This is a genomic window from Cryptocyanus atlanticus LEGE 06306 (assembly GCF_056633155.1).
In genome coordinates, this window is the sequence record NZ_JBSJOZ010000001.1 from 274,486 (window position 1) to 328,833 (window position 54,348).

Consider the following 54,348-nt stretch of genomic DNA (forward strand, 5'->3'; position numbering starts at 1 on the left):
GGCGGGGCGGATCGGGCCGGGGGAACACCGGGCTGAAGGGGTTGCCGGGGGCGTCTGGGAACGCGAGCCGGCTGGTGCGCCGCTGGGGAGGTCGCGGTCGAGGGCACCTTGAGGGGGCAGATCCTCGTGCCCCCTCGCCAGGGCCGGCTGACGGCCCCCGTTCCCGCTGAAACTCAGCCCAGATCAAAGCGATCGAGGTTCATCACCTTGCTCCAGGCGGCCACAAAGGCCCCCACGAAGAGCTCCTGCCCATCCTGGGAGCCGTAGACCTCGGCCAGGGCCCGGAGCTGGGACTGGGAGCCGAAGACCAGATCCACCCGGGTGGCGGTCCAGCGCACGTCGCCCGTGACCCGGTCGCGGCCCTCGAACAGGTCCGCGGCCTCGGCCACGGGGGCCCAGATGGTGCCCATGTCGAGCAGGTTCACGAAGAAGTCGTTGGTGAGCGTCTCGGGTCGGTGGGTGAACACCCCATGGCGCGACTGACCGTGATTCGCGTTCAGCACCCGCAGGCCTCCCACCAGCACCGTCATCTCGGGGGCGCTCAGCGTCAGCAACTGGGCCCGGTCCACCAGCAGCTGCTCGGCTGGCGCCGCGCCGGTGGAGGCCCGGTAGTTGCGGAAGCCATCCGCGATCGGTTCGAGCACGGCCATCGAGAGCTCGTCGGTCTGCTCCTGGGAGGCGTCCATGCGGCCGGGGCGGAACGGCACCTCCAGGGCACACCCGGCAGCGGCAGCGGCCTGCTCGATCGCGGCGCCACCGGCCAGCACGATCAGGTCGGCCAGCGAGACCCGCTTGCCGCCGCTCTGGGCCTGGTTGAAGGTCCGCTGAATCGTCTCGAGGATCTCCAGGGTGCGCGCCAGCTTGGCCGGCTGGTTCACCGCCCAGTTCTTCTGGGGTGCCAGGCGGAGGCGGGCTCCGTTCGCCCCCCCGCGCTTGTCGGAGCCGCGGAAGGTGGAGGCTGAAGCCCAGGCCGTGGAGACCAGCTGCCCGATCGAGAGTTCCGAGGTGAGCACCCGGGCCTTGAGCGCGGCCATGTCCGCCGCATCGATCAAGGGATGGTCGAGGGGGGGGATCGGGTCCTGCCAGAGCAGCTCCTCCGCCGGCACCAGCGGACCGAGGTACCGGCTGCGCGGTCCCATGTCGCGGTGCGTCAGCTTGAACCAGGCCCGGGCGAACGCGTCGGCGAACTGGTCCGGGTTCGCGTGGAACCGCTCGGCGATCGGCCGGTAGATCGGATCCATCCGCAGGGACAGGTCCGTGGTGGCCATCATCGGCGCGTGCCGCCGGCTGGGGTCGTGCGCGTCGGGCACCAGGGCCGCCGCGGCGGGGTCCGGGGTCGTCCACTGCCACGCCCCGGCCGGGCTCCGGGTGAGAGCCCACTCGTACCCAAACAGGGTGTCGAAATAGCCGTGGTCCCACTGCACGGGGTTGGGGGTCCAGGCCCCCTCCAGTCCGCTGGTGATGGTGTCAGCCCCCTTACCGCTCCCGAACGGATTCAGCCAGCCCAGACCCTGCTCCTCGAGGCTGGCACCCTCCGGTTCCGGTCCCAGCAGATGGGAGTCGGCCGCGCCGTGGCATTTACCGAAGGTGTGGCCACCGGCGATCAACGCAACCGTTTCCTCATCGTTCATGGCCATGCGCGCGAACGTCTCCCGGATGTCGCGGGCGGCCGCCAGGGGATCCGGCTGGCCGTTGGGCCCCTCCGGATTCACATAGATGAGGCCCATCTGCACGGCCCCCAGCGGGTTCTCCAGCTCCCGGTCTCCGGAGTACCGCTGGTCCCCGAGCCACTCGGCTTCGGGGCCCCAGTCGATGTCGATTTCGGGCCCCCAGACATCCTCCCGTCCGCCGGCGAAACCGAAGCTCCGGAACCCCATGGATTCGAGGGCGCAGTCTCCGGCCAGGATGATCAGATCGGCCCAGGAGATCCGCTGGCCATACTTCTGCTTGAGCGGCCAGAGCAGGCGACGGGCCTTGTCGAGGTTGCCGTTGTCGGGCCAGCTGTTGAGGGGCGCGAAGCGCTGGGTGCCTGAGGCGGCGCCGCCGCGGCCATCGGCGATGCGGTAGGTGCCGGCGCTGTGCCAGGCCATCCGGATGAAGAACGGCCCGTAGTGCCCGTAGTCGGCAGGCCACCAGTCCTGCGAAGTGGTCATCAGGGCGAAGAGATCCTGGCGGAGAGCCTCCAGGTCGAGCGACTGGAAGGCCTCGGCGTAGCGGAACGCCCCGCCCAGGGGATCGGCCTGGGGGGAGTGCTGGTGGAGCATCGCCAGATTCAGCTGGTTGGGCCACCAATCCCGGTTGGAGCGCTCACCAGCCCGGGCGGCGGTGCGAATGCCATGCAGGAACGGGCACTGGCCCCCAGTCTCTCCGGCAGGTCCGCTCATGGTGTTCTCCGGTGGCCACAACCCGTGGCAACGCTCAAGGCGATCGAAATCCATCGAACCACGCTCTGGATTCCAGTTCGGGGCCCGGATTGAAAACGTTGCTGGAGAGCACCGGTCAGCAGCCACTCCCCCGACGGCCGGTAGCGTTGGGGTCATCCAGCTTGCCGGGCTTGCCATGGTCACCGTTCCGCTGGTCCAACTGGCGACGGCAAGCGTTCTGTTCGCGGGGGTGTTCCGCCGGATCGGGCGCCATCCCGTGCCGGTGGCCCTGATCGCCCTGGCCGTGCTCGGGCTGGGCATCTGGATCGGCTACAGCCTCGGATGGCGCAGGGCGATGGCTCGCCACCGCGACGGGCTCTGAACCGAAGCGCTCAGTTGGCCGGGAGAACGGGCCCCACCGGCGGGGAGGACACCCGTTTCACCCCATCCGCTTCGCTGACGGTGAGCACCACCATCAGCGACTGACCCACATCCTCGGAGCCGGGCGCGTAGGTCGGACCGCTGGCCGTCTCGATCAGGACCCAGCGCTGACTCGCCGGGCCGCGGCGATACCAGTGGAAGGCGCCGGGCGGGGGACCCTCCATCCCTTCCCCCTGCAGGCTGGCGGTGAGCAGGGCTCCCTCGGCCGCCTCGCCGTCCAGCACCATCGCCTGGAGGCCCTCGATGCGCTGGCGGACGGCGCCTTCGATCTCGAGATCGTCGGTGATGCCCTGCTGGAGCACCCGAATCTGCTGCTGGGGGTCGGCCGTGAGGCCAGGAACGCACTGCAGGGTGCCCCCCACCAACCGACAGCCCTCCATCATCTGGGCCCGGCCCACCGACGGGATCAGCCCCATCAGCAGCAGGGACAGGCCAGCGGGCAGCAGGGGGAAGCGATCACGAGCATGCATGCCTTGGAGTGGCGCCACTGGGGCCAAGCTATCGAGAGGGACCGGGGATGACCATCGTGGCCGGCTGAAGGACGGTTGCGATCCGGGCGCGCGATGGCGAGGCCGGTGCTCCCGTGCTTACGGTGAAACCGGAGGGCTCCGCAGCCCCCGTTCCTCCTTCCCGAGCGGTGCCATGCAGACCCAGGACCTCGAGAACCACACCAACCTCTACGCCGAGGAGGGCACCATGGTGATCGGCGAAACCAACGCCGATGCCCAGCGCCACGCGGTGCTGGCCGTCGGCGCGATCGCGCTGATGGTGGCCGTCCTCGGGATGGCCCTGATCATCACCTGAGCCGTGCCGTCCCCACCCAGGCGTCACCCTGTCGCTGAAGCCCCATCGCAGGCTGCCGCTGGAGCGGTGCTGGGCAGGGTGGCCATTGCTGCTGCTGGCTCTGAGCCCACGGCCCTCGCCCTCGAGACCCGGTCCTGCGAGCAGCTGAGCCAACGGCATGCCCAGCTGGAGGCGGCAGCCGTTCGAGCCGTCGCCGGAAGACACCGGCCCGATGCCGTCCGACTCGGCCGACTGGACCTTCGATGTCGGCGCCCTGCTGCGCTGCCGGAAGGAGGCCGAGCAGGCCGTGCAGCAGAGCCGTACCCCCCTCCACCGATCCAGGGGTGGCTTTGCCTTCTCCACCGAACAGGGAGCCCTGAAGAGCCGTGCGGCGGGCCGGGTGCTCCTTGAGATCGACATCAGATCCCGCCCACGTCCCTCCTGAACCCCCGGGAGGTCAGCGCTGGGCAAAGCCCTCGCCATGCCGCGACAGCGGCGCCGGTACGGCCATGGAGGGGTTCAGCCCAGCAGGGCTGGCAGATCGGCGATCGAGGGGATCACGGCGGCTCCGGCCGGCAGCCGCTCCAGATCGGCGGGTTGAAACTTGCCGGTGCGCACGAGGCAACCGGCCAGGCCGACCGCCATCGCCCCGGCCACGTCGGCATCGACGTCGTCGCCGACCATCAGGCAGCCGGAGGGGTCCCCATCCAGCTGATCCAGCAGGGTCCGGAAGAAGGCGGCCGAGGGTTTCCCCATCACAATCGGCTCGATCCGGGCGGCCCAGGCCACGGCCTGAATGAAGGGGCCGGCATCCAGCTTCCACGCGCCGCCTTCGCGAAAGCAGCGGTTCATGCCGATGCCGATCAGGGGAGCGCCCTGCCGCACCAGGTCGAAGACCCGGTTGAGCGCCGCATAACTCAGTCCATCGCGGGCATCGCCCAGCACGACACAGTTGGGATCAGGCCCCTCGAGGTCGGAGAACAGGCCGGCGATCGCCGGATGGACCAGGCAATGGGGCCGCAGGCCCCGCTGCAGTAGATAGGCCCGGGCTGCCAGGGGGGCCGTGAACAACTCCCCAGGCCGCACCTCGAATCCCATCCGCTCGAGATCGGCCAGGATCATCGGCGCACTTCTGGTGGCCGTGTTGGTGAGGAACCGCAGGGTGGTTCCCCTCGTCCTGGCCCACTCCACCAATTCCCGCGCGCCGGGGTAGGGCGATTGGTCCTCGTACAGGACGCCGTTGAGATCAAGGAGCAGGGCGTCCATGCCGCACGGACCGGCCACCCCCGCGGTGCCGGTGGACGGTGGACGGCATGCTAAGGGGCCGAAACGATGGGTACCGGGCTGCGCTGGAAGGGGGCATCCCCCCCGGGGCTGGGATCCTCAGAGGACCTGACCCACCATCACCGCCGCCAGGGCCGAGAAGAGGGTTATACCGAGGGCCGTGAGGGGATTCTGGCCCTGGGCGACGGCGAAGGTGGTGATCACACCGGCACCGAGGCAGGCCACGGCGATCTGGGTGGTGACGGCGGGACGATCCATGGCAAGCCGGATGACTGCACGGAACAGTAAAGATCGGAAAAGGCCCAACCCCTGTCGCGCGCTGGTTTCTTTACCCGGCGTCGGGCTTCGTTACACCGCGCAACCGGGAGGCCGGCCGGGCCCTGCCGGTGCTGGCCCATCGCTTGAGGGCCTCCAGCTGCTCGCGGGCAGTGCGGGAGAGGGGAACCAGATCGCTGGCGGCGGCGATCAGATCGGCTTCCCCGAAGTCCCGATGGGACCCGAAGGCCAGGTGCATGGCCTCCACCACGGTCTGCTCCAGCTCGGCGCCGGAGAAGCCGGCGGTGCGGTCCACCAGCACATCCAGTGGGATCCGGTGGTCGGGGCGGCGGCGCCGCAACTGCAGATCCAGAATCGTGCGGCGCTCCGCCCCGTCGGGCAGATCCAGCAGGAAGATCTCATCGAAGCGACCCTTGCGCATCAGCTCCGGCGGCAGGGTCTCGACCCCGTTGGCCGTGGCCACCACGAACACCGCGGAGCGTTTCTCCGCCATCCAGGTCAGCAGGCTGGCCAGCACCCGCTGGCTGGTGCCGCCGTCGCTGCGGCTGTCGCCGCCGAACCCCTTGTCGATCTCATCGATCCAGAGGACACAGGGCGCCATGGCTTCGGCGCGACGGATCATGTCGCGGGTCCGGGCCTCGCTGGCCCCCACCAGGCCCGCGAACAACCGCCCCACATCGAGGCGCAGCAGGGGCATGGCCCAGCTGTGGGCGATCGCCTTGGCCGTCAGCGACTTCCCCGTGCCCTGGGGGCCCACCAGCAGCACGCCGCGGGGCAGCGGCAGACCGTAACGCTCCGCTTCGTCACTGAAGGCCAGCCGCCGCTGCTCCAACCACAGCTTGAGCGCCTCCAGACCACCGATGTCGGCGGGGCTCGCTTCGGTGGGGCAGTACTCCAGCAGCTCGCTGCGGGCGATCGACTGGCGCTTCTCCTCGAGCACTTCGGCCAGATCCGGCTCCCCCAGCTGGCCGCGTCGGGCCAGGGCCCGGGCCGCCACCTGGCGGATGCGCTGCTCGGTGAGGCCGCTGCAGCAATGGGTGAGTTGCTCGAGCACCCCGGACGCGAGGGGATGACCGCAGGCGCCGCCGATGCTCTCCAGCAGCGAGCGGATCTCCGTGGCCGTGGGCAGGGGCAGATCGAGGATGGTGAGGCACTCCTCCAGTTCCCGGGGCACCTGCCATTCCGGAGCGGTGATCACCACGGTGCGCGGCTTCTGGCGCAGGCTTGCGGCGAGATTGCGCAGCCGCCTGCAGATGCCGGCGTCATCGCAGTAGCGGTGAAAGTCGAGCAGCAGCAGGATCGCTGACTGGGATGGGGGGAGGGTCTCGATCGCCTCCAGGGCCGCCATCGGGTTGCGCACCGCCTCCCCCACCCGGTTGGGGAGCCCCTGCAGACCCTCGACGAAATCCCAGCGCAGCAGCAGGCGCTGGCCGAGCCGCTGGGACGCCTCCCGCAGCAGGGTCTCGATCCGCTCCTCCTCGGGACTGCGGATCCAGAGGATCGGCGCGCGGGCCCGGATCAGCAGATCGAGCTGGTCGGTCCAGGCCTCGCTCATCGCAACGGTCTCAGGGATGCCCAGCGGGGGTCGATCAAGTCCCCCGCTGCTCCGGCGGCCGCCGGGGAACCGGGCGGACGACATGGACCGGGACAGGCCGGGCCGCAGTGGTTCCGCAGGGGCAGCTGCAGGCTCAGGTGCTCGAAGAGCCAGCGGGCCGGATCAAAGCTGCCACGGGGATCGAGCTGGTCACAGAGGCCGTCGTCGAGCCCTTCGAGATCGAACGGGTCGGCCTCCCCCAGCCCGATCAGCTCCCGGGTGCGGAACGCCAGGACCTGGTGGAAGGGCCGCAGGCAACGGTCGCAGCAGAGAGTGATGCTCGTGCTGGCATCGCCCTCCACCTCCAGCACCTGGCCGGTGTGGCGCACGGCCAGGGTGCCCCGCACCGGGGTGAGGCTGGCCAGTTCGTCCAGGCGCTGATCAACGCGCCAGCGGCGGCCCTCGGCCAGAAGCCGGAGCTCCTGGAGGGGCACCGGCTTGAGGGGGCGGCGCGGGTCGGGCTGGGGGGACCGACTCCGCTCCATCACTTCTTGCCCTTGGGCTCGAAGGGCAGCCGCCCCCCCCCCCCGCCGGCGGTGGCCACCGTGACGGTCTGCTGGCTGAGCTGCTGGTCGAGGATCTCCTGCAGATTCTCGGGGAGGGCCTCCCGGCTGAGCAGGAACGTCTGCAGGGCCTGGAAGATGTTGGCCACCACCATGTAGAGCAGAACGCCGGCCGGCAGCGGGAAGAACAGGAACATCCCGGTGATCATCACCGGTGTGATCTTGTTGGCAGTGGACTGCTGCGGATTGGGCGGCATGCCCCGTCCTGAGAGGATCTGGGAGATGAACAGGCTGGCGCCGAAGGCCCCGACCAGTATGGCGATGTCCCAGTTGACGGCCCCTTCGGTGTAGAAGCCCACCTGGCCGAGGGCCTTGATGAACAGGAAGCCGCTGCGGGCGGCAAGCCCTGGGATGGTGGCCTCCACGGTGGCATCCCCCGCCGAAAGGGCTTCGATGCGGCCGCTGTCACTGACGCGCACCACACCATCCCCCTTGCTCACGGTCCAGCGGGGCAGGAAGGACTCCCCGTTGTTGATGCCGGAGAGCACGTCCTGGAACGGCTGCCCCTCCTTGGTGTGGAATTCCACCTGGGCGGTGTCGCCGATCCCCAGCCGGGTGCCGGTCTCCAGGGAGGCGATCACGGGCACATGGCTGGTGGTGGTGATGAAGATGGAATGGCTGGCGCTGTTGAACGGTTTGATGTCCACTGCCGCGATCTGCTCGGAGGGGAGCACCTTGAGGTTGAGGGTGTAGGGCACATCGGCGAAGGGTGAGCCCCGCAGGGTGGCGAACAGCGCGAACAGAATCGGCATCTGCACGAGCAGGGGCAGGCACCCCGCCAGGGGACTGCCGAACTCCTTCATCAGCTTGCCCAGCTCCTCCTGCTGCTTCTGGGGATTGCTGGCATAGCGGCTCTTGATCTCCGCCTGCCGTTTCTGCATCACCGGCTGGGCGATGCGCATACGGCGGGCGCTGCGGATCGAGCCGGCGCTGAGGGGGAAGAGGGCCAGCCGGATCACCACCGTGAGGGCGATGATCGCCAGCCCGTAGCTCGGCACCAGCCCGTAGAAGAAATCGAGGATGGGGAGCAGCAGGTTGTCGGAGATGTAGCCGATCACAGCAGGGAGGCGGCGAAAGTGGGGGGAGTGGGCTCAGTGTGCCCGAGCAGGAGCGAAGCCGGGACCGGGGAGCCCGGGGCCCGGCCCCCCGGGTCAGGCACTGGCCACCTCCGGATCGGCGAAGCCACGGCTGCCCGTGGCGGCGGGGCGGCCGGATCCGCCGCCACGGGCAGCCATCCGCTCGAGGATGAAGGCTTCGGTTTCGCGGAAGCGGGGAACCGAGCGCATCTCCAGCCGGGCGCCGTCGCTCAGGATCAGGACCATGTCTCCCCAGGCTCCGAAGCCCCGGGGCACCGAGCGCACTTCGCGGATCTGGCCGTAGGCCGCCTGGGTGCGGTCGCGGCCCAGCCAGCCGCCGCTCACGGAGATGCGGCGGCTGGTGATGCGGAAGCGCAGCCAGAGGGCACGCACGATCGCTCCCACCGCGAAGGGCAGGCCGATCAGGGTGAGGCCGAACAGCAGGTTGAGGACCAGATCGCCCCGGGCCGGACCGCCCTCATAGAAGACGGACTCGATCGGTGGGGTGGCCCCGGAGGCCGCGACGGGTGCATCGGGAGTCATGGGTTCAGGCCCGCCTGGCGAAACAGCTCCTCACATTCTCCCAGCAAGGTCTCGGGGCTGGCGTCGAGGCTTCCCGGCCGCAGGGCAAGCATCACCCAGAGGCCCTGACGGGCCTCCGGCCAGCCTCGGCAGCGGTCACTCAGCCAGCCGTGCAGCAGGCGTCGCAGCCGGTTGCGCCGCACGGCCCGCTTGCTCACCTTGGTGCTGACCACGACCGCGCAGCGACAGGGACTGGCCGGACGCAGGCCAAGCGGATGGCTCAGGAGCGCCGGGTCCCCCACCACCATGTGCAGCACCAGATAGGTGCCCTGGTAGCGGCGGCCCCTCCGATACAGGTGATGGAAGGCCCGCTCTCCACGCAGCCGCTGGTCCCTGGGCAGGGCCATGGGGACAGGCGCCTCAGGCGGGAAGGGAGCTAAACGGCGAGGCGGGCCCGGCCCCGGCGGCGGCGGGTGCGGATCACGCGGCGGCCGGTGTGGGAGCGCATCCGCACGCGAAATCCCGACACCCGCTTGCGCTTGCGACTCGTTCCTTCCAATGTGCGCTTGGTCATGGTGCCGTTCGGCGTCTCGCCCGGTGTCGTGGATTCAACGTATCAGCCCGCCGGTCACTCGATCCCGGGATCGATCTGGATCAGCCAGCTGCCCAGATAACCGGCGAAGGGCACATCGCCCGGGGCCTCGGCCAGGGCGTTGAACTGATACATGCCGATGTTGAACGGATTGAAGATCGACATGTAGACGCCGATGGTGGACTCGGTGGGAATCGGCCTCTCCGGGAAAATCTCGATCGCCCCGCCCCCGGCGGTGACCTCGATCACGGCGGGAATCTCCTCCTCGCAACGGGTGCGGGAGAGCATGCCCCCCTCCTTCATGACGCAGAGCTTGACCCTCTCCGGATCGATCCGGGCGTCGAAGTTGTCCGGCACTGCCACGGTGAGCTTGAGGATGGCGGTGTTGCGGTCTTTCGGCCGCAGGATCAGGTAATACTCCGACCGCTTGTTCCGGGAGGTTTCGGTGATGAAGTAGTAGAGACGGCGGTAATCGCGGTTGTTGTCCCAGCGGAATTCCAGCAGCGACGGAGTGCCCTGGGCCTGGGCCGGCGGTGCCATGCCAAGGCTCAGGCCACTGAGCAGGGAAGCCAGACCCACGCCGGCGGCCGCACCGAGATGGGCGAAGCGGCTCCGCAGGGAGCGCCGCACCCGGCAGCGCTGCGGGCGTTGGTACTGGAGGGACATTCGGGGGGGTCTGCGGGGGCTGGTGGGGACAGAGCGGGGGCTCTGGGTCGACCGGAGTTGTCGCCGGCGCCGGCTGGCCGCACACTCCCATTCTCAGGCCGTGCGACCGGTGCGGGCGCCCGATGGGTGCAGCCGGGCAGCTGTCAGTGATGACAGGATCTGTCTGGCCGCAGTCGGGCCGCGTCCTGCAGATAGGGATGAACCGGATCCCGATCCGCCTCCATCCAGGCATGGGCCAGCAGCCGGATGCAGCGGGGCAGATCGCCCGCCACGGCCATCTGCTGGCAATCGAGCAGGGCCACGGCGTCCCAGCCGGTGTGGCGACGGGCGACGGCGGCGGGGAAGCAGGCGTCGAGATCGGCGGTCACCGAGAAGGTGACCGAGAGCACACGGCTGCCATCCAGTCCGTTGCGCTCGATCAGCGTCGCCAGCAGTTCGCTCACCGCCAGCTCGATGGCGTTGGCGGTGTTGGCAGCCGCCGTGGTGGCTCCCCGCAGGGCCCGCAGGGTCTGCCCGTCGCTCATGGCCGCCAGAGCCAGAGGGGAAGGCCACACCAGGCCAACTCCAGGCTGAGGGCCTGCTGGACGGCCCCGAACAGGTTCCGGCCCGGCAGCAGACCGGCCAGGCGCCTGCTGGGTCGGCCCAGGTTCACCGGCCGGGTCTTCTCCTCATCCAGGCCGGCGAGCTGGGCCGCCAGCCGCCGGGCCGCCTCCTCATCGCCAAGGGCGTCCACCAGACCCAGCTCCAACGCCTGGGCGCCGCTGAAGACCCGCCCGTCAGCGAAGCGGCGCACCACCTCCTCGCTCAGATTCCGTCCCGCCGCCACCGCCGCCACGAACTGGCCGTAGCTGGAATCGATCAGGTCCTGCAGCAGCTCCCGCTCGGCGGGCGTGAGAGCACGGTCGGGGGAGAGAATGTCCTTGTAGAGACCGCTCTTGACAGTTTCGAAGCTGATGCCGATGCGCTCGAGCAGTTTCGAGACGTTATTGCCCCGCAGGATCACTCCGATCGAGCCTGTGATCGTGCCCGGGTTGGCCACGATCCGCTCGGCGGCCACCCCCACGTAGACCCCGCCCGAGGCGGAGATGTTGCCGAAGCTGGCCACCACATGGCATCCCCTGCCGCGCAGGCGGCCGATCGCGGCATGGATCTCCTGGCTGTCCCCAACGGTGCCGCCGGGACTGTCGATGCGCAGCAGCAGGGCGGCGAACTCCCGCTCCTCCACCTGGCGGAGGGCCTTGACCACCCGCTCCCGGGTCGCCCCGACGATGGCCCCCTCGATCGCGACGCGGGCCATGCGTTTTCGGGACTTGCGGCGCCAGGGCCAGGGCATGGAATCCAGGTCGGAATCGCTGGATCTTAAAAAGGTCACCGTCGGCCCCTTCCATGACCCCTTTTCTGCGCTGGCTGGCGATGCTTCTGCCGTTCGCCCTCTGGGGCACGGCGATGGCAGCGATGACTCCGCTGCTGGCCGGCGCCTCTCCGCTCACCCTGGCCTGGATGCGGCTGCTGCCGGCCGGCCTGGTGGTGCTGCTGGCGGCGGTCGCGCTGGGACGCTCCCTGGCCGTGGCCCCGGCCGACCGGGCCTGGCTCCTGGCCTTCGCCCTGGTGAACGGCGCCCTGTTTCAGGGCCTGCTGGCCCGGGGACTGGCGCAGACCGGAGCCGGGCTCGGCTCGGTGCTGATCGACTCCCAGCCCCTGCTGGTGGCCCTGCTGGCCCGCACCCTGTTCGGCGAAGCGATCAATCCGGTGGGCTGGTTCGGGCTGGCCCTCGGCCTGGTCGGCATTCTCTGCCTGGGCCTCCCGGCCCCCCTGCTGCGCCACTGGTGGCTGGATGGTCCGGCGGCCGCCGGCCTGCGGCCCTGGAGCCATGGCGAACTCTGGATGCTGGGGGCGGCGGTGGCGATGGCCGTGGGCACCGTGCTCTGCCGCTACGCCACCCGCCACAGTGATCCCGTCGCGGTGACCGGTTGGCACCTGGTGATCGGCGGAGTCCCGTTGCTGGCCGCCTCGGCCATCGGCCCCTGGCTGGATCCGGCCGCCGTCCCTTTCTGGCCGGCCTGGACCGCCCTGGACTGGACGTTGATGGCCTACGCCAGCCTGCTGGGCAGCGCCCTGGCCTATGGCCTGTTCTTCTGGTTCGCCAGCCGGGGGGACCTCACCGGCTTCACCTCCCTGACCTTCCTCACGCCGGTGTTCGCCCTGCTCTGCGGTCTGCTGCTGCTCGATGAGCGCCTGCGGCCGCTGCAATGGCTGGGGGTGGGCCTGGCCCTGGTCTCGGTGCTGCTGATCAACCAGCGCCAGCGGCTGTGGCTCTCCCCCGCCCCGGTGGAGCCATGAGCCCCCCGCCCCTGCGGCTGCTGGTGGTGAGCACCCCGGTGGGAGCCCTCGGCAGCGGCCGGGGCGGGGGGGTGGAGCTCACGCTCGCCTCCCTGGTGGCCGGGCTGATCGGGCGGGGGCACCGGTTGACCGTGCTCGCCGCCGCGGGCTCGTGCCTGCCGCCGGGCTGTGGGGGCGCCGAACTCTGGTGCGCCACGGGGGCGGACCAGCCCAGCTGGCAGCACCAGCGCCGTGACGCCCCCGTGCAGATTCCCGCCGCCGGTCTGCTGCCGGCGCTGTGGGAGCGGGCGCTGGAGCGGGCCGGCGATTTCGACGCCATCGTCAATCTCGGCTACGACTGGCTGCCGTTCTGGCTGACCCCCCGCTGCTCCACACCCCTGTTCCATCTGGTGAGTATGGGATCGGTGGCGGAGGCGATGGATGGGGTGATCGCCTCGGTCGCCCGCTGGGACCCGCGCCGGCTCGCCTTCCACACCGCCGCCCAGGCCGCCGATTTCGCTCTGCCGGAGCCGCCGCGGCTGCTGGGCAACGGCTTCGATCTGGGCACCTACCGATTCCGCCCCGAGCCCGACCCGGAGCCCCGCCTGGGCTGGGCCGGCCGGGTCGCCCCGGAAAAGGGGCTCGAGGATGCCGCCGCCGCCGCCGCGCGCCTCGGCCTCCGCCTGATCGTCTGGGGGGTGCGGGAGGACCCGGCCTATGCCGCCGCGGTCGAGGCCACGGTTCCGCCGGGAACGATCGAGTGGCGTGGCTTCCTGCCCACCGCGCGGCTGCAGGAGGAACTGGGGGGCTGTCGGGTGCTCCTCAACACGCCGAAGTGGACTGAGGCCTTCGGCAACGTGGTGGTCGAGGCGATGGCCTGCGGAGTGCCGGTGGTGGCCTACCGCCGCGGCGGGCCCGCCGAACTGATCGAGCCGGGCCTCAATGGCCTGCTGGTGCCTCCCGACGATGTGGGAGCTCTGACCGCTGCCTGCAGCGCCGCCGAGGCCCTCGACCGGAGGGCCTGCCGCCGCTGGGTGGAGCGGCACGCCTCCCGTGAGGCCTTCGCCGCCCGGATCGAGACCTGGCTGCGGGATGGCCTCGACACGGCGTAGGTTCGCTGCGCATCACCTGCCAGCCGTGCCCCCTGCCCGCTCCCCGGATGGGGCCCGATCGACCAGGCGCCGCCTGGGTCTGCTGGCCCTCACCCTGGCCCTGGGGGTGGCGATGTTCCTCTGGCAGCTGGGCAACACCGGCCTGGTCGACGAGACCCCACCGCTGTTCGCCGCCTCGGCGCGGAGCATGGTCGAGCGTGGTGACTGGCTGATCCCCCAGGTCAACGGCCTGGCTCGCTACGACAAACCACCGCTGGTGTACTGGCTCATGGGCCTGGGCTATGCCCTGCCCGGCCAGGCGCAGTGGAATCCCCTCGGCACCTGGGCGGCCCGGATGCCCTCCGCCCTGGCCACCGTGGCGGTGATGCTGAGCCTTGCCTGGACCCTCGATCGCTGGCCCCAGCCGTCCCACCGAGGCGGCCGCCTCAGCCAGCCCCAACGGCCGGGCCGCACCGCGCTGATGGCGGCCCTGGCCTTCGCCCTCTCCCCCCTGGTGCTCCTCTGGGGCCGCATCGCCGTCAGCGATGCCCTGTTCAGCGCTTGCCTGGCGGTGAGTCTCCTGCTGTTCTGGCAGTGCTGGGCCCAGCCGGAGCGACCCTGGTGGCCAGCCTGGCTGATCCTGGGCCTGGCGGTACTGGCCAAGGGGCCGGTGGCGCTGGCCCTGGCCGGCCTGACGCTGCTGGGCTTTGGCTGGCGCTGCCGCACCCTGGGGCCGCTGTGGCGGCGCCTGCGGCCCCTGAAGGGCCTGCTGCTCACCGCTGCCCTGGCGGGGCCCTGGTTCCTGCTGGCGCTGCTGCAGGAGGGAAGCCCCTTCCTGAGCAGCTTCTTCGGGTACCACAACCTGGAGCGTTTCACCTCCGTGGTGAACGACCATCTCCAGCCCTGGTGGTACTTCGCCCCGGTGCTGGTGGTGGCCAGCCTGCCGTTCACGCCCCTGCTGCTGCTGGGCCTGGTCCGGGGGCTGGCTCCGCTCCCCCGGACGGCCACCTCCATGCCCGCGGCCTCGCCCACCGTCACCCCCAGAGCCCACTCCCTGCGCTGCTTCGCCGCCTGCTGGCTGCTGGCCGTGCTGCTGTTCTTCACCCTGGCGGCCACCAAGCTGCCCAGCTACTGGCTGCCGGCCACCCCGGCCGCCGGCATCCTGATCGCCCTGGCCGCCCAGGACGGTGAGGACCCGAACGCGGGCTCCCGCCTCAACGGGGACCGGATCGCCGCCGCCGGCACCGTGCTGCTCACAGTCGTGCTGGCGGCGGGGCTCTGGGCCGCGTCGCTCTGGGTGCCCCTCATCCAGGATCCGGAGATGCCGACCCTGCCGGCCCGCCTGCTGGCCAGCGGCCTGGTGCTTCGGGCGGCGGGGTTCTGGACCCTGGCGGCCCTGCTGGGGCTGGGGCTGACCCTGCAACGGCGACCGCCGGCCGGCTGGCTGCTGGGGCTGCAGCTTCCAGCGGTGGCCTTCCATCTGCTGGCGCTGCTGCCGATGTGGTCGCTGGGGGATGGGATCCGGGGCCTGCCGGTGCGTCAGATGGCCGCGGCGGCAGCACAGCAAGCGGCGCCGAACGAGCCCCTGGCCATGGTGGGCATCCTCAAACCCTCCCTGCACTACTACAGCGGACAGGTGGTCCTCTACGAAGGCCTCTCCACCCAGGCGCTGGTGAACCTGGCCGAGCGCCTCAGCCGGGAGCGCCGCGCCGGCCTCACCCCCAGCAGCCGCAGCGAGCAGCCCACCGTGCTGGTGGTGATCGACCAGACCACGGCCGGAAGGCCCCACTGGCAGGGCCTGGAACCGACGGAACTGGCCCGTCAGGGGATCTACCGCCTCTGGCGCCTGGACCGCTCCCGGCTGGAGGGGCGGGCCGCCGAACTCAGGGCCGCCGGAGCCCAGCCCACCTGGGAGAAGCCCGTACCGGAGCGCTACTGAGGCTCGCCCGCCGCCGGTGGATTGCGGTGGCAGAGCCCGCAACGGCTCCAGCGTTCGAGTTCACCGGCCGGCGCCGGGCAGCCGCAGGCCGGACAGGTGGCCAGGCCATGCACGTCGATGCGGCTGGGGTGGGCCGCCCAGACCCGGGCGGTATCCTCACTGCCGGGCCCGGGCACGGCCCCGGGATGGTGCTGCTGAAAGCGCAGATCCCGGACACTGAAGCCAGCCCCCCTTAGGGCCCCGAGCAACTGATGGCGGTTGTATCGCAGGGCCTGAAGCCACTGGGGCTCGGTGGCCCCGACCGTGAGCACTCCACCGCGGAGTGTCAGGGGACGACAGTGGGGAGCCAACTGGGGACCGGCCAACCGTGGCCAGGCCTGCCACAGGGCGGCCAGCCGTCCCTCCCGCGTCCACGCGCTCCTGAGCCGCTCCAGGCAGGTGGCGAGCCCTTCGGCCGGCGCGGGAGCGGCGCCCATGAGCACCTGCACCGAACCGATCCGGCGGGTCTGGTCGCGGGGGGCGATGGCCATCGCCAGAGGGTACGGAGGTGTGGCGCGTCCAACCGGTACGGATGGGTCCGGCCGTAGCGGCTACCCTCCAGTCTGCCCCCGCCTTGACCCATGGGCTTCTTCGACCGGCTCAGCCGCCTGCTGCGCGCCAATCTCAACGACCTGGTCAGCAAGGCCGAGGATCCCGCCAAGATCCTGGACCAGTCGGTGACGGACATGCAGTCCGATCTGGTGAAGCTGCGCCAGGCCGTGGCCACCGCCATCGCTGGCCAGAAGCGGATCCAGAACCAGGCCGAGCAGGCCGAGGCCCAGAGCAAGACCTGGTACGAACGGGCCGAACTGGCCCTCAAGAAGGGCGATGAAGATCTGGCCCGCGAGGCCCTCAGCCGCCGCAAGACCTACGAGGAAACCGCCACCGCCCTCAACAAGCAGCTGAATGGCCAGGCCGGCCAGGTGGACACCCTGAAGCGCAGCCTGGTGGCGCTCGAGAGCAAGATCGCCGAGGCCAAGACCAAGAAGGACATGCTCAAGGCCCGGGCCCAGGCCGCCCAGGCCCAGGAGCAGCTGCAGAGCGCCGTCGGGAATCTGGGCACCAACTCCTCGATGGCCGCCTTCGAGCAGATGGAGGAGAAGGTGCAGGCCCTGGAGGCCCGCAGCCAGGCGGCCGCCGAGCTGGCCGGTGCGGACCTGGAGAGCCAGTTCGCCGCCCTCGAAGGCGGCAGCGATGTGGACGACGAGCTCGCCGCCCTCAAGAACCGCCTCGAAGGCGGAGCCGCGGCGGCGCCGATGCTGCCGCCCGACAGCCCCGCACCCCAGCTCGAACCGGTCCAGGTGGCGGAGGTGAACGCCGAACTCGAGGAGCTGAAGCGCTCGATCGACAAGCTCTGAGTCGGGACGCGGCCGGTGAATCCATACAATCGCCTCAGCCGATCCGGATCCGTGGCCGTCGCCATCTTCACCGATGCCAATTTCGAGGCTGAGGTGCTTGCTGCCCCGGGCACGGTTCTGGTGGATGTCTGGGCGTCCTGGTGCGGTCCCTGCCGGCTGATGGCCCCCCTGATGGACTGGGCCGCCAGCACCTACGGCGACCGGCTGACCGTCGGCAAGCTTGAGGCAGACCCCAACCCCATCAGCCGCGACTCCCAGAAGATCCAGGGGCTGCCGACCCTGATCCTCTTCCGGGCCGGCACGGAACTCGCCCGTCACGAGGGCGCCATGGCCAAGCCCCAGCTGCAGGCTTTCCTGGATGCCCACCTCTGAGCGGGTGGCCCGGCTGGGCCATGGGGTGTTCGCCCGCAATGACCTGCGCAAGGCCGCCTATCGGCGGGCCCGGCCGGACCCGACGGAGGTTCGCCCCCCCCTGCTCGACCTCTCGCTGGGCTCCACTGATCTGCTGCCACCGCCGGTGGCCATCGCCGCCATCGCCGCGGCGCTGGCCGAACCCTCCAGCGCCTCCTACTGCCTCCATGCCGCCACGCTGCCCTTCCGCGAAGCGGTGGCGGCCTGGGCCCGGAGGCGCTTTGACGCCCGGGTCAACCCAGAGACCGAAGTGCTGCTGCTGGTGGGGTCCCAGGAAGGGACGGCCCATCTGCCGCTGGCGGTGCTGAATCCTGGCGATGCCGCCCTGCTGCTCGACCCCTACTACCCCTCCCATCGGGGGGGTCTCCAACTGGCCTCCGCCCAGACCCACGTTCTGAGCCTGCAGGCCGCCCAGGGCTGGCGGCCCCTGTTCGACAGCCTCAGTGACAGCACCTGGGACCAGCTGAAGCTGATGGTGCTGGGGTTTCCCCACAACCCCACCGCCACCGTCGGCCACCAGGACTGGGTGGACGAGGCCGCCGAACGGGCGCGGCGGCACGGCGTCGTCTTCGCCCACGACAATCCCTACGTGGATCTGGCCCTCGAGGGCGAGGCCCCGGCACTGCTGCGCCATCCACGCTGGCGAGAGGTGGGGATCGAATTCTTCTCCTTCTCCAAGAGCTGGTGCCTGGGGGGATTCCGCCTGGCCTTCGCGATCGGTGCCGAGCCCCTGATCACGGCCCTGCGGCAGCTCAAGGGGGTGGTGGATTTCAACCAGTCGCTGGCCCTGCAGAGCGGAGCGATCGCCGCCCTCGAGCAGGCGCCGGAGTGGCCGGAGCGGCTGCGGGATGTCTACCGGGAACGCCGGGACAGAATGGCGGCGGCCCTGGAGGCCGCCGGCTGGCCGGTGCGGCGGCCATCGATGGCCCTCTACCTCTGGCTCGCCCTGCCGCCGGAGGCCCGGGCGCTCCAGCTGGGTTCGGAGTCCTTCTGCGCGGCCTTGCTGGAGTCCACCGGAGTGGCCCTCACCCCTGGCAACGGCTTCGGGGCAGCCGGTGAGGGCTGGGTGCGCCTCGCCCTGGTCCATCCCAGTGAAGACCTGGTGGCCGGGGCCGGTCGGATCGGTGGCTGGCTGGGCAGCCTGGGGAGCTGATCCCGCCGTGATCGGCCGGATCCTGGCGGCCCGGCAGGGGAAGGGGATGGCACCGCTGCCCTGGCGTCTGGAGTGGCGGCCGGTCTGTGGCAGCACGGAAACCTGGCTGGACCGTCGGCTGGCCGGCGCAGGGTGCCCCTGCCCGCTGGCGCTGCTGGCCGGCCGTCAGCGTTTCGCCCGCGGACAGCGGGGCCGGCGCTGGGAATCCCCGGCCGGAGGGGTGTGGATGAGCGCCGTCCTGCCCTGGCTGGAGCCACCCGGGGCGGCAGCATCCCCGGCCCTGGCGGCCGCCGCGGGCCTGGCGGCGGAACTCGAGGCGCTGGGTCTGGAGGTGGAGCTCAAGTGGCCCAACGATCTGCTGGTGGACGGGCGGAAGCTGGCCGGCCTGCTGCCGCGGCTGCGCTGGCGCGGCGGAGGGGTCCAGCAGGCACGGCTCGGGATCGGACTGAACGGCCGCAACCGGGTGCCGCCAGGAGGGATCAGCGTGGCGGAAGCCCTGGGGCGCCGATCCGCCGCCAGCGAACCGGCGGCACTGGCGGCGCGGGTGCTGGCCGCCCTGGAGTGGGCGACGGCCCACAGCGGCGAGCCCGAAACGGTGCGTGCCGCCGCCGAGCGGCGGCTGCGGCGACCTCCCGGGGGCCTGGAGTGGCAGGGAGCACGCTGGCAGGTCCTGGGGCTCGAAGCCGACGGGGGGCTGGTGCTGGCGCTGGGGGATCGGCGCACAACGTTGCGCCGCCGGTTCTGAGGGCGCCACCTCCGGCCTTGCTCCCCTCGCCGGGGGTTTCTAGGCTTTCACCACTTTGATTTCTTCCACCGTTTGCGCCGCCTTCCCCTGCTGCCCACGCTGGTCTGCGGCGCCGCCACGCTGGTGGGACCCCCGTTGAGCTGGGCCCAGCTGGCCCAACCCCAACCGGCGGCGTCATCGGTCCCGACCCCCACCGGGGCCGCCACGCCGGCCAGGCCCCCAGCCCTGGCGGTTCCCCAACCCCCCCCGCTGCCTGCCCCGGCGGCGGCAGCTCCGTCGCCCGGGAGGGCGACCCCCAGCACCGCCGCCTCACCCCAGCCCCTGCGCCCGAGCCTGGAGCAGATCCCCAGCACCCAGGCCCCCCGGTTCGACCAGTCCCTCGATGAGCTGGTGCGCCAGGGGGTGGTGACCCCGGCTGAACGGGCCCGGGTGCGCTCGGCCGAGGCGCGGCGGCCCACCAGCGTTCCGGCCCACCAACAGGCCTGTCGCAGCGGCGCCCTCTCCGAACAGGAGTGCCGGATCGGCATCTCGGTCCGTTGGCGCGGGCCGAACGGCATCGACCGCCAGGACCCCGCCCTGGCGGTCGCGGGCCTGGCGGGACTGGGGCGCATCGGCGGCGATGGCCTGCCCCTGCCCCCGATCACAGTGCCGGTCTCCGCCCTGCTCTCAGGAGCCGGTGGCAGCTTCAGCCTCAGCGAAGTCTTCCGCGTCACACCCCGACCTTCTCCGCTGGCCGGTAACGGGAACCGCAGCCTGCTCTTTCCCCTGATCGGTTCCGCCGTCACCACCAGCAGCTTCGGCTGGCGGCTCCATCCGGTGCTGGGCAGTTGGCTGATGCATGCCGGCAAGGATCTGGCCGCCCCAGAAGGCACCCCGGTGGTGGCGGCCCTCTCCGGGCGGGTGGTGAGCAGCGGCGTGGCAGGGGGCTACGGGCTGGCGGTGGAGATCGAACACCAGCGCCCCCTGCGGCGCACCCTCTACGGCCACCTCTCTGAGCTGTACGTCAAGGAGGGGGAATGGGTGAATCAGGGCGTGGTGGTGGGGCGGGTCGGCAGCACGGGTCTGAGCACGGGTCCCCACCTGCACTTCGAGCTGCGGCTACCCGAGGCCGGCGGCTGGGTGGCAGTGGATCCGGGCCAGCTCGATCCAGGCAGCCAGCTGACCGGCGGGCAGGATGCCATCGCTCTGCTGATGGGCCAGCTGCTCCAGTCCCTTGAGCGCCCCCCCAGCGCGGGCTGAATCCGGACAGCCGCAGGACCGAGGGCGCTCAGGCGTCGATGTGACCATCGCGGAAGTGCACCACCCGTTCAGCACGGGCCGCCACTTCGTCCTCATGGGTGACCATCACCACGGTCATGCCCTGGGCGTGCAGGTCATCGAAGATCGCCAGCACCTCCTGGGTGGTGCGTGAATCGAGGGCGCCGGTGGGCTCGTCGGCGAGGAGCAGGGCCGGGTGATTGATGATGGCGCGGGCAATGGCCACCCGTTGCTGCTGGCCTCCGGAGAGCTCATTGGGTTTGTTACCCAGCCGATTGGCCAGACCCACTCGCTCGAGGGCCGCCCGGGCCTGCTCGCGGCGTCGGCCCGCCCCCACCCCCGCATAGACCATCGGCAGCATCACGTTCTCGAGCGCGCTCATCTGGGGCAGCAGGTGGAACTGCTGGAAGACGAAGCCGAGGCTGCGGTTGCGCAGATCGGCCAGCTGATCGTCATCGAGCTGCTCGACCGGCGTGCCCCGCAGCCGGTAGCTGCCGCTGCTGGGGCGGTCCAGACAGCCCAGGATGTTCATCGCCGTGCTCTTGCCGGACCCGGAGGTGCCCATCACGGCGAGATAATCACCCGGCTGAACGGTGAGGGAGAGGTCGTCGAGGGCGCGCACCTCGGTGTCTCCCTCCCCGTAGATCTTGCTGACGTGCTCCAGGCTGGCGACGGGACCCTCGAAGGCGGGAGCCGGATCGGGCAAGGACTCCAGGCCGGGGCGCGGAAGCGTGATCATCCCAGGGCCGCGGCGGCGGACGCGGACGCGGCGATCGCGTGCTGGAGCATGGGGGTGCCGCTGACGGCCCCGTTGGCCCAGGTGAACAGGGGATTGGAGAGCACCCCACCGATGGCCGTGACCAGCACACAGCCCACCAGGGCGGCCCGCAGCGGCTGCATCCCGGCCAGGTTCCAGCTGATGGCGGGATAGGACTTGACCACGTCGGAGGCTTCCTGGGGCTCCTTCACCACCATCATCTTTATCACAGAGATGTAGTAGTAGATCGACACCACCGAGGTGATCAGGCCCACCACCACCAACAGGTACTGCTGATCGGCCCAGCCGGCGAAGAACAGGTAGATCTTCCCGAAGAAGCCCAGCATCGGGGGGATGCCGCCCAGGGAGAGCAGGCAGAGGCTCAGGCCCAGGGTGATGAGGGGATCCTTCTGGTACAGGCCGGCGTAGTCGGAAATGCGATCGCTGCCGGTGCGCAGCGAGAACAGGATGATGCAGGCGAAGGCGCCCAGATTCATGAACAGGTAGGCCGCCATGTAGAGCACCATGGCAGCGAAGCCGTCCTCGGTGCCGCAGACCAGGCCGATCATCACGAAGCCCGCCTGACCGATCGAGCTGTAGGCCAGCATCCGCTTCATGGAGGTCTGGGCCAGGGCCACCACGTTGCCCAGGGTCATGCTCAGCACGGCCAGCACGGTGAACAGCAGCTTCCACTGGGCGTCGAAGCTGTCGAAACAGCCCACCAGAAGCCGCAGTGCCAGGGCGAATCCGGCGGCCTTCGAGCCCACTGAGAGGAAGGCGACCACCGGCGTGGGGGAGCCTTCGTAGACATCCGGCGTCCACTGGTGGAAGGGAACGGCGGCGATCTTGAAGGCCACCGTGGCCAGCACGAACACCAGGGCCAGGGCCGTGACCGGCGTGGCGCTGGTCTGCAGGGCCAGCCCCACTGCCTCAAGGCTGGTCTCACCGCCGGTGAGCCCGTACAACAGGGAAGCGCCGTAGAGAAACACCGCCGCCGCGGCCGAACCCACCAGCAGGTATTTGAGAGCCGCCTCCCCCGAGCGGGCATCCCGCTTCATGTAGCCCGAGAGCAGGTAACTGGAGACGGAGAGCGTTTCCAGGGAGATGAAGATGCTGACCAGATCGGTGGCACCGCACAGGAACATGGCCCCGAGGGTGGCGGCCAGCAGGATGGCGGCATACTCCCCCACTGGCGTGCCGCTGCGCTCCACGTACCGCCAGCTGATCAGCAGGGACAGCAGGGTGGACGCCGCCACGACACCCCGGAACGCCACCGCCAGGTTGTCGGCCAGGAAGGAGCCCAGGAAGGAGGGCTCGAGGGGGGCGTTCCACTGGAGGGCCAGCAGAACCAGGGCCGTGCCCAGCCCGCCATAGCAGATGGGGGGCACCCAGCGGCTGGCCGCCTCCTCCCCAGCCAGATCCACCAGCAGACAGGCCAGCAGGGCCACCAGCACGGCACTTTCCGGGGCAATGGCGCCGGCATTGAGCTGGAGGGCCGTGAGTCCCAGATCCGCCCCGGCCGACATGGCGCAAAACACGGTCATGACTGGTGTTGGGGATGGCTCGGTGCTGCGGACTGTAGCGGCGCTGGCGGAACGTGTTCGGCATCCCGGGCCGCCGATGCGATAAAGAGGGAGCGGTCTTCCGCCTGCCTGTGGCGCACACCCTGGTCATCGTCGAGAGCCCCACCAAGGCCCGCACCATCCGTGGATTCCTGCCGAAGGAGTTCCGGGTGGAGGCCTCGATGGGGCATGTGCGCGACCTGCCGAACAGCGCCAGCGAGATCCCCGCCGCCTACAAGGGCCAGACCTGGGCCAACCTGGGCGTCAACACCACCAACCACTTCGAGCCCCTCTACGTGGTTCCGAAGGACAAGAAGAAGATCGTCAAGGAGCTCAAGGACGCGCTCAAGGGAGCGGACCGGCTGCTGCTCGCCACCGACGAGGACCGGGAAGGGGAGAGCATCAGCTGGCACCTGCTGCAGCTGCTCGCTCCCAAGGTGCCGGTCAAGCGGATGGTGTTTCATGAGATCACCAAGGACGCCATCGCCCGGGCGCTCGAGCAGACCCGGGAGCTCGACATGGAACTGGTCCATGCGCAGGAAACCCGGCGCATCCTCGACCGGCTGGTGGGCTACACCCTCTCACCGCTGCTCTGGAAGAAGGTGGCCTGGGGCCTTTCGGCCGGGCGCGTCCAGTCGGTGGCCGTCCGACTGCTGGTGCAGCGGGAGCGGGCGCGGCGGGCCTTCCGCAGCGGCAGTTACTGGGATCTCAAGGCCAGGCTGGAGCAGGCCGGCACCGGCTTCGACGCCAGGCTCACCCACATCGGGGGCGAGCGGATCGCCGCCGGAGCCGACTTCGACGAGACCACCGGAGCGCTCAAGGCCGGCTGCAAGGCCCGGCTGCTGGAGGAGGTGGAGGCCCGCTCCCTGCGGGACGCCATCACCCGCCAGCCCTGGCGGGTGGCCCAGGTGGAGGAGAAGCCCACGGTGCGCAAGCCGGTTCCTCCCTTCACCACCAGCACCCTGCAGCAGGAGGCGAACCGCAAGCTGCGCCTCTCGGCCCGCGACACGATGCGCACCGCCCAGGGGCTCTACGAGCGCGGCTTCATCACCTATATGCGTACCGACTCGGTGCACCTCTCCGACCAGGCCATCTCCGCAGCCCGCGCCTGCGTCGGCGAGAAGTACGGAGCGGAGTATCTGAGCCCGGCACCGCGCCAGTTCAGCACCAGATCCCGCAATGCCCAGGAGGCCCATGAAGCCATCCGACCCTCGGGGGACCACTTCCGCACTCCGAAGGACACCGGGCTCGACGGCAAGGACCTCGCCCTCTACGAGCTGATCTGGAAGCGCACCGTCGCCAGCCAGATGGCCGACGCCCGGCTCACCCTGCTCAACGTCGAGCTGGAGGTGGGGGAGGCGCGCTTCCGGGCCGGTGGCAAGCGCATCGACTTCGCCGGATTCTTCCGCGCCTACGTGGAGGGGAGCGACGATCCGGAAGCGGCGCTGGAGGGTCAGGAAGTGCTGCTGCCAGCCCTGGCGACGGACGACCGCCCCGCCTGTCGCGAGGTGGAGGCCCTCGGCCACCAGACCCAGCCCCCGGCCCGCTACAGCGAAGCCGCCCTGGTGAAGATGCTGGAGAAGGAGGGCATCGGTCGTCCCTCCACCTACGCCAGCATCATCGGTACGATCACCGACCGGGGATACGCCACCCTGCAGGCCAACGCCCTCACGCCGAGCTTCACGGCCTTCGCGGTGACCAGTCTGCTGGAGGAGCACTTTCCCGATCTGGTGGACACCAGCTTCACCGCCCGCATGGAGGGCACCCTCGACGACATCTCCACCGGCAAGGAGGAGTGGCTTCCCTACCTGACCCAGTTCTTCAAGGGCGACAGCGGACTGGAAAGCCAGGTGCAGCGCCGGGAGGGTGACATCGATCCCACCGTCTCCCGCACCATCGCCCTGGAAGGGCTGCCCTGCGTGGTGCGGATCGGCCGCTTCGGCGCCTACCTGGAGTCCAGGCGCGTCGGTGAGGACGGCAACGAGGAACTGGTGAAGGCCACACTGCCGAACGAGATCACCCCGGCCGAGCTGGATGCCGACCATGCCGAGCTGATCCTGCGGCAGAAGGCCGAGGGTCCGGAGGCCCTCGGCGAGGATCCCGAAACCGGCGAGGCCATCTATCTCCTGTTCGGCCAGTATGGGCCCTACCTGCAGCGGGGCCAGGTCAGCGACGAGACCCCGAAGCCCAAACGCGCCTCCCTGCCCAAGGGCGTGAAGCCCGAGGAGCTCGCCCTCGAGGACGCCCTCGGTCTGCTGCGCCTGCCGCGGCTGCTCGGGGAGCACCCCGAGGGTGGGAAGGTGCAGGCCGGCCTGGGTCGCTTCGGTCCCTATGTCGTCCACGACAAAGGAAAGGGTGACAAGGACTATCGCTCCCTCAAGGCCGAGGACGACGTGCTGCTGGTGGGGCTCAGCCGGGCCCTCGAACTTCTGGCCATGCCGAAGCGCGGCCGCGGCGGCCGCACCGCCCTGCGCGACCTGGGCAGCCCCGCCGGGGATGGAGAGGGCGAATCCATCCAGGTCTTCGATGGTCCCTACGGCCTGTACGTGAAGCAGGGCAAGTTGAACGCCTCTCTGCCGGAGGGCACCAGCGCCGAGACCATCACCCTGGAGCAGGCGGTGGAGCTGCTGAGCGCGAAAGCCGCCAGTGGCGGGAGCAAGGGGCGCAAGGCCGCCACCGCCAAGCGGACACCCGCCAAAACGGCCCAGGCCGCGAAGGCGGACAAGCCGAAGGCCGGCACCACCAAGGCGCCCAGAGCGGCCAAGGCCGCAAAGACGGCTGACCCCGTTGCCGCCCCCAAACCCAAGAGCGGGCGCCCCCGGGCAAGTGCCGTGCGGATCATCCGGGCCGCCTCCAGCTGATGGCCTCCCCCTCCGGCCCTCCATTCCCCTGTCGGGGGCCGGTGGTGGGCATTCTGGGCTCCGGGCTGCTGCTGCTGGCGGGCTGCACCGGCACACCCCTGGGCGAGAGGCTCTCGAACAGCTTCGAGCCCCCCGCAGAGACGCCAGCGGAGACGCCATCGCCAGACCCGGGCACCACAGCCGCGGTTACCCGGCCCCCAGCCGCCGCCGGGAGCGGAACGGCCCCCAGCGGCGCGGCAGCCACCCCCCCGCCGGCCGACCCCTCCTCCACGGCCACCAAGCCGAGCCCTCCGAAGCCGAACGCCGGAGGCGCCCCGGTCCCCTACCGGGTGACCCTGAAACTGCCGGGCGCCGATCCATCCGCCCCGGCCGAAGCCGTCACCGAGGCGCTGCGGGCGGCGGGGGTGAGTTTCGAGGTGGAAACCATCGAACGGCTCCCCAGCTCCGGAGCCCCGGCCGCAGCTCCGAAGGCCGTTCCGGCGCCGGAGCCGCGCTGAGCCCCGCGCATGCCTTCTCCGCCGCCACCACCGAGCCCGAGGCGGTCCGCCGCCCCGCCCTCCGGGGCCTCGGGCCGCTCGACCCTGCTCAGCGCCCGCCAGGCGCGCCAGCTGGTGGAAACCGCCTACCTGGCCGCCGCCACGGCACTGCTGTGGGCCGGCCTCTATTACCTGCCGGTGGGCGGGGCGCTGTTCCGGCTGGCGCTGCCGTTGCCCCTCGCCCTGCTGCAGCTGCGCCAGGGCTGGCGGCCGGGCTGGGAAGGCCTGGTGGTGACGGCGCTGCTGCTGGTGGCGCTGATGGGGCCGATCCGCGGCCCCCTGGTGATCTTTCCCTACGGCCTGCTGGCCCTCTGGCTGGGGAGAGGCTGGTCACTGCGCTGGAGCTGGTGGCTCACCTGGGGCGTGGGTCTGCTGATCGGCGCCGCCGGTTTCCTCGTGCGGGTGGCGGTGCTGTCGGTGCTGCTGGGGGAGAACCTCTGGGTGCTGATCACCACCGCCGCCGCGGGGCTGCTGGATCGCCTCACCGGCCTGCTCAACCTCGGCGTCGTACCCGATCTGCTGCAGGTGCAGGCGCTCGCCCTGGCCCTGGTCCTGCTGCAGAACCTGATCTACGTGCTGGCCCTGCACGCGGTGGCCTACTGGATCTTCCCGAAGCTGCAGGCTCCGATCGGCGAACCTCCTCCCCAGCTGCGTCCGCTGATCGCGCTCGATCCGCTCTGACCGCCGTGACCCTCCGCCGCCACGCCCCCCGCCGGTGAACCGGCTCTGCGGCGAGGCCGATCAGGCGGATCGCTGGTGCGCCCGGATCCAGCGGAACTGGCCGGCCAGCCAGCTGCTGCTGCTACTGGCCGGCACGGACACCGCCGCCATTCCGGGCATCTCGGCCGCCGGCGCCACGGCGGAGTCGCGACGGCAAACCGCCGCGGCCGACGCGGAACTGCTGATCAACGGCCCCGACGGTCCCCGACCCCATGCCCTGCCGCCCCTGCCGGCGGGCGTGAGCCCCGCCCTGATCGCCCATGTGGTGCGGCGGGAGCTGGCGCTGCACACCCTGGTGGTGGACCTGGGGGCGCCCCTGGCCCCGGCGGTGGCCCACCTGCGGCTTGGCCAGGCTCCGGCCCGTTGTCTGAGCAGCGGCGCCGCGATGCCGCCCGGTCGGGTCAGCGCTCTGGTGGCCCTGGGGCGCCACTGGGGGGAGCGCTGGGGCCGCTCCGGCGCGGCGGCCGGGCCGCCCCCCGCTGATCCAGCCCCCCTGCTGATCGCCGAATGCGTGCCCGGGGGCACCAGCACGGCCCTGGCGGTGCTCTGCGGCCTGGGGATCGATGCCACCGGGCTGGTGAGCGGCAGCCTGCGGCAACCGGCCCACGACCTCAAGGCCGCCCTGGTGCGGCGCGGCCTGGAGACGGCCGGGCTGGCGCCGGCGGGCGGCGACCCGCTGGCGGTGATGGCGGCGGTGGGCGATCCGATGCAGCCCCTGGCCGCCGGCCTGGTGCTGGGCGCGGCAGCGCGGGGAATCCCGCTCCTGCTGGCCGGTGGGAGCCAGATGGCGGCGGTGCTGGCCCTGGCCCTCGCCCTGGCCCCCCCCCGGCTGCGCCCTGTCCTGGTCGCCGAGGCCGCCCTGGGCACCACCGCCTGGGTGGCGGGCGAGAGCGACAGCGATCTGGTGCTGCTGCTGCAGCGGATCGGCACCCGCTGGGGTGTGGATCCGATCGCCTTCGCCAGCGCGCTTCGTTTCCACAGCTGTCGCAGCGCCGCCCTGCGCGATTACGAGCGCGGCTACGTCAAGGAAGGGGTCGGTGCCGGCGGGCTGGCCCTGCTCTGGGAACTGAGCGGCCGCAGCCCCCGGGCCCTCGGCCAGGCCTGCGACACCGCCTGCGAGCGGCTGGAGGCCGCCCTCTAGGGTCCAGCCATGGAGGCCCCGTCCCGACACCGGTTCAGCCGCCGCCGGCTGCTGCAGCTCTCGGCCTTGGGCGGCGTCGGGCTGCTGGCCGGCTGCGGACCGCGATCCAGCCTGCGGCTGCTCTACAGCCGCGGCGATGTGCCCACCGCCTGGCTGAAGCGCCTGCCGCCGCCCTGGATGGGCCAGGCCCTGCCGGACCCGGCCGCCGTGCTGGCCACCCTCGGCTCCGGCCCGGCCATGCCAGGGAGTGAGAGCGGCCTGGTGCAGCTTCCGGACGGCTGGCTGAGCGATCTGCCCCCCTCCCGGCTGCAACCCTTCACAGCCGGACCGGGCCAGGCGTCCACACCCGACATGGAGGGGGACGCCCTGTTCGCCGAGCTGGCGCCCTTCGCCAGAGCGGTGAGTCACCTCTACGGACCCGGAAGCGGCCCCCCGCTGGCCTATCCCTGGGCCTTCGGCACCTGGCTGCTGCTGCTGCGCAACCGCCGCGATCTGGTGGACCGCGGCGATGAGGGTTGGGCCCTGCTGCTCGACCCCAGCCTGCGGCAGCAGCTGGTCCTGCCCTCCTCTCCGCGGGTGGTGATCGAACTGGCCAGGCGTCAGCTCGATCCCGGCGGCGGCGGCGCCGGGGCGGAGGGCGATCCCCGCCTGGAGAGCCAGGTGGCACGGCTCCGGGCCCAGGCTCTGGCCTTCGATGAGCGCGACGGCCTCAACCTGCTGCTCAGCGGCAGAGCCGAGGCCGCGGTGCTGCCCAGCCAGCGGGTGCTGCCGCTGCTCCGCAGCGATTCCCGTCTCTCTGCCCTGCTGCCCTCCAGCGGCTCACCGCTGTGGTGGAATCTGCTGCTGCGCCCGGCGCGCAGCCGTCAGCCCCTGCCGCTCGCCTGGGTCAGGCAGCCCGCCTCGCCCCCGTTGCTCGACCGGCTGCTGGCGGAAGGCTGGGTGCCCCCCCTGCCGCGCCAACGGCTGGAGGACAGCCTGGCCCGCTGGCCGAAGCCGGTGTCGGCCCTGCTCTATCCCCCCCCCGCCGTGCTGGAACACTGCCAGGCGCTGCCCCCCCTGCCGGCGGCGGAGCGCCAACGGCTGCAGCGGCTCTGGGAGCGGGCCGCCCCCTGAAGCCCCGCCCGGCCGAACCGACAGCCCCCGGCGTTCAGCCCCACAGCCTTCGCCGCGGCGCCGCGGCCAGGCGGCGATGGGTGTCGGCCAGCAGATCCGGAATCGGCAGCCGGTGGGGACAGCGGGGCAGGCAGGCGGCACAGCCGCGGCAGGCGCTGGCATCGAGCTCCTCCCACCAGTGGGAGGCCCGGCCGATCAGGTTGTAGCGCTCCCGCGCGAATGTCTCCATGCCATGGCCCACGGCGAGATTGCGCAGCCGCAGGAGCTCCGGGATCGGCACGGCGCTGGGGCAGGGCAGGCAGGCACGGCACTGCCCACAGCGTTCGTCCCCGAGGCGGCTCCGCCCGGCGGCCGCGAGCCTGGCCAGGGCGTCCCGCTCGGCCGGCTCCAGAGGCCCGGAAGCCTGGGCCAGCCGGCCGGCCCAGACCAGGTCGTCGGGCTGGGCCGCGCCGAGGCTGAGGGTGCTGATTCCCTCGGCCAGCAGAAAGCGGTAGGCCAGCTGCAGGGGGGGAAAGGGGGCGCAGTCGGCCACCAGCTCGGGGGGCGGATCGTACAGACGCCCCCCCTTGTCAGCCGGGGAGATCGCCAGCACACCCAGGCCGGCGGCCAGGGCCTGGCGGGCCAGGGGCAGCCGTTCCTGGTCGAAGAGGTGGAGGTGGAGGCTGCAGAAGCCGAAGCGACCGCTGGCCAGGGCCGACGCGATCAGGCCGGTGCTGCCGTGGCTGCTGAACCCCACCTGCCCCACCAGCGCCTCACCCACCGCCCACTCCAGCAGGGCGGCCCCGTCCCCCCCCAGGGCCCAGGCCAGGTGCTCGGGGCGATTGAGGCCGTGCACGGCGAGATTGTCCAGGCGGCGGACGCCGAGGCGTCCCAGGCTGGCCCGCAGCTGGGCCTTGCCCTCCTCCAGCGGGACCCCCGGCAGCAGCTTGCTGCTGAGCACCGGGGCCGGGGCGGCCGGATCCTCGCGGGCCACGCGCCCGAGGGCCCGTCCCAGGTAGGCCTCGGCCGGTCCGTAGGACGGCGCCGTCTCGACGTGGTTGATCCCCACAGCCAGGGCGGCGCGGAGCACCGTCTCCATCCTGTCGGGGCTGGAGAGGGCCCGCATCGTGCCGAGGCTGAACAGCGAGACGGCCGGACCGGCACCGAATGACCGCCGCGCCGCCTCAGGCCGGCTGGGCACCGGGATCCCGTCCGGCGGGGCCATCGGATCCGGGCTCCTCCCCATCGGCGGGCCCCTCGTCGGGGTCCGATCCCCCGTTGGTCTGGCGCTGGGCCCGGCCCAGGTTGCGGATCAGCTCGGCCGGGCTGAGCCGGTCGAGAAAACGGCGGAAATCCTCCTTCTCCTCCGCATCGGCCTCGGCATCCACCGGGATGGACGCGTCGGCGACCACCTCCTCCAGCATCCAGATGGCGCTGCCGGTGCGCAGGGCCAGGGCGATGGCATCACTGGGACGGCAGTCCAGTTCGCTGGCCTCGCTGTCGGCGTCGCTGAGCTTGAGCACGGCCCGGAAGGTGGCATCCTCGATCGAGTGGATGATCACCCGCTCCAGGGTGACGCCGCCCACCGCCATCAGGCTGGCCATCAGGTCGTGGCTGAGGGGTCGCGGTGGGGTCTGGCCGCCGAGGCCGGAGAGGATGTTCTGGGCCTGGGCCTGATCGATCCAGATCGGCACCTGGCGGCGGCCGGAGGGATCCCGCAGCAGCACGATCGGGCTGCGACTGGCCGCATCGAGCGCGATTCCGGCCACGCGCATCTCAACCATGGTTCCGACGCGTCAGCCTGATGTCCGATTATGGCCAGGAGCGCGGCGTGGGACATGTTCACCGGTCTGGTTCAGGCGGTGGGGAGGCTGCGCCGCCAGTCCCGCGGCGTGGTGGTGGACGGGCTGGCCGGGCTGGCCCCCCTGGCTCTCGGTGACAGCGTCGCGGTGGACGGGGTCTGCCTGACGGTCTCCCAGCTGCTGGCCGACGGGTTCCGTGCCGACGTGAGCGAGGAGACCCTCGAACGCAGCACCCTGGCGGCCAAGGCCGCCAGCGGAGCCTGGGTGAACCTGGAGCCGGCCCTGCGGCTGTGCGACCGGCTCGGGGGCCATCTGGTCAGCGGCCACGTGGACGGGGCCGGGGAGGTGCAGGGAATCAGCCAGACGGCCGGCGCCTGGCGGCTGGAGCTGGGCTGGCGCGATCCCGCCTACGGCCGCTACATCTGCGAGAAGGCCAGCGTGGCGGTCGACGGCATCAGCCTCACGGTGGCGGGCTGCAGCCCGGGAGGGGAGCGCTTCTGGATCGCCGTGATCCCCCACACCTGGCGGGGCACGACCCTGCGGGAACGCCGGGTGGGCGATCGGGTCAACCTGGAGGCCGACCTGCTGGCCAAGTACACCGAGCGCCTGCTCACCGTGCGGGGGGGTGCAGGAGCCCCGGCTCCCGGCGCCAGCATCGATGACAGTTGGTTGATCGCCCACGGCTGGGGCTGACCGTTCGCCCGGGCCTGTCTAGGTTCCTGGGAACCGATCAGGATCCTCGCCACGTCATGACCTCCTTGTCCCCCCGGCAGGATCGGCCCTCGGGCTCCCTCGGCCGCCACCAGATCGCCGCGCTGCGCACGTTCACCATCGCGGAGGGCGTGCTGATGGTGGTGCTCGGCCTGCTGGCCCTGATCTTTCCAGTGGTGGCCTCCTTCTGGGTCACGGCGGTGGTGGCGGTGGCCTTCCTGGTGGGGGGCCTGGTGGGCTGGGTCGACAATCTGGTCCGCTCCCGGCACCTCACCCGCTGGCACACGTTCTGGCGGCTGGTGGTCTCCACCCTCTTCCTGGTCACCGGGGGCTGGATGATTGCCCAGTTCCGCGGCGGGCTGGGGAACGCGGCGGCCCAGGTGGCGGCGCTCTCCCTGGCGATCGGGGTGGTCTTCCTGGTGGAAGGACTGGTGGCGGTGCTGGTGGCCCTCACCCACCGGCGCTCGGTCGGCAGCGGCTGGGGCCTGGCCAACGGGATCATCACCTTGATCCTCGGCCTGCTGATCCTCACCATGAAGATGGGCGGCCAGCTCTCGGTGCTGGGCATCCTGGTGGGCGTCAGCTTCCTGTTCAGCGGCTTCGATCTGCTCGCCTTCAGCTCCCGCTTCCACGACGAGGCCCCTCCGGAGGCGGAATCGCCGGCGACGGGATCGGGGGAGGATCACCCCCTCCCCGACGCGCCCACCTGAACACCCCCATCGGCCTGCTCCACGGGTTTAGGGCTCGGAGGGGGTGTCCTCGACGGGAAGCAGCCAGATCGATCCCGTCTCCTGGTGGATCTGGATGTGAAACTCCTGGCCGGGCTCGAGGCCCATGCGACGGGTGTAGGCGTGGCCGATCAGCAGATTGCCGTTGCCGTGGACCCGGGTGCGGAACTCCGCCTGACGTCCCTTGGCCGCGGAGGACGCGGCGGAGGGACCGCCCAGGCGATAGCCCTTGGCCTCGACCAGGGCGCGGTAGAAGTTCTTCCTGAGCAGGCGACCACTGGGGCCGACGTAGCCGCAGGCGCGGGCAATCTCATCCTCCGAGCAGGAACTGAGGGAACGGGCCTTGGCCAGAAGTTCCTTACCAACCAGCATGACTCCGCCGATCGATGGCATGACGTTCGGCATGGGGATGGCAGCTGATCAGCACGTCGGGCCCATCTCGAATGGGTTGTGGTTCTGATTGTGGCGAGTCCGGAGGCCATCCGGCAAGGTGGGGCCATCCCGAGGGTTCGGGCACCGGGCGCTGCCGCCGGATTTAGAGCAGATAGAGGATCCCGTAGAGGACCAACCAGATCCCATCGACGAAGTGCCAGTAGAGCTCCGCGGCCTCCAGTCCGAAGTGCTCCTCGGGGGTGAAGCGTCCCGGAATCCGGGCCTGCCACCACACGATCAGGATCATCATCGCGCCCAGGGACACGTGCAGACCGTGGAACCCGGTGAGGGCGTAGAAGGTGCTGGCGAAGAGGTTGTCGGTGAGTCCGAACGGCAGGGTGAAGTACTCCACCATCTGGCCGCCGAGGAAGGCGATCCCCAGGGCGGCAGTGACCAGCAGCCACAGCCGGCATGGGGCCAGGCGATCCTGGCGCAGCTCCCGGGCCGCCCGGTGGAACGTGAAGCTGCTCAGCACCAGCAGAACGGTGTTCAGGGTGGGCAGGATCAGCTCCAGCTCGTAGGTGGCGTTCTCCGGCAGCGGATTGACCGCCCGGAAGGTGAGGTACGCGGCGAAGAACCCGGCGAAGGTCATCCCGTCGGCCACCAGGAAGGTGGCCAGCCCGAACAGGCGGGCATCGACATGACCTTCCCCGTGGCCATGGGAATCGAGCTCGGCGGCCGAGCCGGCGGGCTGGGGCGCGGCCAGGGGCTGGGACGGGTCGGAGCGGGGGGTGATGGCAGTCATGGCGGCTCCCGGCGGACGAGGAACGATCGGAGGGGGGGGTCAGCGGCCACCGGACCAGAGTTCCTGACCGGTGGCGGCTCGGAGATCGATCTGGCCGGGCGGCACTCCGTAGCCATAGGGGTGAGTGACCAGCGGGGCAGGGCCCTTCCAGTTCTCGACCGGCGGCGGGGAACTGGTGAGCCACTCGGGTGTGAGTGCGTTCCAGGGATTGTCCCCGGCCACCGGGCCGGCGAAGGCACTCCAGATCACATTGATGAGGAACGGCAGGGTGCTGAGCGCCATCAGCAAAGCACCGACGCTGCTGATCTGGTTGACCAGGGTGAACTGGGGGTCGTATTCAGCGACGCGCCGGGGCATTCCGTTCAGTCCCAACCAGTGCTGGGGAGCGAAACAGAGATTAAAACCGATGAAAGTGAGCAGAAAATGGAATCGACCCAGATTCTCATTCAGCATCCGGCCGATGGCCTTGGGATACCAGTGGTAAATGGATCCAAAAATCACAAAGACGGTACCACCGTAGACCACGTAATGAAAGTGACCTACAACAAAATAGGTGTCGTGGACATGAATATCGAAGGGAACCTGAGCCAGCGCAACACCAGTGATGCCACCGAACACGAAATGGAGGATGAAGGCACAGGAGAACAGGATGGCGCTGTTAAGGGAAATCTTTCCACCCCAGAGTGTGGCCAGCCAGTTAAAGAATTTGATCCCGGTGGGCACGGCGATGAAGCCGGTGGCGATCGTGAAGAACAGGCGCATCCAGGGCGGCGTTGCGCTGGTGAACATGTGGTGGGCCCAAACGATCAGGCCGAGGAAGACAATGCCGAGGATGGAATACACCATCGTGGTGTAACCGAACAAGGGCTTACGGGCGTGCACCGGTAGGATTTCGCTGACCAACCCAAAAGCAGGCAGCACCATGATGTAAACGGCCGGGTGCGAATAGAACCAGAACAGATGCTGGTACACCACCGCATTGCCACCCAGAGCCGGATTGAAGAAGCCCGTGTGGGCGATGATGTCGAAACTGAGCAGCACCAGGGTTCCCGCCAGAACCGGTGTTGCCAGAACCACAAGAAGGCTGGTGCCGAGCATCGCCCAGCAGTACATCGGGAGTTGCATCATCATGAGGCCGGGCCGGCGCAGCTTCAGGATCGTGGCGATGAAGTTGATGCCACCGAAGATGGAGCTGCCACCCAGAAGAAGCACGCTCAGGATCCAGACCACTTGGCCCGCTGCCGGAGTGGTGAGGCTGAGGGGAGGGTAGGCCGTCCAGCCGGACTGGGAAGCCCCGGCAATGAAATAACTGGCGATCAGCAGGAATCCAGCCGGAGGGATCAGCCAGAAGGCCACGGCATTGAGTCGCGGGAAGGCCATGTCACGGGCGCCCACGTAAAACGGGATCAGGTAGTTCCCGAAGCCTCCATTGACCACCGGCACGATCCACAGAAAGATCATCACCGTGCCGTGCAGGGTGAGCACCTCGTTGTAGGTGTCCCGGCTCATGAAGTCCGAGATCGGGCTGACGAGTTCGGCGCGGATCATCCCCGCCAGGGCGCCTCCCACGAAGTAGAAGAAGAATCCCGTGACCAGGTACTGGAGCCCGATCACCTTGTGATCCAGGCTGAAACTGAGATAACGGAGCCAACCCTGGGGCTGCAGGCCTGGGGAAGGGGATGGGGCCGGGGGGGGGAGAGCCAGGGTCATGGGTGGGGTGGACCGGACGGGAAGGGCGGGTGAACGGAGCAGGAACGATCACCCGGTCGAGCTGACGGAGACCGTGGTGGCCACGGTGGCGGGGCGGCTTCGGTCGTACCAGTCGGCGAAATCCTCCCGGTCGTGGACCACGACCGTGGAGCGCATCCCACCGTGATAGGGACCACAGAGTTCGGCACAGATGATCGGGTACTGGCCGGGCCGGGTGGGGGTGAAGGTGAGCACCGTCGGCTGACCGGGAACCACATCCTGCTTGAGGCGGAACTGGGGGACCCAGAAGGCGTGGATCACATCCCGGGCCTCCATACGGAGTTCGACGGGTTGGCCCGCCTGAACATGGAGCTCACCGCTGGTGATGTCGCCCTGGGGATAGTGGAACAGAAAGGCGAACTGCAGGGCGGTCACCTCTACCGGCAGCACGCCGGCGGCGGCGGCCCCCGCCTGGGGAGTTGCCCCGATCCCCCCCCAGACCCTGGAAGCCTCGGCCGTGCTGACGGACGCCATGGTGATCAGCTCGGAAGGGTCCATCACCGGAGTGGCCTCGAGGGTCGCCTCCATGGCCATGGGGCCGCCATGCATGGCATGGGGATCGCTCAGGGGAATCATTCCACCCATCCGGTCATAGATGTCGTAGCTGTAGATGCCCACAAACAGAACAACGATCGCCGGAATCGCCGTCCAGAAGATTTCCAGCTGCAGATTTCCTTCCACCGCCGTGCCATCACCCTTCTCTCCGTCGCGGCGGCGAAACCGGATCAGGCTGAACAGCAGCAGACCCAGAATACCGACGAAAAGAATGGTTCCAATGCTGAACAGAACCCTGAAGAGTTCGTCGTAGAGGGGGGCATTGGAGCTGGCCGCTTCCGGAAGCAGGTTCACGCTCTGGCCCACCCACAGGCCAGCCAGCACAAGGGCCATCCCCACAACCAGAGTGAAGATGGCGGAAGGGATCGGCACGTCCGGAAGCCAGCTGGACCCAGCTTATGGGGAAGGCCGGGTGGCCCGCTTCGGCTGATGACGACGCCCGCACCGGCGCCGTCATTCCTGTGCTGAGTTCCACACAGGAGCCCGCCCCTCGGTGAGCGCATCCCCACCCCGGCTGCTGGCCCATTCGTGATCGCTAGGTTGACGCCCATGACGGTTGGACGAGGCTTCTCCCTGCTCACATCGCACCTGGTGGTGGCGCTCATCGCCCTGGTGGGAATCGGCGGTGCAACGCGGGTGATGGAAGCTGGCCTGGCCTGTCCCGACTGGCCCCTCTGTTATGGCCGCCTGCTGCCGGCCCGTCAGATGACCCTCCAGGTCTTTCTGGAGTGGTTCCATCGCCTCGACGCTTTTCTGGTGGGAATCGCCCTGCTGGTGCTCGCGGCCCTGAGCCTTCTCCAGCGGTCCCGCCGTCCCGCCTGGCTGCCCTGGGCCAGCGGGGCCGCCCTACTGCTGGTGGCCCTGCAGGGGGCCCTGGGAGCTCTCACCGTCACCGAGCTGCTGCGCTTCGATGTAGTGACGGCCCACCTGTCCACGGCCTTGCTGCTCATCGCCCTGGTGAGCGCCCTCCATCAGGGCCTGGTGCTGGCCGGGCCCTCCACCCCTCCCCCAACTGTCCAGCCCCTCTCCCCTCGGTCTATCCGGCCGCGCCCCTGGCGGCACGGCTGGTGCCTCGCCTGCGGCCTCGCCGCCCTGCTGGTGTTCGCCCAGGCCATCTCCGGCGCCGTCATGGCCACCCAGTGGGCCTCGGGCCGCTGTCTGGCCGGTGGCGAGGCCTGCGGCCTGCTCTCCCTCCACCGCCAGCTGGCCACGCCGGTGGCGGCGGCAGTGCTGGGGCTGGCCGCCGCCCTGATCCTGGTCCCCCGGCGGCGGCGCAACCACTGGCCCTACGCAGTGGCCGCCGCCGCACTGGTGGTGCTCCAGGTGGGGCTGGGGGTCTTCACCCTGCGCCTGTCCCTCTCGGTCCCGCTGGTCACCGTCGGTCACCAGCTCACGGCGGCCCTGCTGGTGGCCGTTCTCAGCGCCCTGGTCGTGCGCCACCGCCCAGAGCCGGCTCCGAACCCCGATCCATCTCTCCAGACCACCAGCCTCGAGCCCTGCCATGGTTAGCGCCACCAGCGTCATCAGCCCTCCCCTCAGCCGGGAGCAGGTGGTTCCCTCCCGGGCCAAGGTTCGTCTCCCGCCCTGGCTGGAGATCGCCAAACCCCGTCTGATCCCCCTGCTGCTGGCCACCACCCTGGGCGGCATGGCCCTCTCCGAAGGCTGGCCCCTGGCCGCCCCTCGGCTGGTCTGCACCCTGGGGGGCGGGGCCCTGGCCGCCGCCGCCGCCGGGGTGCTCAATTGCCTCTGGGAGCAGGAGCTCGACGGCCGCATGGTGCGGACCAGCGGCCGGGCCCTGCCCTCCGGCCGGCTCTCGGCGCGCACGGCTTTCGCCGTGGCGATTTCCCTCACCTGCGCGGCCGCGGCGCTGCTGGTGAGTGGGGTCAACTGCCTCGCGGCCGCCCTCTCCCTGCTGGGCCTGTGCAGCTACGTGCTGCTCTACACCGCCCTGCTCAAGCCCCGCACCCCCCAGAACATCGTCATCGGCGGGGTGGCCGGGGCCATCCCCCCCCTGGTGGGGGCCGCCGCCGCCACTGGCCATGTGGGGCTGGGGGGCTGGTGGCTGTTCACCCTGGTGATGCTCTGGACCCCCGCCCACTTCTGGGCCCTCGCCCTGCTGCTCAAGGACGACTACCGCTCGGTGGGAATCCCGATGCTGCCGGTGGTGAAGGGACCACTGGTCACGGTCAACGCCATCGGTCACTACGCCCGCGCCACCGCCCTGGTCAGCCTGCTGGGGGTGCTGGCCCTCCCCAGCGGCGGCCTGCTTTACGGACTGCTGGTGATTCCCTTCAACGGCCGGCTGCTGCAGATGGCCCGGACGCTCGCCGCCGATCCCGAGGATCCGGCACCCGCCCGTGGCCTGTTCCGCTGGTCGATCCTGTACCTGTTCGGCATCTGCCTGCTGCTGCTGGTGGCCCGCCTCCCTGGCGCCGACCTCTTCAGTCTCCAGACCAGCCAGTTGCTGGCCCCGGCCGTCCCCGGCGGAGCGTCTTTCTAGATTGGGTCGGTCTGTCCGCCGACGGGAGCGTCAGCAGGGGTGCCTGAAGCGGTGATCGAACTCAACCAACTGTCCAAGCGCTACGGAACGGTGGAGGCCCTCCGTTCCCTCTCCCTGGAGGTGCCTTCCGGCTGCCTCTACGGGCTGCTGGGCCCGAATGGAGCCGGCAAGACCACCGCCCTGCGCATTCTCTGCACCCTGCTGAGCCCGGATTCGGGCCAGGTGCACGTGGCGGGAATCGATGCGCTCGCCCAGCCCAGGGCCGTGCGGGAGCGGCTCGGCTATGTGGCCCAGGAGGTGGCGATCGACAAGATCCTGAGCGGCCGGGAGCTGCTGGAGCTTCAAGGAGCGCTCTATCACCTGCCCAGGGCGCGGATCCAGGCCCGCATCAGCGAACTTGCTGGGGTGCTCGGCATGGACACCTGGATCGACCGCCGCTGCGGTTCCTATTCCGGCGGCATGCGTCGCCGGCTGGATCTGGCCAGCGGGCTGCTGCACGACCCCGAGGTGCTCGTGCTCGATGAGCCCACCGTGGGGCTCGATATCGAAAGCCGTGCCGCGATCTGGCAGGTGCTGCGCCAGCTGCGGGACGCCGGCACCACCGTGCTGCTCAGCAGCCATTACCTGGAGGAGGTGGACGCCCTGGCCGACCGGCTCGCCATCCTCGACGGCGGCCAGGTGATCGCCGAAGGCACCCCCGCTGAGCTCAAGACCGCCCTTGGCGGCGACCGGGTGACGCTACGGGTGCGGGAGTTCAGCGATGAGCAGGAGGCTGGACGGGTCCGACAGGTGCTCCAGGGCTGCCCCGGTGTGCGGCAGGTGGTGGTGAACCGCGCCCAGGGCCACTCCCTCAATCTGGTGGTGGAGCACGCGGGGGTGATCGAGCGGTTGCGCCATCAGCTCGTTGAGGCCGATCTGCCGGTGTTCTCCCTCTCCCAGAGCCGCCCGAGCCTGGACGACGTCTACCTCCAGGCCACCGGCCGCACCCTGATGGACGCCGAGCTCGCGGTGGCCGGCAGCCGCGATCCCAAGGCGGAGCGCAAACAGTCGATGCGCTGAGCCCACCCGTCCGTCACAGCCCCATTCCCCCTGTCCCCCTGCCGTTCCGGCCATGACCAGCGCACCCACCCTGACGGCGCCCTCGCCCCGGCCCATGGCAGCGATCGAGGATCGCTCCGCCCTGGCGGACCTCAGCCAGGAGACCCTTGCCCTGACCCGCCGGCTGTTTCTGCAGCTGGTCCGGCGCCCCACCACCCTGGTGGCCGGTGTGCTGCAACCCCTGATCTGGCTGGTGCTATTCGGGGCCCTGTTCGCCAAGGCCCCGGAGGGTCTGCTGCCGGACGGCATGAGCTACGGCCGTTTTCTGGGGGCGGGGGTGATCGTGTTCACAGCCTTCAGCGCGGCCCTCAACGCCGGGCTGCCGGTGATGTTCGACCGGGAGTTTGGGTTCCTCAACCGGCTGCTGGTGGCGCCGCTGCGTTCCCGCAGCTCGATCGTGCTGGCCTCGGTGCTCTACATCACCAGCCTCAGCCTGGTGCAGAGCCTGGCGATCATGGGGACAGCCGCCCTGCTCGGCTACGGGTGGCCGGGGGGGGCCGGGCTGGTGCTGGTGCTGGTGACCCTGCTGCTGCTCGTGTTCGCCGTGACGGCCCTGAGCCTCGGCCTCGCCTTCGCCCTGCCCGGGCACATCGAGCTGATCGCGGTGATCTTCGTGGCCAACCTGCCGCTGCTGTTCGCCAGCACCGCCCTGGCACCGATTTCCTTCATGCCGAGCTGGCTGGGCTGGCTCGCTGCCCTGAATCCACTTACCTTCGCGATTGAACCGATCCGCGCCGCCTACGCCGGCAGCCTCTCCCTCGGGGAGGTGGTCCTGGAGGCCCCCTACGGGGATGTCACCGGGTTCACCTGCCTGGGGGTGCTCGCCGGCCTTGCCCTCGGTCTGTTTCTCCTGATCCGGCCCCTGCTGGATCGCAAACTCAACTGAGTCCGCCGTGACCGCATCCCCCTCCTTTCCGGAACACCCTGCAGGCGGCGCTCTGCCCGATCGCGGGGACGGCCATGAGGAGTTGCTTGCGGCGCTGGAGGCTCGCCACGGCCCCGCGCTTGCCTGGCTCTCCCAGCGGTGGGCCCACCGCCACGGCGTCGAATCCCTGAGCGGATTGATCCCAGCCCTCTCACGGGATGCCGGCGAGCTGAGCTGGTGGCACCAGCAGCTGAACTCCCCCCTCGCCGCCACGGCCGCTCCATCGGCGCCCCCAGCTCCGGCGGATCCTCCCGCCGCCCCGGTCCCGACCATCGCTACGGCCGATCCCGTGGCCTGCCTGGAGCCGCTCCCCAGTTTCAACGTGCACGCTATCTTCGCAATGCAGTCCTCCGGCTCGGAAGCCCAGGGGCCCCCGTCCTCCCTCGGGGCACAACCCCTGATCATTCCGGCGCCGGCGGGCCAGGCAGCGGAGTCGGCCGACCCGAGCGCGCCGGCAGCCGTCCCCTACAGCGCTCCGGCCTTTCCGGCCCAACCTCTCCCGACGCCCCATCCGCCGGCGGAGGTCATCCAGGCCGACATCTTCGACGCGGTGATCCCCGAAGCGGCGAGCTTCTCCGCCACCGTGTTCAAGGTGGATCCATTCCCTTGCGAACCCTTCCCCAGCGCGGCCCCCTTCGCTGACACCCCCTCCCCGTCCCCCACGGCCGCGGCCGAGCCTCAGCCTGGGGTGGGGTCTGAAGCTGAGGCAGAGGCAGAGGCAGAGGCAGAGGCAGAGGCAGAGGCAGAGGAATGGGATCCGGCGGCGGCCGCCGCCGGGGCCGCGCCCGACGCTCCGGTCCGCCGAGGGCCCCTGCGCCGGTTCCGATCCCTGGTGCGGGACTGCATCGAGGAAGTGGCCAGCACTTTCCAGTCGGATGGGTCGATCGACCCGGAGCGGAGCGAGGCCCCGGAGGCACCCGTGCCTCCAATCCCGTTGCCCGCGCAGGCCTTGCCCCCGCGGCTTCAGGGCCCGCCTGTTCCCCTCCAGCAGGCCCCCCTGGCGGAGCGAACGGCCGTCCAGCACCTCCCCGAGGACGGCCGCCCCAGCCGTCCGGCGCCTGCCCCCAGCCATCCCAGCCTGGCCTCGCTGCGATCCTGGTTGCCCGTCAGTGAGGACCAGGACCGGCGACGCGCCTCCTGAATGGGACGGTTTCCCCTGGAGGCGCTGCGGCGCAGCGGCCTGGATCGGGGGCTGATCGTTTCGGTGCAGGCTCCCCAGGGATCACCCCTGCGGGACCCTGCCGTGATTGCGGCCATGGCAGAAGCCAGCCTCGCCAATGGGGCCATCGGCGTGCGGCTGGAAAGTCCCGAGCACATCGGAGCGGTGCGCCGCCGCTGTCCCGACGCCCTGATCATCGGGCTGTGGAAGCGGCAGTTCCCCGGCAGCGAGGTCTACATCACACCGGGCTGGGAAGAAATCCGGGCGGTCTGGGCCGCGGGGGCGGACATCGTGGCCCTCGATGCGACCGAGCGACCCCGGCCGGACGGTCAGCTGCTCCAGGACCTGATCGAGAGGACCGGCCGGGAGCTGGGCGCCCCGCTGATGGCGGACATCGATTCGATCGCGAATGGACGTCGGGCGGCGGACCTGGGCTGCCAGTGGGTGGGCACCACCCTGTTCGGCTACACGGAAGCGACCCGGAGCAGCCATCCACCGGGGCTGGAATTGCTTCCAGCCCTGCGCAGGCGGCTGGCGGCGGAGGTTGCGTTGATCTGTGAAGGGGGAATCAGCTCAGCGGTACAGGCCCGAACCGCCTTGGCCCAGGGGGCTGACGCGGTGGTGGTGGGAACGGCCATCACCGGGGTGGACCTGCATGTGGCATCCTACGTCCGGGCGATCGGCCCGGACGAGCCTCCCCCGGCCGGAGGGTGAGCGGCCCTCAGGCCATCACATCATGCCGGGCATCCCCATTCCTCCCATTCCTCCCATACCGCCCATTCCTCCCATACCCTCCATCCCGTCGGGGGACCCGGCGGGAGCGGGGGGCTCGGGCTGATCGGCGATCACCACCTCGGTGGTGATCAGAAGGGCGGCGATCGACACCGCATCCTGCAGGGCGAGCCGCACCACCTTGGCCGCGTCGAGGATGCCGGCGGCAACCATGTCCTCATAGGCGCCGCTGACGGCGTTGTACCCCAGGTTCTGCCGGCTCACCTCGGAGACCACGACATCCCCATTGTCTCCAGCGTTCTCGGCGATCTGGCGCACCGGGGCCGAGAGGGACCGCTGCACGATCTGGGCGCCGGTGCGCTCGTCGTCATCAAGGGAGTCGATCAGCGGGTCGAGCTCACCGGCCAACTGGACCAGAATCGATCCTCCCCCCGGCACAATCCCTTCCTCCACCGCGGCCCGGGTGGCGTTGAGGGCATCTTCGATCCGGAGCTTGCGGTGGCGCAGCTCGGTTTCGGTGGGGGCACCCACCTTGATCACCGCCACCCCACCGGCAAGCTTGGCGATGCGCTCGTTGAGCTTCTCCCGGTCGTAGTCGGAGTCGGTGGCCTCCAGCTCCCGTTTGATCGCGGCCACCCGATCAGCCACGGCGGCCCGATGGTCCTCGGTGCCCACCAGGGTGGTGGTGTCCTTGCTGATCGTGATCCGGCGCACCCGGCCCAGGTCGCCCAGGGCGACCTTCTCCAGCGTCATGGCCCGGTCCTCACTGATCAAGGTGGCGCCGGTCAGGATGGCGATGTCCTCGAGCATGGCCCTGCGGCGGTCACCAAAGCCCGGTGCCCGCACCGCCGCCACCTGCAGAACTCCGCGGTTCTTGTTCACCACCAGGGTGGCCAGGGCCTCACCCTCCACCTCCTCGGCCAGGATCACGAGGGGGGCACCGGTCTTGGTGACCGCTTCGAGCACCGGTACCAGATCCATGATGCTGCCGATCTTGCGGTCGGTCACCAGGATCAGCGCCCCGTCGAACTCACAGACCTGGCGCTCGCCATCGGTGACGAAATAGGGCGAGGAGTAACCCCGATCGAAGGCCATCCCCTCGGTGATCTCCAGTTCGGTGGCGAGCGAACGGGATTCCTCCACGGTGATCACACCATCGGTGCTCACCGCGTCCATGGCTTCTGCCACCATGCGACCCACTTCCTCATCGCCCCCGGAACTGACGGTGGCGACCTGGCGGATGGCCTCCCCCTCGACGGCCCTGGAGCGGCGGGCAATGCCCGCCACCACGTGCTCGGCGGCCCGCTCCATGCCGCGGCGCAAGCCCACCGGATTGGCTCCGGCCGCCACGTTGCGCAGGCCCTCCTTCACCAGGGCCTGGGCCAGCACGGTGGCCGTGGTAGTGCCGTCTCCTGCCTGGTCCTTGGTCTTGGAGGCCACCTGCTGGATCAGTCGGGCTCCGATGTTCTCGAACGGATCCTCCAGGCTGATGTCCTTGGCGATGGTGACCCCGTCATTGACGACGTCGGGGGCTCCGTAGGACTTCTCCAGCAGCACGTTGCGGCCCCTCGGGCCGATCGTGACCCGCACCGCATCGGCGAGGGCGTTGACGCCCCGCTCAAGGGAAGCGCGGGAGGCATCCGAAAAACTGATCAGTTTGGCCATCGGCTGGGGAATGGCCCGCGCTCGGCGTGGCCGTCTACAAACGATCTTCAGCGTCCCACAACGGCTCCGATCCGGCGGCCTCCCCCAGGTGGGGAAAGCCGAATCGCTCCCATCGCCGCGGGGGGCAGCCGCCACCCCGCCTCGATAGGGTCCGTCCATGGAGGAGAACCTGCGCACCAGCCTCAGTGCCTCGGTGGCCGACGCCCTGATCGATCCGGCGCTTGAAACCGTCTCCGGCGCCAGCCTGATGGTGTTTCTGTTCGTGGCCGGGCTGGGCCTAGCCATGGCGCTCGTCTACATCCCGCTACGGCTGATCCTCACCATCACGGCCCGCAGCCGGCGTCTGCGGCTGCTGCAGCGCATCCGCCGGCTGCGGGAGGAACTGGCCCGGCCAGCGATTCGCGACTGACCCCTCCGGCGGCTGCGATGATGCGCCCTCAGGACGGGACGCCGCAACGTGCTGGACCAGGAATACGACGTGATGCGCCACGTCGAGGATGACTATTGGTGGTACATCCTGCTGCGGGAGCTCGTCGTCGACACCCTGTCCCGCGGCCTTGGCGGACGACCCGGAGCCACCGTCCTCGATGCGGGCTGCGGCACGGGCGGCACCCTGCAGGAGCTCCAGCGTCACCATCCCGACTGGAGCCTGCGCGGATTCGACATTTCCCCGCTGGCCCTGGCCCACACCCGCCGGAGGGGGTTCGAGCGGGTCGTGGAAGGGAGCGTGGATGCCATTCCGTTTCCGGACCATTCCCAGGATGCGCTGATCTCCCTCGACGTGATCTGCTGCCGGGGCCTGGATCCCGAGAAGGCCCTGGGGGAATTCGCCCGGGTGCTCAGGCCCGGTGGGCTGCTGGTGCTGAACCTGCCCGCCTTCAGCGTGCTGCGGGGTCAGCACGATGTGGCCGTGGGCAGCGAACGCCGCTTCACGCCCTCGGCCGTGCGGCACCTCTGCTGTCGTCACGGCTTCACCGTGCAACGGCTGCACGGCTGGAACGCCTGGATGGTCCCGATCTTCCTGATCTGGCGACCGATCAGCCGACGACTGATCTCGGCACCGGAGCAGGCGCGATCGGACCTGGCGCCGCTGGCGCCCCAGCTGAACGCACTCCTGCTGGCCATCGGACGCCTCGATGCCCGCTTCTGCCGGTGGCTGTCGGTGGGCATCGGGACCTCGCTCCTCACGGTGGCGGTCCGATCGGAGACCTGAGCCCCGGTGCCGGACTCAGTGCATCACCAGCCCACCATCCACCTGCAGCACCTGGCCGGTGATGTAGGCGGCGGCAGGGTCGGCCGCCAGAAAACGCACGACTCCGGCCACCTCCTCGGGCTGTCCGAGCCGGGCCAGGGGGATGGCGGCGAGGATCGGCGCCGGGTCGAGATCCTGGGTCATCTCGGTGGCGATGAAGCCGGGGGCCACCGCATTGACGGTGATGCCGCGGCTGGCGAACTCGGCGGCAGTGCTGCGGGTCAGCCCGATCACGCCGGCCTTGGCGGCGCTGTAGTTGGCCTGACCCGGATTGCCCATCAGGGCCACCACCGAGGTGATGTTGACGATGCGACCCCGACGCGCCTTGAGCATCGAACGGGACACGGCACGGGTGCACAGGAAGACCCCCGTGAGATTGAGGTCGAGCACGCGGCGCCAGTCATCCGTCCGCATCCGCATCAGCAGGCCGTCCCGGGTGATGCCGGCATTGTTGATCAGCAGGTCGAGCCGGCCGCTGCGGGCGAGCACCTCCCGGACCATCCCCTCCACCTCCTCCTCGACCGCCACGTCGGCCCGGTGGCTCCAGGCTCGTCCCCCCGTGTCGGCGATCTCGGCCACCACCGCCGCCGCGGCTTCGGTGGAGCTGGCGTAGTTGATCACCACCTCGGCGCCCGCTTCGGCCAGGGCCAGGGCGATGGCACGACCGATGCCGCGGCTGGCACCGGTCACGAGGGCCGTCTGACCGGCCAGGGGGGGGAGCGGAGATCCGGACATCGGCGCAACTTCTGGACGAGCGCGATCGTATGAGGCGCCGGAACCGCCCCCCCGGACCCATGCCGCCTCACTCACTCATCATCTGCACACCCTGCAGGGCCGGACCGAGCAGGTCGGCGAAGCGCCGCAGCTGGGCCTGGCTGCCCATGGCCACCAGCAACTGGCCGGGGACCAGTCTCACGGCCCCTTCGGGGTTGGTGATCAGCCGGGGCTTCGGTGGGGCAGCGGCGACGCCGCGGTAGACGGCGGCATTGGTCACCTCCGGAGCCGGGGTGCGGATGGCCAGCACGAGCACGCCGGTGCGCCGCCGCAGCTCCAGCTCGGCCAGGCTGCGGCCGTTGAGATCGCCCAGCAGGGCGCCGTTGTGGCTGAGCTGGAACTCCTCCACCTCACAATCGGAGCCGGCCAGAAGATCCATGAACCGCACCGCCAGCGGTCGCAGAGCCGTCGCAGCCATGGTGCGCCCCCCCGCCACGAACGGACTCACCACCTGGTCGGCACCGGCGAGGAGCAGTTTCCGTTCAGCCTCCTCACTGTCGGAACGGGCGATCAGACGGCAGCGGGGAGCGATGCTGCGGGCGCTCAGCACCACATAGAGGTTGGCGGCATTGCTGGGCAGGGCGGCCACCAGGCTGCGGCACTGGTGAATCCCCGCCTCGACGAGGGTTTCATCCATGGTGGCGTCGGCCTGGAGCACGGGCAGACCACTGTCTTCGGCGGCATCCTTGCGATCGGGATCCATCTCCACCACCAGAAGCGGCACGCCTTCGGCGCTGAGCTGCTTGGCGATTTCCTGGCCGATGCGGCCATAGCCGCAGAGGATCACGTGGTTCTGCATGCGGTTCAGCCAGCGGCGGAAGCGGAGTTCGCGCATCCGGCGGAAGTAGCCGGAATCAGTGAGGCCCAGCAGACCCTGGATGGCCAGTTGGACCACCACCAGCCCCCCGGCGATCGAGAGGGTGGTGACCAGGCGGCCGGCAGCGGAGAGGGGCTCGCCCGTGCCGTCGCTCCAGCCCAGGGTGGTCAAGATGACCAGCACCATCCAGTAGCAGTCGCCCCAGTCCCAGCCTTCGGTGATCCGGTAGCCGGCCGCCGAGGCGTTCACCAGCAGGATCAGGGAGAGAAGGGGGGTTCGCCACGGCGCCCGGATTCGGGTGGAGGGTGGCCGGGAGGAGGAGCTACGGAAGCGGAGCTGCCGCGGGCGTGGAAGCATCCGGCGCCGGAGACGAGGGGAGGACCTAGCCCAGCCCGAGCGCCTGGAGCACGTCAGCCAGGCTGAGGTCCTCCAGGCTCCCGGCGGAGCCAATTCCTTGTACACCCTGCCGCTGGGGCAGGGTGTCGTGTCCGCGACCCATGGCCACCAGGGAGGCGCCCGTGAGCAGGGCCAGTTCCGTGGTGAACGGATCACTGCTGAGCACCACGTCGGCGCAGGCCACCTGGGCCGCGGCCTCGAGGGGGGTGGCGCCCGGCCTGGGCCCCTGCACGCGCAGATCGGGCAGCCTGCCACGGATCGAAGCCGGCAGCTCCTGCCAGCGATCGGCCGGCCAGTCGCCCCCAGGGCCGCCTGGGACCACCTGCGGGGCCAGCAGCAGGAGGGGCCCCGTGCCGGCAGGGGCGGCGGCGGCGGCGGCCTCGAGGGCCGCCTTCGGCAGGGCCAGCCGGTAGGAGGCGGCGTCGAGGGGAACTCCGATCGGTCGCAGCCAGGCTTCGAGCGACTGGGCCGGCCAGCCCGGGGCGGGAGTCACCGTGGTGGTGGCGGAGAAGCCGCTGCGGGCGATGCGGGTGGGGATGTGGCCGAGGGAGAGCAGCAGGTCGATGGAGCGGCCACCGGCCAGGTTGAGACAGACCTGGAAATCGGGCTCCCGCACCCCGCCGAGCAGGTTGGCCCAGTCGGCCAGGGAGGTGTCCTGATCGAAGCTGTAGGGGAGCACCTTCTCCACCGCCGGCAGGAGCTTCCAGACGGCGGCGGCGGCAGCGGGACAGGCAACCTGGACCTGGGCGGAGAGGTGGTCGGCCACAGCTGCCAGCGCCGGGATGGCCTGCAATTGGGTTCCGCTGTCGCCCGGATTCAGAACGAGAACACGCATCGGGGCGGTGACGCGCAGGGGATGCTGCGCAGGCGGAGTCGGGCTGATTGTATGAATCTGATCCGGTTTCGACCTTCTGAGGGAGTCGCTTGTGCATTTGCTGATCGCCGCCGCCGGCAGCGGACGCCGGATGGGGGCCGGGCGCAACAAGCTGCTGTTGCCGCTGGCCGGCCGCCCACTGCTGGCCTGGACCCTGGAGGCGGCCCTGGCCTGCGGGGAGATCCGCTGGATCGCTCTGGTGGGCCAGCCGGCCGATCAGGAGGAGGTGATGGCCATGGTGACGGCGGCGGCACCGGATCGGCCGGTCCACTGGATCGAGGGGGGCGCCACCCGGCAGGACTCGGTGAGTCGGGGGTTGGCGGCCCTGCCCGCCGAGGCCGAAACGGTCCTGATCCATGACGGCGCCCGCTGCCTGGTGGAACCCGAGCTGATCGCACGCTGCGCCCAGGCGGTGCAAGGCGGGGCCGCGGTGATTGCCGCCACCCCCGTCACCGACACGATCAAGCGGGTGGACCGGACGGGGTTGGTGCTGGACAGCCCCGACCGCAGCAGCCTCTGGGCCGCCCAGACGCCCCAGGGCTTTCCGGTGGGGCCGCTCCGGGCCGCCCATGCCAGGGCCCTCGGCGAGGGCTGGCTGGTCACCGACGACGCCTCCCTGTTCGAGCGGCTCGGCTGGCCGGTGCAGGTGATCCCCGCACCGGAGTCGAACATCAAGATCACCACCCGCTTCGACCTCGACATCGCCGAAGCGGTGCTGGCCCAGCGGCTCGCCCTCGCCTCCCCCACCGCTGCGGCCGAGGTCAGAGCCGCAGGCTGAGCCGGCCGGTGTCGCCGTCGAGGCGGGCGGGCACCCCCAGGGGCAGAGCGGCGTTGCCGGCGCCATGGCCGACGGGAAGACCCGCCAGCACGGGGATGCCCAGATCGGCGGTGCGCTCGCGCAGCACCTGCTCGAGGCTGAAGCGATGGGTCGGGTCCTCCGGTGGATCGGCCGGCTCGGCGGGATGATCGCAGGCCAGAAAACGGCCGAAGCCGAGGCCGGCCAGCCGATGCAGGGCCCCGCAGAGCCTCCAGTGGGTGAGCATGCGCTCGATCCGGTAGGGCGCTTCGCCCACGTCCTCGAGGATCAGCACCGCCCCGTCCAGGGGCGGCAGGTAGGGAGTGCCCAGCAGGTGGGTGGCCACGGTGAGGTTGGCCACCAGCAGCGGCCCTTCGGCCCGCCCGCCGCACCAGGGCTCCCCCGCCAGATCGGGCAGGGCCCCACCGAACAGCAAGGCGCGGAGACGCTCCCGGCTCCAGGCGGGTTCGTCCGCCAAGGTGGTGACCAGGGGACCATGCACGGCCCCGGGGTGGCCGAGGGCCTGCCGGGCCCAGAGCAGGGACGTGACATCGGAGAAGCCCAGCAGCCAGCCCTCGGGCTGGGGCAGGGGCCGCTCCAGCAGCCGCGCCGCGCCCCAGCCGCCGCGGACTCCGGCCCAGAGGCGTTCCCCCCCCGCCCCGCGTCCGTCGGAGGCTCCGTGCAGATCGGAGCCACGCTGGCCATCATCACCGGCGAAATGGCCCCAGCGCCGGTCGGTGGGGAAGGGGCGGCCGGGTTCAAGCCCCCAGCTCTCGAGCACGGCCAGGCCCGCCTCCAGGGCCGCGCCGTCCCTGAGGGCGGAACTGGCCGCCACCAGTCGCAGCCGATCCCCCGCCCGCAGCGGTTCCGGCAAACCGCTCATCCCACCCGCCCCAGCACCAGGGCCAGCAGCAGCAGTCCTCCCAGGCGCACCTGGCGGGCGAAATGGAGACCGAAGCGGGAGCGGGGCGGATCCCCGCGCAGCAGGGCGGCCTCCCGCAGCATGCCCAGGGCCGCCACCAACCAGAGGGGCCAGAACGGCCAGCCGATGCCGCTGAGCGCCGCGGCCAGGCCCAGACCGACGGCCGCCGCTCCATAGCAGAGCGCCACCACTGGCGCCGCCGCCCCCCCGAGCGTCAGGGCACTGCTGCGCAGGCCGAGGGCGGCGTCGTCGCTGCGGTCGGCCATGGCGTAGACGGTGTCGAACCCGAAGGTCCACAGCAGTGTGGCCAGCCAGATCAGGGCGAGGGGCCAGCCGCCCCGCAGGGATCCGCTGCCGGCGGCCCAGGGAATCAGCACCGCGAAGCCCCAGCAGAGGGCGAGCACCAGCTGGGGAAAGGGGAACCAGCGCTTGGCCGATGGGTACAGAAGCACCGGCGGCAGGGTGGCGAGGGCGAGCCCCAGGCAGAGCAGCCGCACCTCGGCCGGCAGGGCCAGGACCACCGCCAGGGCCGCCCCCAGGCAGAGCAGCAGCAGCAGGGCGGCGCTGGCCACGCTCACCCGGCCGCTGGCCAGGGGCCGGCCGCGGGTACGACGCACCCGCGGATCGATGCGGCGGTCCCAGAGGTCATTGGCGACGCAGCCCGCCCCACTCACCGCCAGGCCACCGAGCGTGATCATCCCCACCAGGGACGCCGGCGGTCCGCCCCCCGGCAACAGCCACAGCGACCAGCCGGCGGGGATGAGCAGGACGAGGCGGCCGCTGGGCTTGTCCCAGCGCAGCAGCTCGAACCAGCCCCTCAGGGAGGCGCGGATGGTCATCGGCGCAGGTTAGGGCGCGCGCGGGAGCCGGCTTCACCCCCCCTCCCGGCCGAAGGCCCGTGCCGGAGGGGGCAATGGCAAAGTGACGCCGTCTGTCCCCAGCCGGACACCCGATGGTCTCCTCCGACAGCACCCTCAAGCCGGCGGCGGCGGTGCCCGCCCAGGAACCCAGGTCCCCCTCCGGGGGCACTCCCGCCATGGGCCTGCGCCATGTGGCGGCCATCGACATCGGCACGAATTCGATCCATCTGCTGATCGCCTCGGTGGATCCCGAGCTGCGCAGCTTCCGGGTGGTGCTGGCGGAGAAGTCCACCACCCGGCTGGGGGAGCGGGACCCCGACAGCGGTGACCTCACCCCCGTGGCGATCGAACGGGCCTTCCTGGCCCTGCGTCAGTACCGGGAGCTGGCCGAAAGCCACGGCGTCGAGCAGATCCTCACCGCCGCCACCAGTGCGGTGCGGGAAGCGCCCAACGGCCGTCAGTTCGTGCAGGCGATTCAGGAGCAACTGGCCCTGGAGGTTGATCTGGTCAGCGGACCGGAGGAGGCGCGCCTGATCTATCTGGGCGTGCTCTCGGGCATGGCCTTCGGGGACACCCCCCATCTGATCCTGGACATCGGCGGCGGCTCCACCGAACTGGTGCTCGCCGATGGGCGTGATGCCATCGAGCTGACCAGCACCCGGCTGGGTGCCGTGCGGCTGCAACGGGATTTCGTGCGTCAGGATCCTCTGCCGCCCGAGCGCCTGAGCTTCCTGCGGGCCTTCATCCAGGGCTCCCTGGAGCCCGCGGTGGAGCGGGTGCGGCGGCACCTTCCCGCCGGTTCCGAGCCGATGATGGTGGGGACCAGCGGCACGGCGATCTGCATGGCCGCCCTGGCCGCGGCCGAGGAGGAGCGGCCGCCCCAGCGGCTGCAGGGCTACCGGGTGAGCCGGGAGCGGATCGATCGACTGGTGGACCAGCTGGTGGGACTGAATCTGGAGCAGCGCAAGGCCCTGCCCGCCATCAACGAACGCCGGGCGGAGATCATCGTGCCCGGGGCCCTGGTGCTGCAGCAGGCGATGGGGATGCTGCAGGCCCGTGAGCTGGTGATCAGTGAGCAGGCCCTGCGGGAAGGGTTGATCGTCGACTGGATGCTGCGCCACGACCTGATCGTGGACCGCTTCACCTTCCAGAGCAGCATCCGCCAGCGCACCGTCCGGCACCTGGCCCAGCGCTACGGCGTGGATCTGGGCCGGGCGGATCGGGTGGCCGAGCATGCCCTGAGCCTCTACGACCGCTGCCGCGGCGTTCTCCACCACGACAGCGGCGAGGGACGCCAGCTGCTCTGGGCGGCGGCGATGCTGCACTCCTGCGGTCAGCACATCAACATCAGTGCCTACCACAAGCACAGCTGGTATCTGATCCGCCACGGCGACCTGCTCGGCTACTCCGAATCCGAACAGCTGATGGTGGCCGCCATCGCCCGCTACCACCGCCGCAGCCTGCCGAAGAAACGGCACGAGGCCTGGATTCTGGTGCCCGGCCGCGGCCAGCGCCGCACCGTCAACAGCATGGCGCTGCTGCTGCGGCTGGCCGCCTCCCTCGACCGGCGCCCCACCCCTGCGGTCGCCGGGCTTCGCATCCAGTGCACACCCACCGATCTGAGCATCGGCCTGGAGCCGGCGACCGACCTGGACCTGAGCCTGGAGCGCTGGAGCCTCCAGGCCTGCGCCGAGCCCCTGGCCGAGGCCACCGGTGTGCGGCTGCGGGTCGAATCCGCCCAGCGGTAACGAACACGACGACATGGTCGACGGATCCTGGCCAGAAGGGAACTCAGCCCTGTTCACTCCTGCTCCATGGATTCCCCCACCGCCTTCGTCGCCGTCGCCCTCGCGGCCGTCTCCTGGGACGGCGTGCTGAGCCGGGCCGGCTCCCGGGCCCTGCGCCACTCCCTCGACTACCGGGCCCCTTACAACACCATGGAGGAGGGGGCGATGGTGCATCTGTTCGATCGGCTGCTGGCCGAGCTCCGCAGCGAGGGGGCTCCCGCGATGATGGCCAAGGCGGCCCAGCAGCTGGATCCCCACCAGCGCCGCACGGCCTTCGCCGTGGCCGCCGAGATCATGCGCTCCGATGGCGAACTGGTGCTGGAGGAACGGGAGATCCTCGACGATCTGGCCCAGCGGCTGGAGATCCCCTCCTCCATCACCGGCCAGGTGCTGGAGGTGATGGACATGCTCCACGCCAGCCTGGAACGCAGCCCGGTGCTGGCCTGAACGGGCTCCCGGAGGGGGCTCCCAGGCCCCCTCCGGGAGCCCGGGCCAGTCAGGACCATGGGCGATACTGGATTCGAACCAGTGACCCCTTCCGTGTGAAGGAAGTGCGCTACCGCTGTGCTAATCGCCCGCACGGGTGGATCTTAAATCACGGCCCTGCGCCCGCCGTCTCCTGACGGACGCGATCCTCTGGCCCCTGCTGGCCCTGGCCACCGCCGTTCTCGAGAGTGGTCGCGATCTGACCACCCGGTTGCTGCTCCGCCGCAGCGGCTGGCCCTCCGCCCAGACCATGGGGCTGAGCTGCCTGGTGTCGGCGCTGCTCACCCTGCCCCTGCTGGCCCTCCATCCAACCGCCCCGGAACTGGGGATGCTGCTGCCGGCCCTGGCGGCCGGGGGGGTGATCAACGCCCTCGCCTTCTGGGCCTATGGGCGCGCCCTGGGCGGCGGAGAGCTCAGTCTGGTGCTGCCCCTGATCAATCTCTCCCCGCTCGTGCTGCTGATCAGCGGCTGGCTGGTGCTGGGGGAGCGCCCCTCGCCGGCGGCGGCGGCCGGGGTGGCCCTGCTGGTGCTGGGAGCGCTGCTGCTGGGCCGAGGGGCCAGGCCGGGGGCGGGGTTGCTGACCAGTCCGGGGGCCCGGCCGATGCTCCTGGTGGCGTTGCTCTGGGGTCTGGGGGCCACCGTGGACAAACTGGGCGTGGGGGCCGCCGGCAGCCTGACCTGGGTGGGGCTGTTCAACCTGACCGTGGCGGTGCCCCTGCTCACCCCTGCAGTGCTGAACACCGGTTGGATGGCGCCGAGCCGGCCCCGCTGGTTCCTGGCGGGCCTGCTGCTGGTCGCCGGCGCCGCTGGCGCCGTGGGGATGGTGTGCCAGATGGAGGCCCTGCAGCAGACCGCCGTCGTTCACGTGATCGCGATCAAGCGCCTGAGCACGCTGTTCAGCGGGCTGGCCGGGGTGCTCTGGCTGGGAGAACCGCGCGGACTGCTGCGACTTCCCGGCACCCTGCTGATGCTCGCGGGTGCAGCGGTGGTGCTGCTGCTGGCCGGCTGAGGGCGGACGGCGAGGAGGAACAATGAGCGAACTCGTCGCGACCTGCCGCCGTGATCTCCGCCGCCGGCCATCCCCCAGGGCCCTCCACGGGGCCAGATCTGGCCGAAGTGGACGTGCTGATCGTGGGCGGAGGGGTCTGCGGCACGGCCCTGCTGTTCGAGCTGGCTCGCTACACCGACCTGCCCCGCCTTGCCCTGGTGGAACGTTATGACCGGCTCGCCCAGGTCAACTCCCGGGCGAGCAACAACAGCCAGACGATCCACTGCGGTGACATCGAAACCAACTACTCGTTGGAGAAAGCCCTCAAGGTGAAGCGCACGGCAGAGATGATCGTCCGCTTCGCTGACCTGCTGGACGCCGACACCCGCGCCCGATGTGTCTTCCGGACTCCGAAGATGGTGCTGGGGGTGGGCGAGCACGAGGTCACCATCCT

59 protein-coding genes and 1 tRNA gene (1 of these 60 only partly in view) are annotated in these 54,348 nt (G+C 70.5%); 31 read left to right on the top strand and 29 right to left on the bottom strand.

Annotated features, from left to right (window positions below):
* Positions 1-173: 173 nt before the first annotated feature.
* Complete coding sequence (katG, locus tag ACWJI7_RS01425; protein WP_479935122.1) at positions 174-2,384, bottom strand: catalase/peroxidase HPI; 2,211 nt, start codon at positions 2,382-2,384, stop codon at positions 174-176.
* Between the two features lie 175 nt (positions 2,385-2,559).
* Between katG and ACWJI7_RS01430 the strand changes: the two genes are divergently transcribed.
* Positions 2,560-2,745, top strand: coding sequence for a hypothetical protein (locus tag ACWJI7_RS01430; RefSeq protein WP_479934683.1), 186 nt, complete (start codon positions 2,560-2,562; stop codon positions 2,743-2,745).
* A 10-nt stretch (positions 2,746-2,755) separates the two neighbouring features.
* Here ACWJI7_RS01430 and ACWJI7_RS01435 read toward each other — a convergent pair whose 3' ends face one another.
* Entirely contained in the window at positions 2,756-3,274 is a 519-nt protein-coding gene (locus ACWJI7_RS01435; protein ID WP_479934685.1) for a hypothetical protein, read from the bottom strand.
* Positions 3,275-3,446: 172 nt separating this feature from the next.
* On the opposite strand from ACWJI7_RS01435, the gene ACWJI7_RS01440 reads away from it, so the two are divergent.
* Positions 3,447-3,608 carry a hypothetical protein gene (locus ACWJI7_RS01440; protein WP_479934688.1) on the top strand — a complete coding sequence of 54 codons (162 nt, stop codon included), beginning with the start codon at positions 3,447-3,449 and terminating at the stop codon, positions 3,606-3,608.
* A gap of 157 nt (positions 3,609-3,765) precedes the next feature.
* Complete coding sequence (locus ACWJI7_RS01445; protein ID WP_479934690.1) at positions 3,766-4,032, top strand: hypothetical protein; 267 nt, start codon at positions 3,766-3,768, stop codon at positions 4,030-4,032.
* Positions 4,033-4,106: 74 nt separating this feature from the next.
* Here ACWJI7_RS01445 and ACWJI7_RS01450 read toward each other — a convergent pair whose 3' ends face one another.
* The 11 genes from ACWJI7_RS01450 to sppA form a co-directional block, all read right to left on the bottom strand.
* On the bottom strand, positions 4,107-4,853 hold the full coding sequence (locus ACWJI7_RS01450; protein WP_479934691.1) for a TIGR01458 family HAD-type hydrolase: 747 nt from the start codon (positions 4,851-4,853) through the stop codon (positions 4,107-4,109).
* A gap of 117 nt (positions 4,854-4,970) precedes the next feature.
* Positions 4,971-5,129 (bottom strand): hypothetical protein, encoded by a 159-nt coding sequence (locus ACWJI7_RS01455; protein ID WP_479934692.1) that lies wholly within the window; start codon positions 5,127-5,129, stop codon positions 4,971-4,973.
* A gap of 70 nt (positions 5,130-5,199) precedes the next feature.
* Positions 5,200-6,702 (bottom strand): AAA family ATPase, encoded by a 1,503-nt coding sequence (locus ACWJI7_RS01460; protein ID WP_479934694.1) that lies wholly within the window; start codon positions 6,700-6,702, stop codon positions 5,200-5,202.
* Complete coding sequence (locus ACWJI7_RS01465) at positions 6,699-7,175, bottom strand: YceD family protein (RefSeq protein WP_479934695.1); 477 nt, start codon at positions 7,173-7,175, stop codon at positions 6,699-6,701. Before ACWJI7_RS01465 ends, ACWJI7_RS01460 begins: the two co-directional genes overlap by 4 nt.
* Before the next feature lie 50 nt (positions 7,176-7,225).
* Positions 7,226-8,362, bottom strand: a complete 1,137-nt coding sequence (gene yidC, locus ACWJI7_RS01470) for a membrane protein insertase YidC (RefSeq protein WP_479934696.1) — start codon at positions 8,360-8,362, stop codon at positions 7,226-7,228.
* Between the two features lie 93 nt (positions 8,363-8,455).
* Positions 8,456-8,923 carry a PH domain-containing protein gene (locus tag ACWJI7_RS01475; RefSeq protein ID WP_479934698.1) on the bottom strand — a complete coding sequence of 156 codons (468 nt, stop codon included), beginning with the start codon at positions 8,921-8,923 and terminating at the stop codon, positions 8,456-8,458.
* Positions 8,920-9,309, bottom strand: coding sequence for a ribonuclease P protein component (locus ACWJI7_RS01480; RefSeq protein ID WP_479934699.1), 390 nt, complete (start codon positions 9,307-9,309; stop codon positions 8,920-8,922). The genes ACWJI7_RS01475 and ACWJI7_RS01480 overlap by 4 nt, the downstream gene beginning before the upstream one ends.
* Before the next feature lie 29 nt (positions 9,310-9,338).
* Positions 9,339-9,476 carry a 50S ribosomal protein L34 gene (gene rpmH, locus ACWJI7_RS01485; protein WP_006170261.1) on the bottom strand — a complete coding sequence of 46 codons (138 nt, stop codon included), beginning with the start codon at positions 9,474-9,476 and terminating at the stop codon, positions 9,339-9,341.
* Between the two features lie 54 nt (positions 9,477-9,530).
* Positions 9,531-10,160 carry a DUF2808 domain-containing protein gene (locus ACWJI7_RS01490; protein ID WP_479934701.1) on the bottom strand — a complete coding sequence of 210 codons (630 nt, stop codon included), beginning with the start codon at positions 10,158-10,160 and terminating at the stop codon, positions 9,531-9,533.
* A gap of 143 nt (positions 10,161-10,303) precedes the next feature.
* Positions 10,304-10,684, bottom strand: coding sequence for a chorismate mutase (gene aroH / locus ACWJI7_RS01495; RefSeq protein WP_479934703.1), 381 nt, complete (start codon positions 10,682-10,684; stop codon positions 10,304-10,306).
* On the bottom strand, positions 10,681-11,493 hold the full coding sequence (gene sppA, locus ACWJI7_RS01500) for a signal peptide peptidase SppA (RefSeq protein ID WP_479934705.1): 813 nt from the start codon (positions 11,491-11,493) through the stop codon (positions 10,681-10,683). Before sppA ends, aroH begins: the two co-directional genes overlap by 4 nt.
* Before the next feature lie 53 nt (positions 11,494-11,546).
* On the opposite strand from sppA, the gene ACWJI7_RS01505 reads away from it, so the two are divergent.
* From ACWJI7_RS01505 to ACWJI7_RS01515, 3 genes are all read left to right on the top strand, one after another.
* Positions 11,547-12,500: a DMT family transporter gene (locus ACWJI7_RS01505; protein WP_479934706.1), complete on the top strand. Its 954-nt coding sequence runs from the start codon at positions 11,547-11,549 to the stop codon at positions 12,498-12,500.
* A complete protein-coding gene (locus tag ACWJI7_RS01510; protein WP_479934708.1) occupies positions 12,497-13,591 on the top strand; it encodes a glycosyltransferase in 1,095 nt (364 codons plus the stop codon). Before ACWJI7_RS01505 ends, ACWJI7_RS01510 begins: the two co-directional genes overlap by 4 nt.
* Positions 13,592-13,703: 112 nt before the next feature.
* Entirely contained in the window at positions 13,704-15,509 is a 1,806-nt protein-coding gene (locus ACWJI7_RS01515; RefSeq protein ID WP_479935124.1) for an ArnT family glycosyltransferase, read from the top strand.
* On the opposite strand, the gene ACWJI7_RS01520 is transcribed toward ACWJI7_RS01515, so the two are convergent.
* The gene (locus ACWJI7_RS01520; RefSeq protein ID WP_479934710.1) at positions 15,503-16,039 is read right to left on the bottom strand and encodes a DciA family protein; all 537 of its coding nucleotides are present in this window, start codon (positions 16,037-16,039) and stop codon (positions 15,503-15,505) included. The genes ACWJI7_RS01515 and ACWJI7_RS01520 overlap by 7 nt on opposite strands.
* Positions 16,040-16,129: 90 nt before the next feature.
* Here ACWJI7_RS01520 and ACWJI7_RS01525 point away from each other — a divergent pair, with 90 nt between their 5' ends.
* From ACWJI7_RS01525 to ACWJI7_RS01545, 5 genes are all read left to right on the top strand, one after another.
* On the top strand, positions 16,130-16,906 hold the full coding sequence (locus ACWJI7_RS01525) for a PspA/IM30 family protein (protein ID WP_479934712.1): 777 nt from the start codon (positions 16,130-16,132) through the stop codon (positions 16,904-16,906).
* A gap of 51 nt (positions 16,907-16,957) precedes the next feature.
* Positions 16,958-17,278: a thioredoxin family protein gene (locus tag ACWJI7_RS01530; protein ID WP_479934714.1), complete on the top strand. Its 321-nt coding sequence runs from the start codon at positions 16,958-16,960 to the stop codon at positions 17,276-17,278.
* Positions 17,265-18,470 carry an aminotransferase class I/II-fold pyridoxal phosphate-dependent enzyme gene (locus ACWJI7_RS01535; RefSeq protein ID WP_479934716.1) on the top strand — a complete coding sequence of 402 codons (1,206 nt, stop codon included), beginning with the start codon at positions 17,265-17,267 and terminating at the stop codon, positions 18,468-18,470. Before ACWJI7_RS01530 ends, ACWJI7_RS01535 begins: the two co-directional genes overlap by 14 nt.
* Before the next feature lie 7 nt (positions 18,471-18,477).
* Entirely contained in the window at positions 18,478-19,215 is a 738-nt protein-coding gene (locus ACWJI7_RS01540; RefSeq protein ID WP_479934718.1) for a biotin--[acetyl-CoA-carboxylase] ligase, read from the top strand.
* Between the two features lie 72 nt (positions 19,216-19,287).
* On the top strand, positions 19,288-20,454 hold the full coding sequence (locus ACWJI7_RS01545) for a M23 family metallopeptidase (RefSeq protein WP_479934719.1): 1,167 nt from the start codon (positions 19,288-19,290) through the stop codon (positions 20,452-20,454).
* Positions 20,455-20,482: 28 nt separating this feature from the next.
* Here the strand turns inward: ACWJI7_RS01545 and ACWJI7_RS01550 are convergent, their stop codons facing one another.
* On the bottom strand, positions 20,483-21,211 hold the full coding sequence (locus ACWJI7_RS01550) for an ABC transporter ATP-binding protein (protein WP_479934721.1): 729 nt from the start codon (positions 21,209-21,211) through the stop codon (positions 20,483-20,485).
* Complete coding sequence (locus ACWJI7_RS01555) at positions 21,208-22,773, bottom strand: NAD(P)H-quinone oxidoreductase subunit N (protein ID WP_479934723.1); 1,566 nt, start codon at positions 22,771-22,773, stop codon at positions 21,208-21,210. The genes ACWJI7_RS01550 and ACWJI7_RS01555 overlap by 4 nt, the downstream gene beginning before the upstream one ends.
* Positions 22,774-22,883: 110 nt before the next feature.
* Here ACWJI7_RS01555 and topA point away from each other — a divergent pair, with 110 nt between their 5' ends.
* The 5 genes from topA to ACWJI7_RS01580 are packed head-to-tail and all read left to right on the top strand — an operon-like array spanning position 22,884 to position 29,162.
* A complete protein-coding gene (topA, locus tag ACWJI7_RS01560; RefSeq protein WP_479934725.1) occupies positions 22,884-25,652 on the top strand; it encodes a type I DNA topoisomerase in 2,769 nt (922 codons plus the stop codon).
* Positions 25,652-26,149 (top strand): hypothetical protein, encoded by a 498-nt coding sequence (locus ACWJI7_RS01565; protein ID WP_479934726.1) that lies wholly within the window; start codon positions 25,652-25,654, stop codon positions 26,147-26,149. Before topA ends, ACWJI7_RS01565 begins: the two co-directional genes overlap by 1 nt.
* Positions 26,150-26,158: 9 nt before the next feature.
* A complete protein-coding gene (locus tag ACWJI7_RS01570) occupies positions 26,159-26,869 on the top strand; it encodes a DUF2232 domain-containing protein (RefSeq protein WP_479934728.1) in 711 nt (236 codons plus the stop codon).
* Positions 26,870-26,903: 34 nt separating this feature from the next.
* Positions 26,904-28,049, top strand: coding sequence for a nicotinate-nucleotide--dimethylbenzimidazole phosphoribosyltransferase (locus tag ACWJI7_RS01575; RefSeq protein WP_479934729.1), 1,146 nt, complete (start codon positions 26,904-26,906; stop codon positions 28,047-28,049).
* Between the two features lie 9 nt (positions 28,050-28,058).
* Positions 28,059-29,162 (top strand): type 2 periplasmic-binding domain-containing protein, encoded by a 1,104-nt coding sequence (locus tag ACWJI7_RS01580; RefSeq protein ID WP_479934730.1) that lies wholly within the window; start codon positions 28,059-28,061, stop codon positions 29,160-29,162.
* Between the two features lie 34 nt (positions 29,163-29,196).
* Here the strand turns inward: ACWJI7_RS01580 and ACWJI7_RS01585 are convergent, their stop codons facing one another.
* Complete coding sequence (locus ACWJI7_RS01585) at positions 29,197-30,366, bottom strand: aldo/keto reductase (protein WP_479934731.1); 1,170 nt, start codon at positions 30,364-30,366, stop codon at positions 29,197-29,199.
* Positions 30,326-30,925: a bifunctional nuclease family protein gene (locus tag ACWJI7_RS01590; protein WP_479934732.1), complete on the bottom strand. Its 600-nt coding sequence runs from the start codon at positions 30,923-30,925 to the stop codon at positions 30,326-30,328. Before ACWJI7_RS01590 ends, ACWJI7_RS01585 begins: the two co-directional genes overlap by 41 nt.
* 54 nt (positions 30,926-30,979) lie before the next feature.
* On the opposite strand from ACWJI7_RS01590, the gene ACWJI7_RS01595 reads away from it, so the two are divergent.
* Positions 30,980-31,636, top strand: a complete 657-nt coding sequence (locus ACWJI7_RS01595) for a riboflavin synthase (RefSeq protein WP_479935126.1) — start codon at positions 30,980-30,982, stop codon at positions 31,634-31,636.
* A 56-nt stretch (positions 31,637-31,692) separates the two neighbouring features.
* Positions 31,693-32,364 carry an HdeD family acid-resistance protein gene (locus ACWJI7_RS01600; RefSeq protein WP_479934734.1) on the top strand — a complete coding sequence of 224 codons (672 nt, stop codon included), beginning with the start codon at positions 31,693-31,695 and terminating at the stop codon, positions 32,362-32,364.
* Positions 32,365-32,391: 27 nt separating this feature from the next.
* Here ACWJI7_RS01600 and ACWJI7_RS01605 read toward each other — a convergent pair whose 3' ends face one another.
* From ACWJI7_RS01605 to ACWJI7_RS01620, 4 genes are all read right to left on the bottom strand, one after another.
* On the bottom strand, positions 32,392-32,754 hold the full coding sequence (locus ACWJI7_RS01605; protein ID WP_479935128.1) for an AbrB family transcriptional regulator: 363 nt from the start codon (positions 32,752-32,754) through the stop codon (positions 32,392-32,394).
* A 163-nt stretch (positions 32,755-32,917) separates the two neighbouring features.
* Positions 32,918-33,559, bottom strand: a complete 642-nt coding sequence (locus ACWJI7_RS01610) for a cytochrome c oxidase subunit 3 (protein ID WP_479934735.1) — start codon at positions 33,557-33,559, stop codon at positions 32,918-32,920.
* A 39-nt stretch (positions 33,560-33,598) separates the two neighbouring features.
* Positions 33,599-35,269 carry a cytochrome c oxidase subunit I gene (gene ctaD, locus ACWJI7_RS01615; RefSeq protein ID WP_479934737.1) on the bottom strand — a complete coding sequence of 557 codons (1,671 nt, stop codon included), beginning with the start codon at positions 35,267-35,269 and terminating at the stop codon, positions 33,599-33,601.
* Positions 35,270-35,317: 48 nt separating this feature from the next.
* Positions 35,318-36,235 (bottom strand): cytochrome c oxidase subunit II, encoded by a 918-nt coding sequence (locus ACWJI7_RS01620; protein WP_479934738.1) that lies wholly within the window; start codon positions 36,233-36,235, stop codon positions 35,318-35,320.
* Positions 36,236-36,412: 177 nt separating this feature from the next.
* Here ACWJI7_RS01620 and ACWJI7_RS01625 point away from each other — a divergent pair, with 177 nt between their 5' ends.
* Genes ACWJI7_RS01625 through ACWJI7_RS01650 form a run of 6 tightly spaced genes read left to right on the top strand, consistent with a single transcriptional unit; the run spans position 36,413 to position 42,259 of the window.
* A complete protein-coding gene (locus tag ACWJI7_RS01625; protein WP_479934739.1) occupies positions 36,413-37,372 on the top strand; it encodes a COX15/CtaA family protein in 960 nt (319 codons plus the stop codon).
* A complete protein-coding gene (locus tag ACWJI7_RS01630; protein ID WP_479934741.1) occupies positions 37,365-38,363 on the top strand; it encodes a heme o synthase in 999 nt (332 codons plus the stop codon). The genes ACWJI7_RS01625 and ACWJI7_RS01630 overlap by 8 nt, the downstream gene beginning before the upstream one ends.
* A 39-nt stretch (positions 38,364-38,402) precedes the next feature.
* Positions 38,403-39,422 carry an ABC transporter ATP-binding protein gene (locus tag ACWJI7_RS01635; protein ID WP_479934743.1) on the top strand — a complete coding sequence of 340 codons (1,020 nt, stop codon included), beginning with the start codon at positions 38,403-38,405 and terminating at the stop codon, positions 39,420-39,422.
* 52 nt (positions 39,423-39,474) lie between these two features.
* Entirely contained in the window at positions 39,475-40,347 is an 873-nt protein-coding gene (locus tag ACWJI7_RS01640) for an ABC transporter permease (protein ID WP_479934745.1), read from the top strand.
* 7 nt (positions 40,348-40,354) lie between these two features.
* A complete protein-coding gene (locus ACWJI7_RS01645) occupies positions 40,355-41,527 on the top strand; it encodes a hypothetical protein (protein ID WP_479934746.1) in 1,173 nt (390 codons plus the stop codon).
* On the top strand, positions 41,528-42,259 hold the full coding sequence (locus ACWJI7_RS01650; protein WP_479934748.1) for an N-acetylmannosamine-6-phosphate 2-epimerase: 732 nt from the start codon (positions 41,528-41,530) through the stop codon (positions 42,257-42,259). It abuts the gene before it with no gap.
* Between the two features lie 15 nt (positions 42,260-42,274).
* Here ACWJI7_RS01650 and groL read toward each other — a convergent pair whose 3' ends face one another.
* Positions 42,275-43,942 carry a chaperonin GroEL gene (groL, locus tag ACWJI7_RS01655; RefSeq protein WP_479934749.1) on the bottom strand — a complete coding sequence of 556 codons (1,668 nt, stop codon included), beginning with the start codon at positions 43,940-43,942 and terminating at the stop codon, positions 42,275-42,277.
* 157 nt (positions 43,943-44,099) lie between these two features.
* Between groL and ACWJI7_RS01660 the strand changes: the two genes are divergently transcribed.
* A complete protein-coding gene (locus tag ACWJI7_RS01660; protein ID WP_479934750.1) occupies positions 44,100-44,351 on the top strand; it encodes a hypothetical protein in 252 nt (83 codons plus the stop codon).
* Between the two features lie 48 nt (positions 44,352-44,399).
* Positions 44,400-45,155: a class I SAM-dependent methyltransferase gene (locus ACWJI7_RS01665; RefSeq protein WP_479934751.1), complete on the top strand. Its 756-nt coding sequence runs from the start codon at positions 44,400-44,402 to the stop codon at positions 45,153-45,155.
* A gap of 15 nt (positions 45,156-45,170) precedes the next feature.
* Here ACWJI7_RS01665 and fabG read toward each other — a convergent pair whose 3' ends face one another.
* From fabG to ACWJI7_RS01680, 3 genes are all read right to left on the bottom strand, one after another.
* A complete protein-coding gene (gene fabG, locus ACWJI7_RS01670; protein ID WP_479934752.1) occupies positions 45,171-45,929 on the bottom strand; it encodes a 3-oxoacyl-[acyl-carrier-protein] reductase in 759 nt (252 codons plus the stop codon).
* Positions 45,930-45,996: 67 nt separating this feature from the next.
* A complete protein-coding gene (locus tag ACWJI7_RS01675; RefSeq protein WP_479934753.1) occupies positions 45,997-47,142 on the bottom strand; it encodes an NAD-binding protein in 1,146 nt (381 codons plus the stop codon).
* 25 nt (positions 47,143-47,167) lie between these two features.
* A complete protein-coding gene (locus ACWJI7_RS01680) occupies positions 47,168-48,016 on the bottom strand; it encodes a glycosyltransferase family 9 protein (protein ID WP_479934755.1) in 849 nt (282 codons plus the stop codon).
* A gap of 91 nt (positions 48,017-48,107) precedes the next feature.
* Here ACWJI7_RS01680 and ispD point away from each other — a divergent pair, with 91 nt between their 5' ends.
* Positions 48,108-48,833: a 2-C-methyl-D-erythritol 4-phosphate cytidylyltransferase gene (gene ispD / locus ACWJI7_RS01685; RefSeq protein ID WP_479934757.1), complete on the top strand. Its 726-nt coding sequence runs from the start codon at positions 48,108-48,110 to the stop codon at positions 48,831-48,833.
* Here ispD and ACWJI7_RS01690 read toward each other — a convergent pair.
* Together ACWJI7_RS01690 and ACWJI7_RS01695 are read right to left on the bottom strand one after the other, a co-directional pair.
* Positions 48,817-49,734: a S66 peptidase family protein gene (locus ACWJI7_RS01690; protein WP_479934759.1), complete on the bottom strand. Its 918-nt coding sequence runs from the start codon at positions 49,732-49,734 to the stop codon at positions 48,817-48,819. The genes ispD and ACWJI7_RS01690 overlap by 17 nt on opposite strands.
* On the bottom strand, positions 49,731-50,612 hold the full coding sequence (locus ACWJI7_RS01695; protein WP_479934760.1) for a 4-hydroxybenzoate polyprenyltransferase: 882 nt from the start codon (positions 50,610-50,612) through the stop codon (positions 49,731-49,733). The genes ACWJI7_RS01690 and ACWJI7_RS01695 overlap by 4 nt, the downstream gene beginning before the upstream one ends.
* A 197-nt stretch (positions 50,613-50,809) precedes the next feature.
* Between ACWJI7_RS01695 and ACWJI7_RS01700 the strand changes: the two genes are divergently transcribed.
* Both ACWJI7_RS01700 and ACWJI7_RS01705 read left to right on the top strand, forming a co-directional pair.
* A complete protein-coding gene (locus tag ACWJI7_RS01700) occupies positions 50,810-52,381 on the top strand; it encodes a Ppx/GppA phosphatase family protein (RefSeq protein WP_479935130.1) in 1,572 nt (523 codons plus the stop codon).
* Between the two features lie 66 nt (positions 52,382-52,447).
* Complete coding sequence (locus ACWJI7_RS01705) at positions 52,448-52,867, top strand: tellurite resistance TerB family protein (protein WP_479934762.1); 420 nt, start codon at positions 52,448-52,450, stop codon at positions 52,865-52,867.
* A 58-nt stretch (positions 52,868-52,925) separates the two neighbouring features.
* On the opposite strand, the gene ACWJI7_RS01710 is transcribed toward ACWJI7_RS01705, so the two are convergent.
* Positions 52,926-52,997, bottom strand: a tRNA-Val gene (locus ACWJI7_RS01710).
* A gap of 6 nt (positions 52,998-53,003) precedes the next feature.
* Here ACWJI7_RS01710 and ACWJI7_RS01715 point away from each other — a divergent pair.
* Positions 53,004-53,915, top strand: a complete 912-nt coding sequence (locus ACWJI7_RS01715) for a DMT family transporter (protein WP_479934764.1) — start codon at positions 53,004-53,006, stop codon at positions 53,913-53,915.
* A gap of 50 nt (positions 53,916-53,965) precedes the next feature.
* Positions 53,966-54,348 carry the start of an FAD-dependent oxidoreductase gene (locus ACWJI7_RS01720; RefSeq protein WP_479934765.1) on the top strand. Its footprint extends 1,060 nt past the window's final position, so only the first 383 of its 1,443 coding nucleotides appear in the window; its start codon is at positions 53,966-53,968; the stop codon falls past the right edge of the window.

Bases quoted from the DNA above. Each gene is read 5' to 3' on its own strand.
- katG (WP_479935122.1), bottom strand. From the start codon at position 2,384: ATGAGCGGACCTGCCGGAGAGACTGGGGGCCAGTGCCCGTTCCTGCAT.
- ACWJI7_RS01430 (WP_479934683.1), top strand. From the start codon at position 2,560: ATGGTCACCGTTCCGCTGGTCCAACTGGCGACGGCAAGCGTTCTGTTC.
- ACWJI7_RS01435 (WP_479934685.1), bottom strand. From the start codon at position 3,274: ATGCATGCTCGTGATCGCTTCCCCCTGCTGCCCGCTGGCCTGTCCCTG.
- ACWJI7_RS01440 (WP_479934688.1), top strand. From the start codon at position 3,447: ATGCAGACCCAGGACCTCGAGAACCACACCAACCTCTACGCCGAGGAG.
- ACWJI7_RS01445 (WP_479934690.1), top strand. From the start codon at position 3,766: ATGCCCAGCTGGAGGCGGCAGCCGTTCGAGCCGTCGCCGGAAGACACC.
- ACWJI7_RS01450 (WP_479934691.1), bottom strand. From the start codon at position 4,853: ATGGACGCCCTGCTCCTTGATCTCAACGGCGTCCTGTACGAGGACCAA.
- ACWJI7_RS01455 (WP_479934692.1), bottom strand. From the start codon at position 5,129: ATGGATCGTCCCGCCGTCACCACCCAGATCGCCGTGGCCTGCCTCGGT.
- ACWJI7_RS01460 (WP_479934694.1), bottom strand. From the start codon at position 6,702: ATGAGCGAGGCCTGGACCGACCAGCTCGATCTGCTGATCCGGGCCCGC.
- ACWJI7_RS01475 (WP_479934698.1), bottom strand. From the start codon at position 8,923: ATGACTCCCGATGCACCCGTCGCGGCCTCCGGGGCCACCCCACCGATC.
- ACWJI7_RS01480 (WP_479934699.1), bottom strand. From the start codon at position 9,309: ATGGCCCTGCCCAGGGACCAGCGGCTGCGTGGAGAGCGGGCCTTCCAT.
- rpmH (WP_006170261.1), bottom strand. From the start codon at position 9,476: ATGACCAAGCGCACATTGGAAGGAACGAGTCGCAAGCGCAAGCGGGTG.
- ACWJI7_RS01490 (WP_479934701.1), bottom strand. From the start codon at position 10,160: ATGTCCCTCCAGTACCAACGCCCGCAGCGCTGCCGGGTGCGGCGCTCC.
- aroH (WP_479934703.1), bottom strand. From the start codon at position 10,684: ATGAGCGACGGGCAGACCCTGCGGGCCCTGCGGGGAGCCACCACGGCG.
- sppA (WP_479934705.1), bottom strand. From the start codon at position 11,493: ATGCCCTGGCCCTGGCGCCGCAAGTCCCGAAAACGCATGGCCCGCGTC.
- ACWJI7_RS01505 (WP_479934706.1), top strand. From the start codon at position 11,547: ATGACCCCTTTTCTGCGCTGGCTGGCGATGCTTCTGCCGTTCGCCCTC.
- ACWJI7_RS01510 (WP_479934708.1), top strand. From the start codon at position 12,497: ATGAGCCCCCCGCCCCTGCGGCTGCTGGTGGTGAGCACCCCGGTGGGA.
- ACWJI7_RS01515 (WP_479935124.1), top strand. From the start codon at position 13,704: ATGTTCCTCTGGCAGCTGGGCAACACCGGCCTGGTCGACGAGACCCCA.
- ACWJI7_RS01520 (WP_479934710.1), bottom strand. From the start codon at position 16,039: ATGGCCATCGCCCCCCGCGACCAGACCCGCCGGATCGGTTCGGTGCAG.
- ACWJI7_RS01525 (WP_479934712.1), top strand. From the start codon at position 16,130: ATGGGCTTCTTCGACCGGCTCAGCCGCCTGCTGCGCGCCAATCTCAAC.
- ACWJI7_RS01535 (WP_479934716.1), top strand. From the start codon at position 17,265: ATGCCCACCTCTGAGCGGGTGGCCCGGCTGGGCCATGGGGTGTTCGCC.
- ACWJI7_RS01550 (WP_479934721.1), bottom strand. From the start codon at position 21,211: ATGATCACGCTTCCGCGCCCCGGCCTGGAGTCCTTGCCCGATCCGGCT.
- ACWJI7_RS01555 (WP_479934723.1), bottom strand. From the start codon at position 22,773: ATGACCGTGTTTTGCGCCATGTCGGCCGGGGCGGATCTGGGACTCACG.
- ACWJI7_RS01565 (WP_479934726.1), top strand. From the start codon at position 25,652: ATGGCCTCCCCCTCCGGCCCTCCATTCCCCTGTCGGGGGCCGGTGGTG.
- ACWJI7_RS01570 (WP_479934728.1), top strand. From the start codon at position 26,159: ATGCCTTCTCCGCCGCCACCACCGAGCCCGAGGCGGTCCGCCGCCCCG.
- ACWJI7_RS01580 (WP_479934730.1), top strand. From the start codon at position 28,059: ATGGAGGCCCCGTCCCGACACCGGTTCAGCCGCCGCCGGCTGCTGCAG.
- ACWJI7_RS01585 (WP_479934731.1), bottom strand. From the start codon at position 30,366: ATGGCCCCGCCGGACGGGATCCCGGTGCCCAGCCGGCCTGAGGCGGCG.
- ACWJI7_RS01590 (WP_479934732.1), bottom strand. From the start codon at position 30,925: ATGGTTGAGATGCGCGTGGCCGGAATCGCGCTCGATGCGGCCAGTCGC.
- ACWJI7_RS01595 (WP_479935126.1), top strand. From the start codon at position 30,980: ATGTTCACCGGTCTGGTTCAGGCGGTGGGGAGGCTGCGCCGCCAGTCC.
- ACWJI7_RS01600 (WP_479934734.1), top strand. From the start codon at position 31,693: ATGACCTCCTTGTCCCCCCGGCAGGATCGGCCCTCGGGCTCCCTCGGC.
- ACWJI7_RS01605 (WP_479935128.1), bottom strand. From the start codon at position 32,754: ATGCTGGTTGGTAAGGAACTTCTGGCCAAGGCCCGTTCCCTCAGTTCC.
- ACWJI7_RS01610 (WP_479934735.1), bottom strand. From the start codon at position 33,559: ATGACTGCCATCACCCCCCGCTCCGACCCGTCCCAGCCCCTGGCCGCG.
- ctaD (WP_479934737.1), bottom strand. From the start codon at position 35,269: ATGACCCTGGCTCTCCCCCCCCCGGCCCCATCCCCTTCCCCAGGCCTG.
- ACWJI7_RS01625 (WP_479934739.1), top strand. From the start codon at position 36,413: ATGACGGTTGGACGAGGCTTCTCCCTGCTCACATCGCACCTGGTGGTG.
- ACWJI7_RS01630 (WP_479934741.1), top strand. From the start codon at position 37,365: ATGGTTAGCGCCACCAGCGTCATCAGCCCTCCCCTCAGCCGGGAGCAG.
- ACWJI7_RS01640 (WP_479934745.1), top strand. From the start codon at position 39,475: ATGACCAGCGCACCCACCCTGACGGCGCCCTCGCCCCGGCCCATGGCA.
- ACWJI7_RS01650 (WP_479934748.1), top strand. From the start codon at position 41,528: ATGGGACGGTTTCCCCTGGAGGCGCTGCGGCGCAGCGGCCTGGATCGG.
- groL (WP_479934749.1), bottom strand. From the start codon at position 43,942: ATGGCCAAACTGATCAGTTTTTCGGATGCCTCCCGCGCTTCCCTTGAG.
- ACWJI7_RS01660 (WP_479934750.1), top strand. From the start codon at position 44,100: ATGGAGGAGAACCTGCGCACCAGCCTCAGTGCCTCGGTGGCCGACGCC.
- fabG (WP_479934752.1), bottom strand. From the start codon at position 45,929: ATGTCCGGATCTCCGCTCCCCCCCCTGGCCGGTCAGACGGCCCTCGTG.
- ACWJI7_RS01675 (WP_479934753.1), bottom strand. From the start codon at position 47,142: ATGCTTCCACGCCCGCGGCAGCTCCGCTTCCGTAGCTCCTCCTCCCGG.
- ACWJI7_RS01680 (WP_479934755.1), bottom strand. From the start codon at position 48,016: ATGCGTGTTCTCGTTCTGAATCCGGGCGACAGCGGAACCCAATTGCAG.
- ACWJI7_RS01690 (WP_479934759.1), bottom strand. From the start codon at position 49,734: ATGAGCGGTTTGCCGGAACCGCTGCGGGCGGGGGATCGGCTGCGACTG.
- ACWJI7_RS01695 (WP_479934760.1), bottom strand. From the start codon at position 50,612: ATGACCATCCGCGCCTCCCTGAGGGGCTGGTTCGAGCTGCTGCGCTGG.
- ACWJI7_RS01700 (WP_479935130.1), top strand. From the start codon at position 50,810: ATGGGCCTGCGCCATGTGGCGGCCATCGACATCGGCACGAATTCGATC.
- ACWJI7_RS01705 (WP_479934762.1), top strand. From the start codon at position 52,448: ATGGATTCCCCCACCGCCTTCGTCGCCGTCGCCCTCGCGGCCGTCTCC.